The 57,671-nt window shown below is 47.2% G+C and carries 39 protein-coding genes (1 of these 39 running past the window's edge); 15 read left to right on the forward strand and 24 right to left on the reverse strand.

Annotated elements, in window-relative coordinates; genetic code table 11:
• Positions 1-949 precede the first annotated feature (949 nt).
• From JAO78_RS14470 to JAO78_RS14490, 5 genes are all read right to left on the reverse strand, one after another.
• Positions 950-1,639 carry an SIR2 family NAD-dependent protein deacylase gene (locus tag JAO78_RS14470; RefSeq protein ID WP_226752079.1) on the reverse strand — a complete coding sequence of 230 codons (690 nt, stop codon included), beginning with the start codon at positions 1,637-1,639 and terminating at the stop codon, positions 950-952.
• A gap of 148 nt (positions 1,640-1,787) precedes the next feature.
• On the reverse strand, positions 1,788-3,338 hold the full coding sequence (locus JAO78_RS14475; protein WP_226752080.1) for a leucyl aminopeptidase family protein: 1,551 nt from the start codon (positions 3,336-3,338) through the stop codon (positions 1,788-1,790).
• 307 nt (positions 3,339-3,645) lie between these two features.
• Positions 3,646-5,649: a S9 family peptidase gene (locus JAO78_RS14480; RefSeq protein WP_226752081.1), complete on the reverse strand. Its 2,004-nt coding sequence runs from the start codon at positions 5,647-5,649 to the stop codon at positions 3,646-3,648.
• Positions 5,650-5,880: 231 nt separating this feature from the next.
• On the reverse strand, positions 5,881-6,504 hold the full coding sequence (locus tag JAO78_RS14485) for a DUF2799 domain-containing protein (protein ID WP_226752082.1): 624 nt from the start codon (positions 6,502-6,504) through the stop codon (positions 5,881-5,883).
• A 266-nt stretch (positions 6,505-6,770) separates the two neighbouring features.
• The gene (locus JAO78_RS14490; protein WP_226752083.1) at positions 6,771-7,832 is read right to left on the reverse strand and encodes a hypothetical protein; all 1,062 of its coding nucleotides are present in this window, start codon (positions 7,830-7,832) and stop codon (positions 6,771-6,773) included.
• A gap of 572 nt (positions 7,833-8,404) precedes the next feature.
• On the opposite strand from JAO78_RS14490, the gene JAO78_RS14495 reads away from it, so the two are divergent.
• Positions 8,405-9,295: a WYL domain-containing protein gene (locus JAO78_RS14495; protein ID WP_226752084.1), complete on the forward strand. Its 891-nt coding sequence runs from the start codon at positions 8,405-8,407 to the stop codon at positions 9,293-9,295.
• Between the two features lie 7 nt (positions 9,296-9,302).
• On the opposite strand, the gene JAO78_RS14500 is transcribed toward JAO78_RS14495, so the two are convergent.
• The 3 genes from JAO78_RS14500 to JAO78_RS14510 form a co-directional block, all read right to left on the reverse strand.
• Positions 9,303-10,952 carry a phosphoethanolamine transferase gene (locus JAO78_RS14500; RefSeq protein ID WP_226752085.1) on the reverse strand — a complete coding sequence of 550 codons (1,650 nt, stop codon included), beginning with the start codon at positions 10,950-10,952 and terminating at the stop codon, positions 9,303-9,305.
• 327 nt (positions 10,953-11,279) lie between these two features.
• Complete coding sequence (locus JAO78_RS14505) at positions 11,280-12,209, reverse strand: chemotaxis protein (protein WP_226752086.1); 930 nt, start codon at positions 12,207-12,209, stop codon at positions 11,280-11,282.
• 123 nt (positions 12,210-12,332) lie between these two features.
• Entirely contained in the window at positions 12,333-13,064 is a 732-nt protein-coding gene (locus tag JAO78_RS14510; protein ID WP_226752087.1) for a DUF429 domain-containing protein, read from the reverse strand.
• A 150-nt stretch (positions 13,065-13,214) separates the two neighbouring features.
• Between JAO78_RS14510 and JAO78_RS14515 the strand changes: the two genes are divergently transcribed.
• Entirely contained in the window at positions 13,215-14,600 is a 1,386-nt protein-coding gene (locus JAO78_RS14515) for a M24 family metallopeptidase (RefSeq protein WP_226752088.1), read from the forward strand.
• 11 nt (positions 14,601-14,611) lie between these two features.
• Here the strand turns inward: JAO78_RS14515 and JAO78_RS14520 are convergent, their stop codons facing one another.
• A complete protein-coding gene (locus JAO78_RS14520) occupies positions 14,612-15,931 on the reverse strand; it encodes an ABC1 kinase family protein (RefSeq protein WP_226752089.1) in 1,320 nt (439 codons plus the stop codon).
• A 146-nt stretch (positions 15,932-16,077) separates the two neighbouring features.
• Here JAO78_RS14520 and umuD point away from each other — a divergent pair, with 146 nt between their 5' ends.
• Both umuD and umuC read left to right on the forward strand, forming a co-directional pair.
• Positions 16,078-16,509 carry a translesion error-prone DNA polymerase V autoproteolytic subunit gene (gene umuD, locus JAO78_RS14525; protein ID WP_226752090.1) on the forward strand — a complete coding sequence of 144 codons (432 nt, stop codon included), beginning with the start codon at positions 16,078-16,080 and terminating at the stop codon, positions 16,507-16,509.
• Positions 16,506-17,780 carry a translesion error-prone DNA polymerase V subunit UmuC gene (gene umuC, locus JAO78_RS14530; protein WP_226752091.1) on the forward strand — a complete coding sequence of 425 codons (1,275 nt, stop codon included), beginning with the start codon at positions 16,506-16,508 and terminating at the stop codon, positions 17,778-17,780. Before umuD ends, umuC begins: the two co-directional genes overlap by 4 nt.
• An 8-nt stretch (positions 17,781-17,788) precedes the next feature.
• On the opposite strand, the gene JAO78_RS14535 is transcribed toward umuC, so the two are convergent.
• The 4 genes from JAO78_RS14535 to recC all read right to left on the reverse strand — a co-directional run bounded on the left by JAO78_RS14535 (position 17,789) and on the right by recC (position 28,074).
• Positions 17,789-18,469 (reverse strand): HEPN domain-containing protein, encoded by a 681-nt coding sequence (locus JAO78_RS14535; protein ID WP_226752092.1) that lies wholly within the window; start codon positions 18,467-18,469, stop codon positions 17,789-17,791.
• A gap of 134 nt (positions 18,470-18,603) precedes the next feature.
• A complete protein-coding gene (recD, locus tag JAO78_RS14540) occupies positions 18,604-20,796 on the reverse strand; it encodes an exodeoxyribonuclease V subunit alpha (protein ID WP_226752093.1) in 2,193 nt (730 codons plus the stop codon).
• On the reverse strand, positions 20,786-24,610 hold the full coding sequence (gene recB, locus JAO78_RS14545; RefSeq protein WP_226752094.1) for an exodeoxyribonuclease V subunit beta: 3,825 nt from the start codon (positions 24,608-24,610) through the stop codon (positions 20,786-20,788). Before recB ends, recD begins: the two co-directional genes overlap by 11 nt.
• Positions 24,607-28,074 (reverse strand): exodeoxyribonuclease V subunit gamma, encoded by a 3,468-nt coding sequence (gene recC, locus JAO78_RS14550; RefSeq protein WP_226752095.1) that lies wholly within the window; start codon positions 28,072-28,074, stop codon positions 24,607-24,609. The genes recB and recC overlap by 4 nt, the downstream gene beginning before the upstream one ends.
• A 304-nt stretch (positions 28,075-28,378) precedes the next feature.
• Between recC and JAO78_RS14555 the strand changes: the two genes are divergently transcribed.
• The gene (locus tag JAO78_RS14555; protein WP_226752096.1) at positions 28,379-33,892 is read left to right on the forward strand and encodes an alpha-2-macroglobulin family protein; all 5,514 of its coding nucleotides are present in this window, start codon (positions 28,379-28,381) and stop codon (positions 33,890-33,892) included.
• Here the strand turns inward: JAO78_RS14555 and crcB are convergent.
• Together crcB and JAO78_RS14565 are read right to left on the reverse strand one after the other, a co-directional pair.
• The gene (crcB, locus tag JAO78_RS14560; RefSeq protein WP_226752097.1) at positions 33,873-34,271 is read right to left on the reverse strand and encodes a fluoride efflux transporter CrcB; all 399 of its coding nucleotides are present in this window, start codon (positions 34,269-34,271) and stop codon (positions 33,873-33,875) included. The genes JAO78_RS14555 and crcB overlap by 20 nt on opposite strands.
• 86 nt (positions 34,272-34,357) lie before the next feature.
• On the reverse strand, positions 34,358-36,121 hold the full coding sequence (locus JAO78_RS14565) for an ABC transporter transmembrane domain-containing protein (protein WP_226752098.1): 1,764 nt from the start codon (positions 36,119-36,121) through the stop codon (positions 34,358-34,360).
• Positions 36,122-36,364: 243 nt separating this feature from the next.
• Here JAO78_RS14565 and JAO78_RS14570 point away from each other — a divergent pair, with 243 nt between their 5' ends.
• Together JAO78_RS14570 and katG are read left to right on the forward strand one after the other, a co-directional pair.
• A complete protein-coding gene (locus tag JAO78_RS14570) occupies positions 36,365-36,646 on the forward strand; it encodes a hypothetical protein (protein WP_226752099.1) in 282 nt (93 codons plus the stop codon).
• Positions 36,647-36,820: 174 nt separating this feature from the next.
• A complete protein-coding gene (gene katG, locus JAO78_RS14575) occupies positions 36,821-39,004 on the forward strand; it encodes a catalase/peroxidase HPI (protein WP_226752100.1) in 2,184 nt (727 codons plus the stop codon).
• 90 nt (positions 39,005-39,094) lie between these two features.
• Here the strand turns inward: katG and JAO78_RS14580 are convergent, their stop codons facing one another.
• The 3 genes from JAO78_RS14580 to JAO78_RS14590 form a co-directional block, all read right to left on the reverse strand.
• Positions 39,095-39,484: a DUF1761 domain-containing protein gene (locus tag JAO78_RS14580; protein WP_226752101.1), complete on the reverse strand. Its 390-nt coding sequence runs from the start codon at positions 39,482-39,484 to the stop codon at positions 39,095-39,097.
• Position 39,485: 1 nt separating this feature from the next.
• On the reverse strand, positions 39,486-39,947 hold the full coding sequence (locus JAO78_RS14585; protein ID WP_226752102.1) for a hypothetical protein: 462 nt from the start codon (positions 39,945-39,947) through the stop codon (positions 39,486-39,488).
• 130 nt (positions 39,948-40,077) lie between these two features.
• Positions 40,078-40,353, reverse strand: coding sequence for a hypothetical protein (locus JAO78_RS14590; protein ID WP_226752103.1), 276 nt, complete (start codon positions 40,351-40,353; stop codon positions 40,078-40,080).
• A 304-nt stretch (positions 40,354-40,657) separates the two neighbouring features.
• Here JAO78_RS14590 and JAO78_RS14595 point away from each other — a divergent pair, with 304 nt between their 5' ends.
• Genes JAO78_RS14595 through JAO78_RS14610 form a run of 4 tightly spaced genes read left to right on the forward strand, consistent with a single transcriptional unit; the run spans position 40,658 to position 46,203 of the window.
• Positions 40,658-41,947: a putative porin gene (locus JAO78_RS14595; protein WP_226752104.1), complete on the forward strand. Its 1,290-nt coding sequence runs from the start codon at positions 40,658-40,660 to the stop codon at positions 41,945-41,947.
• A gap of 16 nt (positions 41,948-41,963) precedes the next feature.
• The gene (locus JAO78_RS14600; protein ID WP_226752105.1) at positions 41,964-43,595 is read left to right on the forward strand and encodes a BCCT family transporter; all 1,632 of its coding nucleotides are present in this window, start codon (positions 41,964-41,966) and stop codon (positions 43,593-43,595) included.
• Positions 43,596-43,603: 8 nt separating this feature from the next.
• Positions 43,604-45,472, forward strand: a complete 1,869-nt coding sequence (locus tag JAO78_RS14605) for a DUF294 nucleotidyltransferase-like domain-containing protein (protein ID WP_226752106.1) — start codon at positions 43,604-43,606, stop codon at positions 45,470-45,472.
• A 2-nt stretch (positions 45,473-45,474) separates the two neighbouring features.
• Entirely contained in the window at positions 45,475-46,203 is a 729-nt protein-coding gene (locus tag JAO78_RS14610) for a 3'-5' exonuclease (RefSeq protein ID WP_226752107.1), read from the forward strand.
• A 21-nt stretch (positions 46,204-46,224) separates the two neighbouring features.
• Here JAO78_RS14610 and JAO78_RS14615 read toward each other — a convergent pair whose 3' ends face one another.
• The 3 genes from JAO78_RS14615 to JAO78_RS14625 form a co-directional block, all read right to left on the reverse strand.
• Positions 46,225-46,734: a methylamine utilization protein gene (locus JAO78_RS14615; RefSeq protein ID WP_226752108.1), complete on the reverse strand. Its 510-nt coding sequence runs from the start codon at positions 46,732-46,734 to the stop codon at positions 46,225-46,227.
• Positions 46,735-46,831: 97 nt separating this feature from the next.
• On the reverse strand, positions 46,832-47,701 hold the full coding sequence (locus JAO78_RS14620) for a DUF4394 domain-containing protein (RefSeq protein WP_226752109.1): 870 nt from the start codon (positions 47,699-47,701) through the stop codon (positions 46,832-46,834).
• Positions 47,702-47,813: 112 nt separating this feature from the next.
• A complete protein-coding gene (locus JAO78_RS14625) occupies positions 47,814-48,518 on the reverse strand; it encodes a DUF445 domain-containing protein (protein WP_226752110.1) in 705 nt (234 codons plus the stop codon).
• A 159-nt stretch (positions 48,519-48,677) separates the two neighbouring features.
• On the opposite strand from JAO78_RS14625, the gene JAO78_RS14630 reads away from it, so the two are divergent.
• Together JAO78_RS14630 and JAO78_RS14635 are read left to right on the forward strand one after the other, a co-directional pair.
• On the forward strand, positions 48,678-49,547 hold the full coding sequence (locus JAO78_RS14630; RefSeq protein WP_226752111.1) for a MurR/RpiR family transcriptional regulator: 870 nt from the start codon (positions 48,678-48,680) through the stop codon (positions 49,545-49,547).
• A 131-nt stretch (positions 49,548-49,678) separates the two neighbouring features.
• A complete protein-coding gene (locus JAO78_RS14635) occupies positions 49,679-51,127 on the forward strand; it encodes a protein adenylyltransferase SelO (protein WP_226752112.1) in 1,449 nt (482 codons plus the stop codon).
• A 51-nt stretch (positions 51,128-51,178) separates the two neighbouring features.
• Here the strand turns inward: JAO78_RS14635 and JAO78_RS14640 are convergent, their stop codons facing one another.
• Positions 51,179-52,102, reverse strand: a complete 924-nt coding sequence (locus JAO78_RS14640; RefSeq protein WP_226752113.1) for a sodium-dependent bicarbonate transport family permease — start codon at positions 52,100-52,102, stop codon at positions 51,179-51,181.
• Between the two features lie 91 nt (positions 52,103-52,193).
• Here JAO78_RS14640 and JAO78_RS14645 point away from each other — a divergent pair, with 91 nt between their 5' ends.
• Positions 52,194-53,108 (forward strand): LysR family transcriptional regulator, encoded by a 915-nt coding sequence (locus JAO78_RS14645; RefSeq protein WP_226752114.1) that lies wholly within the window; start codon positions 52,194-52,196, stop codon positions 53,106-53,108.
• A gap of 27 nt (positions 53,109-53,135) precedes the next feature.
• Here the strand turns inward: JAO78_RS14645 and JAO78_RS14650 are convergent, their stop codons facing one another.
• Positions 53,136-55,451, reverse strand: coding sequence for a putative bifunctional diguanylate cyclase/phosphodiesterase (locus JAO78_RS14650; RefSeq protein WP_226752115.1), 2,316 nt, complete (start codon positions 55,449-55,451; stop codon positions 53,136-53,138).
• 188 nt (positions 55,452-55,639) lie between these two features.
• Positions 55,640-57,187, reverse strand: a complete 1,548-nt coding sequence (locus tag JAO78_RS14655; protein ID WP_226752116.1) for a methyl-accepting chemotaxis protein — start codon at positions 57,185-57,187, stop codon at positions 55,640-55,642.
• Between the two features lie 279 nt (positions 57,188-57,466).
• Here JAO78_RS14655 and sbcB point away from each other — a divergent pair, with 279 nt between their 5' ends.
• Positions 57,467-57,671 carry the 5' portion of an exodeoxyribonuclease I gene (gene sbcB, locus JAO78_RS14660; RefSeq protein ID WP_226752117.1) on the forward strand. It continues 1,229 nt past the right edge of the window, so 205 of the gene's 1,434 nt are visible here — the first part of the coding sequence; it begins with the start codon at positions 57,467-57,469; the stop codon falls past the right edge of the window.

Consider the following 57,671-nt stretch of genomic DNA (forward strand, 5'->3'; position numbering starts at 1 on the left):
ATCAATACTGGCAATATACACTGAGGACACAGCAATAAGCTCGAGGACGAGAGCACGCAGTCTATCATTAAGTAGACTAATGGTCAGTTTGGTCTGATAACGATAGAGTGGCTGTGGCAACTGTCGTGACAAGTAATTTTTCAATGAGACAAGAAATCGCAGTGCTGATATTTCACTAGCGAATAACAATGTCTCATTAATTAAATTTTATAGCATTGATTAATAACCGATTTTAATTAAACCTAGAACAGATAGCCCATCTAAATATAAAGAAATAATCAAGAAAAATTATACTCATAACCCGAAGCCCGCAACCACTTTACACTTCTTAATAACTCACTGATAAATATAAATTTCCCTTAAATGGGGTTTCTAGCATTTAACTTTCGCACACTGTTGTGACGGATCTGTGACAAAATTTTCATTAAGCTCAAAATCAAATACCCTGCCTGTACCTAAAATCACTTATTTTTGACCTTTGCGTTAAAATCCTTAGTCAAAAAAGCCATGCACCGTTTTCTGTGACAAAAAATAATCTTAATGCAAAATGCCTTCTTGATGTAAACGAAAGGCTAGATAGTTAAAGGCTCGATTTTCCTGTAACGGCTCGCAAACAAATTGCGTCAGTCTTAACACGGGCTGTTGTTGCTTTGGCAAAATGGCTTACTAAAAAAACAAATAGTATCAGTGCCTTAATCATCGGATTTTCGTCTGGTAAAAGCATTGAAAATTAAAAGATAGCATTTTGATACGGCGCAAAAACTCGCCGATTGAAGAAAATTATTCTCATAACACAAGATAGAGAGCTTTGCCTTTGTGCAAATGCAGTCTTGCTGGTGTTCAAAAGAAAAACATAGTCAGAGCTAGCACGACTTTTATAAGCCGGCTGCTTATCACTAAACCGCTGGCTGAAATGAACCGACACTGCCACAATTTATGATTAACTGTGTCAACAGCCCCATGCCGCCACTAACGCGGGCACCTGAGTTGCTGCCTTACCTTGAATAAATTGATAGCCCGTTTCAATATCAGCAATATCCAGGTTAATCAGCACTTTTTCAGCATCCTCTCTGGCATAAAACAACAATGAGGCTGCCGGGTACACTTGCAATGAGGTACCTACCACCAAAATTTTATCGGCACTGGCCACTTCTGACATAGCCGCTGCCATAGCGGTAACTTCTTCACCAAACCAAACAATGTTAGGTCTAAGCGGTGAGCCATCAGCGGCGAGATCACCTAGGTTAAGCGCCTGGCTGCCAATCTCTTGTATTAGTTGTGGATCGCGGCTACTGCGGGCTTCTGATAATTTGCCATGTAAGTGAAGTACCTGGCTTGAACCAGCCCGCTCGTGCAAATCATCCACATTTTGTGTGATCACCACCACTTGATAAGCCTGTTCCAATTTAGCAATAGCCAAATGCGCGGCATTTGGCTCTGCCTGCGCCGCTTGCCTGCGCCTGGCATTGTAAAAGTGGTGTACCAATTCAGGGTTGCGTGCAAAGGCTTGCGGCGTTGCCAGATCTTCCAGCGAGTATTGCTGCCACAACCCTTCGGGATCACGAAAGGTTGCCAGGCCACTTTCGGCGCTGATGCCCGCGCCGCTGATCACCACAATTTTTTGTTGATTGTTTTGCACTTGTCCTTTACCCCTAGCCAGTCATAGTTTAAACACAATGTAAAGTATCACCTCGACAAGATAAGTCGCGCCGCTATTTAAAAATTAAAAAAGGCCAGAGTTTTCCCTAGCCCTTGCAATACTTCACACTGTGCTATTGGCAAGCATGTTAGTTGCTCTGTTGCTGATACAACTTAACCCACTCTGTTAATAAACGAACACCATAGCCATTACTGCCTTCTGGATGAATGCCTTTCGCGCTGCTATTAAAGGCATCACCAGCCATATCCACGTGTGCCCATGGCGTATCAGCGGCAAAGTGTTGTAGGAAGATGGCACCCGCTTGCGCACCGGGTGAGCCGGTATTGATCCTATCGGCAATACGGCTTTTAATAATGCCGTCATAACCGTCAAGAGGTAATGGCCATACACGCTCTTGCACTTTTTCGCCTGCCTCGCGTAGCGTTTGTTCAAGGGTCGCGTTTTCGGTAAACACGGCCGAATAAACCGTGCCTAAAGCGCCCACTTTGGCCCCGGTTAAGGTAGCCACATCAACAATTGCCCGCGCCTTTAAATGCTCACGCGCATACCAGATGCCATCGGCTAAAATTAAACGGCCCTCAGCATCGGTGCTACCAATCTCAATGGTACTGCCATCACCGGCGGTAACCACATCACCCGGCAGCTGCGCATCACGCGAAATAATGTTAGTAGACAGTGGTGCTACCGCAACCACATTCACCGCCGCTTTTTGCCCTGCTAACGCTTGTACTGCGCCAACAACAGCGGCCGCACCGGCTTTATCGGTATGCATACGAATAATAGAAGAGGATGAGGTTTTTAAGTTATAACCGCCAGAGTCGAAGGTATTGCCTTTACCCACTAAGGCAACGGGTTGCCCGTCGGCGCCTTGCCAATGCGCAATTAATAAATGTGATTTTTTATCGCTACCTTGGCTGACACCATACAGCGAACCCATGCCTAACGCCTTGATTTGCTCTGGCCCTAAGATAGTCACCTTAACACCCAGTGGCTCTAATACCTGTTTGGCATAATTAGCAAAGGCTTCAGGATAACCGCTACTACCCGGTAAATTGGTCAGTTCCCGCGCGGTAAATACGCCTTGTGCTAGCGCATGCAGTTGCTGGTATTGTGCTTGGCTGGCTTTAACATCAGTGACTTGCAAAGTATATTGTTGCACAGGCCGTGCATCCGGTTTCGATTTGAAGCGATCAAAGCGGTAATTACGCAGCTCCATACCATGGGCTAAAGCAGTACTGATGTGGGTATTCAGGGCGGTATCGCTGATCAACTGGCTATTGACTTGCACCCGTTTAGCCGAGGTGCTGTTAACATGTACGCCTAGCGTCGCGCCCAACTCTTCGGCTTTTGCCCGACTTAACTCTGCGGGGTTACCCACACCGAGTAACACTACTCGGCCAACATCTAACCCAACGGGTGCAACGACTTCCAGTTTGCTGCCACTTTTACCGGTAAACTCGGCCACTTGCATGGCGCGGTTGATGTGCGCGCGGCTGGCACTGCTCCACTTAGTTATCGCCAGATCAGTGGTATTTTCAGGCACCAAAAGCACTAAGATGTCAGCCTGCTGCTGGCTTTGATTGAATTGCACCTGCGTATTTAAAAAGGGCTGTGGTGTGACTGCCGCGGCACTAAAACTAAAGAGCGCGACTGCGCAGTAAAGTAGAGACTTTTTCATATGGCTCCTCAAATTTTCATTAAACATTGTTACCAACGTCAGTACTGGCTTAACGGGGTTATGAATATTTAATTATCATCCCCGTCATGGCTTGCGTACTTTTTAGCGATAAAACTGAGTATTTAACCGATAGTTAACGGTGAAATTGCTTTTGTAGCACCTGGCTATTTCGATGAATTAGCTCATGAAAACCACTGTTTGCTGTCATGCTTAATAACAATGAGCTTTTCAGTGATTATGCCTTGAGCAATAACGGCAGGTTACGGTGTTTAGAACAGCGCAACCTGCATCAGATCATCGCTTTGTTTTAGGCTTTGGTTGGCTGATGATAACGCTCAAACCAGTCTAAAATGCGCTTTAAGCGCTCAACCAAATTTACCGGTGTCCCGCTTCGAGACAAACTGTGGTTCTCATCTTTAAACACCACCATTTCAACCGGAACCTGGTTGGCTTTTAACGCATAAAACCACTCTTCGCCTTGACCAATTGGCGTTATGTGATCGGCGGTGCTGTGAATAATCAAGGTGGGTGTCGTGACTTTATCGGCATGCTTTAACGGCGAGCGATCCCAATACAAATCATAGCTTTCCCAAATGCTACCCGCAAATTCACGACGCATTGCATTGGGTGGAAATTGCTGAGTACCCGCTTCAGAGATCCAGTTACTGACACTACGCTGGGTGACCGCCGCTTTAAAACGGCTGGTTTGCGTAGTGATCCAGTTGGTTAAAAAACCGCCATGGCTGCCGCCAGTGATAAACAGGCGTGTTGCATCAAGCCAGTCATGTTGCTGTAATACCGTATCCAGCACCGCCATATTATCGCGATAATCTACACCGCCGTAATCGGCATGCACCGCATGTTGATGAGCAAAACCATAGCCGGTACTACCACGATAATTGGTAAAGACCACGGCGTACCCCCTGGCGGCCATCATCTGAAATTCATGAAACCATTCGTCACCCCACATGCCGCCGGGGCCACCTTTAATATTTAGCACCAGTGGATACGACTGCCCAGCTTGCCAACCAAGCGGTTTAATGAAAAAGCCCTGACTTTTGCCCTGCTCATGTTCAAACCAAAACGACTCTAATGGCTGTAGTGTTAACTCAGCCAATAACGCTTGATTAAACTGGGTTAATTGGCGCGGCGCATTGCTCTCTGTTTGAAACCAAATTTCTGGCAGGTTTAGCGCATCTTGCCACAGGTAGCTTAGCTGTTTGCCATTGGCGGAAAGGCTCACATTTGAAGCACTACCTTGTTCGCTTAAGCGAATTTGCGTTTTATCACGCCGTAAGTTGAGTTCAAAAAGAGGCCGAGCGCCTAAGTGATCCGCACTGAGTAAAATACGATCATTATTAAGCCACTGCATGCTATTAGCATTACGATCCCAATCAACTGCCACCTGCTTGTTAGTGCCATCGCGTAAAGTCAGCAACACTAACTGCTCTGGCGTAAAATAATCGGCTTGATATTGATAGAGCAGTCGACGGCCATCGGGTGACCACTGCGGCGCGCTGGCATTACCAGGCAATGTAGTCAGTTGCTTGGTAGAGCCATCGCTTAATTGATAAAGATATAACCCTTGCTGCATGCTGCCTTCCAGCGCATCAGCACTGCGATCTGAAGCAAATACAATCTGTTTGCCATCAGGAGAAAATGCCGCTGAATGATCATGCCAACGCGCATCACCGGTGAGTTTTGTCAGTTTTTCGCTGTTCAGATCCAATAACCATAAGCCAGAGCGGCGTTCATTTAAATAGCCACCGCCATTGCGTTTATACAGCGCATCCGTAATCACCACCACATCGGCTTGAGCTTGGTTACTTTTGCTTTTTTCTGTTCTGGGATCCGTAACAGTTGGATCCACAGATAATGTCAATAGCAGCTGTTGGCCATCAGGTGACCACTTAACATCCCGAATGCCAGCTTGTTTTAATGCGGTTATCGCTCGGGCTTCGCCGCCCTCCATGGGTAGGATATACAGCTGTTGCCCCACTTCACGACCAGAGATAAAGGCCAACATGCTGCCATCAGGAGACCACACTGGGCTGCTATCGGCGTTACTAAAACTCAGTTGCCGTGGCGGGCTTTTGCCATCGGTCGCCACTAACCACAGGTTACTTAACCGCTCACGTTTATCGGCTGCAATGGTGGTGTGTACAAAGGCTACCTGCTTGCCGTTAGGCGCTAATTGCGGCTCTGCCACAAACACAAAACGATAGTAGTCTTCTGGTTGCATGCCTCGGGTATCGGCAAAAGCGCTAAAACAACAGCACAAGATGAAGTAGAGAAAATAACGTAGCAACATAAGATGGACCTTTAGCTGATTCACGATACTCTCGATTGAAACGTAACGGCTAAATATCTACAAGTGAAAACCGTTCAACGTGCAAATAAATACGTTTTATGTTAATTAAATCAGCAGGCTTTAGTGAACAAAGCCAAACCGCTAACGCCAGTTGCCTGAGGCAATAGCGCTAAACGGTTTGTTTAGCAGAGAAGCATTGCGGGATAATGAAAAATCCAAGCTTTTGCTAGGCTATAAATAGTTTTTAAAACGCTGCTCAGCTTGGTTATAGGCTTGCTCTGCGCTATAGGCTTGTTCTTCTAACCCAGGCAACGCATTAAGCGCTTCATTAATATCATATTTATGCAGCTCAATTTCATTTAATAACTGTACTCGGTCATCGCGCGTTAAGCCATCGGCTACCAATAATTCGGTTTTATCGACGATTTCCTGCTCTAAATTCGCAATAACACGACGTTGCTTATCAAGGCTCGAACGCGCTGAATTTAACGCTCGCTGCAATTCAAACACGGTTTTACCATCGCGATAACCGAGCAAAAAGCCCTTTTCTAAGTCGGGCATACAGCTATTTTGATAACTACTTCCGCGCTTGCCTACAATAAAACCGTTACGCGTAGTGCAATAACGCTCTGAACCTTCACGATGACCCAGCCGATACGCTTCCAGTTGCGGTGTGACACCGTGCTCTGCACACTCTTGCCGGTAAGTGGCAATGGCGTTTTCTGCTTTACCATTAACGCCATCTTCAAAACCGATGGTGCGCCAATCTGCCGTAATACATTGCGATTTGTTCATGCCAGAACAGCCAGAAATGATAATGCTCAGCAGCAAAAGTGGCCATTTATTGTTATTCATTACCGTCTCGATATACTGATTACGCCTTGTAACTCATGCATTACAAAGCAATGATGCCGTATACGTTAACTGCTAACACGCTGTTTTGGCAAGCGAGGATCCTAAAGACCCGGTCTTATCGCCGTGCCGTGACGAAACGCACCGCTCTGCAGACAACATTTTTATCACCCGCCTGTTGCTGGCACATACCGTTTATTTAAAAAAAGATTGGCCATTTTGCGTTGCTAACAGGCTAAAGTCTTATTGGTGATGCTATCGCTCATGCTTTAGGCTGGATCTGCTATTTTGTTAGTTGGCACTGCGTGATAGTCGTTCAGCAGCGCTTGCACCTCAGGTTTACTCGCGCCATAACTGACAATATTAACGGTTAAACCACTGTGTTTATATTGCTCTAGTGCAGCGCTGATCGCCTGGATAATCCATTTTGTCGGGTTACCAAAAGCGCCACCACCGAGTAGCGTTAAATACAGCGTTTTATTACCCGTTGCTGCGGCGTTTACTACTGCTGCAGCCAGCGTTGCCTCGTATGCAGCTTGCAATACCAAGGTGGCTAACGGTTGCCATAACGCTTTACTGTGTTGGCTATATGCCACTGGCATGGCCGAGCAATATGCTTGCGACACGGCATGAAAACAGCCTTTGAGCGTAACTTGGGTATCAAGTTGCAAGCCGATTTTTATTCGGCCGCGTAACTGCGCCAATTCAGCGCTAGAGCAGGTAGTTAACACCTGATTAATCAATAATAGTTGTTGCTGATTTGGTAATGCGTAACCATTTTTCATCAACCAAAGTGGCTGATCATTGCGCCCCGTGCTTGTTTTAATATGGCTAAGTAAAGCGTCAGAAAAATCTTCCAACATATCTAACTGGCGCTCAGCCGTTTGGCCTAGTTCACCTTGCACCGGCACAAAGTAGTTGCGATAAATCAGCCCAGCACCACAGGCCATCGCGCAGGCTGGGCCCTGGGTTTTATCAAATTGATAATTAGTAATACCGCTATCTGGGGTAATGGTCGGTGACACCATTTCCAACAAGTTAAATTGTGATGCGACTTGAAATAGCGCCCCTGCATTTTTCGGTTCGGCATGTAAGGCTTGTGCATCTGCCACCACCTCGCGCAGTTGCAGATGTGATAACGGCTGCTGTGGCTGTTTTAACACAGCCGCTGCACGGGTATGTAGTTCCGCTAAACTTGGCGTGATTAACGAGCCCACTTTATAGCTTACACCATTCACCTTACTGCGAAGATAATCACCCTCTAGCTGCAGTAATTGTCTGATCTGGGCGGCGCCCTGCTCTTTAAAACCGGTTAACGCTGCAAACCACATACTTATCTCCCTAAAATGGCATCCCTGCCTCGTTATCCCTTGCTCATCATGACCTGCTTTTAGCAGTCGCGCCGCGTTAACTACTGAATCAACAGCGGCGTACATCCTTGCTGCAAACAGCATAACGCAACGTAAAAAAGCCACCATACTGTGTAAGTATGCAGTGTCGCTTTTTCAGGCAGATCTCGTTTACCTTGCAAAAAAAGTATTAGGCCTTAACCTCAGTATGTTCTACGGTTTGATGAGCCGGTAAACGGTTAAGTCAAGTACCCAGCCACGCTTAGCTTTTGTCGCTTTACGCTTATTCGTTTAGCCAACCTGCGTGAAACCAACACAAAAAGAAGGGCTTGTCAGGATAAAGCGATTTATGCAGGCAGCATAGGGTGTTTTGCTGATTTAGTGTATCTTGTTTACCAGTATTATTTTTTGTTAAAACACTTCGATTTAAATACCGACAGTGTTGTCACCGGGTTAGTGCAATAACATGCCATTTTAAACGAGCATCATTTAGCTTGGCCCATTTAGTGGTGTCTGTTTTGTAAACAGATCAGCTGCATTTGAAAAGGACTTTTATGCTATCTAACGCTATTGCTGTATCAGCGCCCACCGAAAATTGGCCGCTACGTTGGGAATTACTGATGCGTTATCGGCTGATTGAAATTGTGGCGCAATGGGAAGGTCGGCTCACGACTAATCATTTGTGTAACAGTTTTGGTATCGCTCGCCAACAAGCGTCAAAAGACATTAATACTTATTTACGTGAAATTGCGCCAAACAATCTAGTGTATGACAGTAAGTTAAAAGGCTATAAACCTACTGCCGAATTTAGCCCGAAAGTTACACGTGGCCTCGCCGACGAGTATTTACATGCACTGGCCAGCTCACAAGATTTTTCGCATACCTTTACCCAACTCGATCTAGGGTTTACGCATACCGAAATGCTCACGCCACCACTGCGTCAGGTGAAACCCGAGATCTTACGTACTTTGGTGCAAGCGGCACGCGAGAGTAAAAAAATTGATATGAGTTATGTGTCGCTATCATCACCCGATGAAGAAAGCCGCATTATTGCGCCGCACACCTTGGTATGCACACCACTGCGGTGGCATGTGCGTGCTTATTGTGAGAAAAACCGGGATTATCGTGACTTTGTACTCAGTCGCTTTCGAGGCATTAACGGTATAGAAGGTGATGCCAATATGAGCCGTGAGCAAGATCTGCGCTGGCAAAATACCGTTGATATCGTGCTGATTCCCGACTCACGCTTAAGCGCTTATCAGCAAAGTATCATCGCCGAAGATTATCATATGATCGCAGGTAAACGTATCATCACGGTTCGCTCAGCTTTAGTGCCTTATGTTGTGCAGGCCTTGAATCTGGATTTACATAAATTAGATGCCATGCCCGAAGCGCAACAAATTATGGTCGCTAACCTGGCAGAGGTGCGTTTACACGCCTTTTAGCGTTGATTTACACACAGCCTTGAAACATATCTTTATTGCGCTGATACACCGCAGTTTGCACATTAAACATACCCAGCAAGCTATGAAATACATTATCGTGACTGTAAGGCTCGGTTGCTTTCTCTCGCAAACAGGTTGTAGTTAATGTATTTGCACTTGCATAATCGGGCGACATCCACCAAATCAATGGCACATGCGTTTGTGCGTCGGGCGCCATAAAATAGGGTAAACCATGCAAATAGACACCGTTTTCACCTAAAGACTCCCCATGGTCTGAAACATAAAACAGCGCCGTCTGAAAATCCGTTTTTTGCTGCAAGCGGTTTATCAAATCGGCTAATAAACGGTCTGTGGCAACAATACTGTTATCGTAAGCATTGATTATGCTGCTAGGTTCGCACAATTGTAATTGCTTATCACCACACTCGGGTAAAAAATGCTTATCCTGCTCAGCACTTCGCTTAAAATACTCTGGGCCATGGCTTCCCAGTTGATGAACCACTATTAGTCGATCAGTGGTTAAATCTAGCGCGATTTGCTTATCTACTGCCGATAATATAATGCTATCTAAGCACTGCCCATTTTGACAATCTTCGGACTGTTGCTGTTGAAACAATAATTCGTTGGCAACACGATCACATACCCCTTTACAGCCTGAATTATTATCAAACCACGTTACCGCTACGCCACTGCGCTGCAAAATATCCAACACATTACTGCTGTTTTTAGCTATGCGTTCGTCATAGTGTTGTCTGCCCATATGCGAAAACATACAGGGTACCGAATGTGCCGTTGCTGTGCCGCAAGAGCTCACTTGTTGAAAACTAAATACCGGTAATTGGCTTAATTTAGGGTTAGTGGCACGCTGATAACCGTTTAATTGAAAATGATCAGCTCGGGCGGTTTCGCCTAACACCATAATAATTAACCGCGGTTTGCTTGGCCCAGCATAAGGCACGCGCACCGCATCTTGCCCAAGTAAAGTAAACTCTGTTGGAAATTGTTGTTGCAGCAAAGTATTACCCATGGATACCGCTGCAGACACCGTACTAAAGGGTAATGCCATATGTTTAACATCACGGTTATTACGAAAAAAAGGCGCGAGCTGTGCATATTCCACCACCACAATACTGCTTAAAGCCAACATAATTAACACTACACACAGCAGCCAATGCTTAAGCCATTGCATACGAGGCAATCGCCGTATTTTAATCAAGGTGCTGGCCAGAAACGGAAACAACATAATAGTGATCACCTGCCAGTACAGGTTTAATGACAAGATCCCTTGTGCTTCGGCTGCATCGGTTTCGATAGCATTTTGTAACATGGATTTATCGATAACGATGCCAAAATTGTCAATAAAGTACAGACTTATGGCTCCTACGGCAAACAGAGCGATTGAAATAGGCTTTTGTAACCGATTAACACTCAACAAAACGAGTAATAGCAAGTTAAGTAACAGCAACATACTGAGTAAAAATGCTTGTAACAGATATTGGCCTGGCACTTTAGCTTGTAACGCGGATAAAAAAGGCGCGTTTAACATTAAGGTCATTCCTATAGCCATCAATACGGCAAACCATAACGGATGCCAGGCATGTTGTAATGTCCGTAAACTAAAGGTTGTATGATTTACCGTTAATGCCGCTTCCGCCATATTGCCCCTCTTAAAACTCTGCCATGTTATTTCGGCGCTAAAACACCGAGCAAAACTGATGACTCAGCTAACCCTTGCCCGTTTTGGCAAAGCGCACCTTTTGAGGCAGGTGCTGAGCACCGAATACAGCAAAGTTTAAAGCAGCTTACTTAAGAAAGGCTGAAGTTGCGGGATTAAGCAAAGGCAGTTTGCGCGTTACATTTATAGAAAACGCCGCGCAATTTGAGCATGTTAAATGAGATAGCTCCTTTTCAGGCAAGCTTAGCATATCGATTTAAACTAATGCTAAGCCATACATCTGTGATGTTGCACTTTAAAAGTCTCGGTTTAAGATGATTGCTCTAACCAATAATTCACGGCAGAGAGCAATTCATCGGGATGGAATTTAGCAATAAACTGATCTGCCCCGACTTTTTTTACCATAGCTTCGTTGAATACACCGCTCAGTGACGAGTGAAGAATAATGTGAATATCTTTTAGCTTAGCATCGGCTTTAATTTCGGCGGCTAGGGTATAACCGTCCATCCGAGGCATTTCGATATCCGAAATTAATAACGGGACTTCATGAATCAAATTCGTCCCTGCACTCTCGGCTCGTTTATGTAACCAGTCGAGGGCTTCTTGACCATCTTTCACTAATTCCGCATGAATATTCACGCTATTTAAAGCCCGTTTTACTTGATTTCGCGCTACCGCAGAATCGTCGGCTACCAGTACCACGATTTTGCTCAGATCTAGTTTATGTGACTGCGCTTTAACTTGATCACTGACCTCTTCTTCCATCGGGATAATTTCAGAAAAGACTTTTTCAACATCAATAATTTGAATTAACTGCTTTTCTATTTCTGTTACTGCCGTCAGATAATGACCACGGCCTGCACCTTGTGGTGGTGGCTTAATTTGATCCCAATTTAAGTTCACGATCCGATCCACACCCGACACAAGAAACCCTTGTACATGACGGTTGTACTCAGTCACGATAACAAAAGCTTTCGACATATCTGCAATTGGTACACCGGTTGTTGCTTGGGATAAATCTACCACAATAACCGAATCACCCCGCAACTGCGCAATGCCCTTAACACAAGCATGTGAGCCAGGCATTTCTGATAATTCGGGAGCTTGAATCACTTCGCGCACTTTAAAAACGTTGATACCAAATAACTGATTACCATTTAACCGAAATAACAGTAACTCAAAGCGGTTTTGCCCAGCTAAGTTAGTACGCTGATTAACTGAATTTAAAACATTACTCATTACTGCAACCCCTGCTTGCACGCATTCTGCTCATTTGGCAAAGCGTTATTTATTGTCATATAACGATAGCATAGTTTTTCTGCTTTCTTTTTACCACATCGTTAAATCTATAAATTAATTTATTCAAGGTACATAAACAATTTGCCGATTCAGGCCTTCACTGTCTGGATCGGCCACTGACGGCAGATATTGCCAGTGTTTAGGCTGACTCGCCGCCAGTAATAAAACAAAAGCATCGATAATATCATCGGGTTTTGCGTGTTTTTTTAAGGTTTCGTTTAATGCCTGCTCAATAACGGGTAGCCAGTGAGGTACTTGTCTCGCGATCACCGCTAAGCGTGCTTGTTGCCCAGCAGCAGTACTTTTCAACTCCGCCATCGGAGCCTGTGCAAAACCGGCAAACACCAATTCCGGATGTGATTCGTAATAGTCGCCATTACAGCGTGGTTGTGTTTGCAATAATTGATGTACTTCACGTATTTTTGGCACAATGTGCCAGGTTTGAATGGGAAAACGTTTCCCGATCTCAGCCGCATTGATGTCACAGGCGGTAGGATAATCATCAGCATACACCGCCTTACGACATGGCACCGGAAAGACACTACCACGCCGTCCTGGCAAAGCCTGACGGGCTAAGCGATCGCATTGGCGCTGCGCTTCACCGGGTTCAATAAAGCCAATTGGCATATCAATAAACACAATACTGTGCCTGGGCAAACGGGCATCCACTTCAGCTAAGGTATGACACAGCTGAAAACGAAGCTGCTCGCCCTGCAAAATCGCCACAAACCAACCGCTTTTGCAGCCATCAATGCCCACATAGGTTGTGTTATGTTCTGTTGGCGTTGTTTGCATAAAAACTCCTTTTGTTTATTTCGCGATGAGCCCCGCCTTTTCTGAGATAACTCATTCTAGGGCTTGTTGACGTTTTCAGTTAGGATAAGTGCATACCTTACGTGCTTTAACTTGCTTTGTGCCAACACTCAGCTGAAAAAGGATCATCTTATGATATCTGTCTCTTCTTACTTGGTTCGTTCTGCGGTAGTCACTGCCTTGCTTGGCAGTGTTTTTTTCAGCGCTACGCTAACAGCCGCCACGCCGGCCAGCCAAGGCCGGGTACTGAATAGCGCTGCTGACTTTGCGGTACTAAGCCCACGCCAGCGTATTGCACCTGAAAATGCGTTACTCAGTGAGCGTATAGATAAGCTTTTACCCACCTTAATGGCCGAGCAAGATTTGGATATGTGGTTAGTGATTAACCGAGAAAACGCTGAAGATCCGGTGTATTTTACCTTAGTGCCACAACCCACTTTTGCTGCTCGACGCACCACTATGCTGGTGTTTCATCGTTTAGCCGACGGTACTATCGAAAAACTCACGGTGAATCGTTACCCGTTAGGTGCACCTTACAACTCAGCCTGGCAAGGCGGCAGTTTAGATGAACAATGGCAGGCCTTGGGAGAGTTAATTGTCAGTAAAAACCCGAAGCGTATCGGCATTAATGTGTCTAAAGATTGGCCGGTCGCCGATGGTTTATCGTCAGCTTTACATAGCCGTTTACAAGCTGTGCTGCCGCCAGAGTATCAATCGCGTTTAATCTCAGCAGAAAAGCTGGTAGTACGTTGGTTTGAACAGCGCACAGCAGCCGAGCTGAGCGTCTATCCACACAGTGTCAGCCTTGCTCGCAGTGTGATTGCCGAAGCCTTTAGCAGTAAAGTGATTACGCCAGGCGTAACCCATACCGATGATGTGGCCTGGTATATCCGTGAGCGTTTTGCTCAGTTGCAACTGCCGGTATGGTTTATGCCCTATGTCAGCTTACAACGTGCCGGCACTGCTTGTGCGGCTGATGCCGCCAATTGTGGTCAAAGCGGCGTGATCCAACGCGGTGATATTCTGCATACCGATGTTGGCATTTGTTATTTAACCCTGTGCACTGACACCCAAGAGATGGCTTATGTGCTCAAAGCCGATGAGGAGCAAGCGCCGGCCGGTATTCGTGCGGCTTTGGCCACCGGTAATCGTTGGCAAGATCTGTTAACTGAGCAGTTTGTGGTGGGTCGTACCGGTAATCAGGTGTTAGCGGGCGTTCAACAAAAAAGCCAAGCGGCAGGTATTATTAGCAGCACTTACACCCACCCAATTGGCTTTACCGGCCATGCCCCAGGCCCAACTATTGGCATGTGGGATAATCAGGGCCCTACTGAGATCCATGGCGATTGGCCGCTTTATAGTAATACCGCTTATGCCATTGAAGGCAATATTAAACAAGCGGTACCCGAGTGGCAAAACCAACTGCTGCAGGTCAAGCTAGAACAAAGCGCCTATTTCGATGGCCGGCGCGTGATCTATTTAGCCGGTCGGCAAACACAGTGGCATCTGGTGCGTTAACCCCGTTACTTTTACGTCTCGTTGCTTAAATACGGGGCTAACAAAGCGCGCACATTAACGCGCGCTTTTAACCGCGCCGCCAACAAATACAAACCACCTATTTTGCGATGTAAAAAAATCGCATCTGCCGGCGGTGTATGCCAGTAATCTTGCTGCATACTTAAGGCGGTGCCCGCTTCACGAATTCGCAATGCTAAATCCGTTTGCCCAAAATCAAAGGCGCTATCGTGCTTTAAAGGCTCGGCCGCTAAATTCACTAAAGAAAGTACGGCTTGTTTTTGTGCGGGTAAAATCTGTTGGCTGAAAAAACCAATCTGCGTTAACGCAGCGGCCATGGCCGCGTGATCTTCAGTTAAGGCTGCAGCAAATAATTGGCGATAACCATCACTAAAGCGGCTGCTGTAATGCCTACAAGCGCCAAAATCTAATAACACCAGTTGTTGGGTTTTCGTGTTGTATAAATAATTGGCAAAGTTCGGATCGGTTTGCACCAATTTAAATTCAAATAATTCACGAAACAGCAGTTCAAACAACAAGCCCATCACACGATCGCGCTCGGCTTGCTCATGACTGCTTAATGCCTCTAACGCACTGCCTTCCACAAAACTCATCACCAAAATGTTTTCGGTGGTTAATTCTGAGAACACTTCGGGAACCACAAAGTGTGGGCTTTGCCCCAAGGCTTGGCGATACTGCCGCAAGTAGGTGGCTTCTTGCAAATAATCGGCTTCGCTGTGTAATTGTGCTTTTGCTTCGGTTAAGAGCCCACGATAATCGACACTTTTAGGCACCAGCCCGCTAATACGTAATAAGGTTGCCACGTTATCAACATCGCTGTCGATACTGGCTTTAATCCCCGGATATTGAATTTTTACCGCAAGGCGCTGGCCATTATCATGATAAGCCTGATGCACCTGACCTATCGAGGCGGCGGCTAAAGGCGTAAAGGTAAAATCACTGAAATGACGCTGCCATTGCTCACCCCATTCGTTGCGTAACACCTGTGCTAACTGCTTAACGGGCATGGGGTTACCGCTGGCACGCAAGCGCGCTAAAATCTCAGCTAAAGCTGGTGGCAGCATATCACCGCTGTCCATGGACAATAACTGACCGACTTTCATCGCCGCACCGCGCAAATGCGCCAATTGATCGGCAACGCGTTTGGCATTGCCTGGGGTAAGTAGCAAGTCTTTTTTAGACGGCACTTGGCCTTTGGCTAATTGTCGTGCCCCTTCAGCCAGCATGCCACCGGCGACTCGCCCTGCTAATGAGGCTAAACTACCAAAACGGGATATCCGGTGCGCGGGCACCTTTGAACTACCTGCCGACATAACTACCTTACTCTTGCAATCTGTATAGTAGGCTATACGCAGCTAACCGCTTTTTGGTTGCTTCTCGGGCATAAGTTAGCTCTTGTTGTGCAACTTGAAGCAAGGCATACTATACTGTATGGATAAACAGTATTTGAGGTAATGCCATGTCTGTTCAGTTTCTCGGTCAGGCGCAAGCCGGCGCACCTATTCGGTTGCCTTTTTTTAGCAGTAAGGTGCCTGCGGGCTTCCCTTCACCCGCGCAAGATTATATCGAGCAAAGTATCGATTTAAACCAGTTGTGTATTCATCACCCCACCGCCACATTTTTTGTGCGCGTATCGGGTGATTCGATGATTGAAGCCGGTATTTTTGAAGATGATGTTTTGGTGGTTGATCGCGCGATCACTGCCGAACATGGAGACATTGTGGTGGCTTCAATCAACGGCGAATTTACCGTGAAGCGTTTAAGCTGCAAAATGAATCTGATGCTGCTGCCAGAGAATCCGCGCTATCAGCCAGTGCACATTAAAAACGCCGATGAGTTACAGATCTTTGGCGTGGTAACCAATGCTATTCGTCGGTTTAATCGTAAATGAAAGCAACGTGTTTTGCGCTGGTCGATTGCAATAACTTTTATGCCAGTTGTGAAAAACTGTTTCGGCCTGACTTAGCGCACCGCCCGGTGGTGGTGTTATCGAATAACGACGGCTGTGTCGTGGCGCGCTCTAAAGAAGCGAAAGCGCTTGGCATAAAAATGGGCGTGCCGTTGTTTCAAATTAACGAGTTAATTAAACAGCACCGTATTGTCACCTTTTCATCGAATTATGCCCTGTATGCCGATATGTCTGCTCGGGTGATGACCACCTTAGAATTAATGGCTCCCGCCGTTGAGGTTTACAGTATTGATGAAGCCTTTTTAGATTTGAGCCTCTTACCGCATACCGAGTTAACGCAGTATGGCCAATTTATCCGGCAGCGCATTGCCCAGTGGCAAGGCATTTCCGTGTGTGTGGGTATTGCGCCGAGTAAAACGTTAGCCAAATTAGCCAATCATGCCGCAAAAACTTGGCCAAAAACCCAGGGCGTGGTCGACCTTACGGCGGTCACACGCCAACGTAAGCTGCTGGCTTTATTACCTGTTGGTGAAGTCTGGGGCATTGGTCGTAAGTTATCGATCCGTTTACAAGCACTGGGGATCCACACCGCTTTACAGTTAGCTGATGCCAATCCCAGTTTTATTCGCCAGCAATTTTCGGTGGTGGTCGAACGTACCGTGCGCGAGCTGAATGGTGAGTCGTGTATCCCATTAGAAGAACAGCCCCCCACTAAAAAAGAGATTGTTAGTTCGCGCTCTTTTGGTGAGCGCATTACCGCGCAGCCATTATTGCAAGAAGCCATTGCCGAATATGTGGCAAGGGCCTGTCAAAAACTGCGCAAAGAGCGGCAACATGCTCGACAACTGACGGTATTTTTACGCACCAGCCCATTTAGCAAATCACAAGAGCCGTATTATGCCAACAGCGCCAATGCCACGTTGGGCGCGCCTAGTGCTGATACCCGTGATTTTCTGCCCTTAGCTAACCGCTTATTACAGCAGATCTGGCGCGATGGCTATCGCTATGCCAAAGCCGGCGTAATGTTAAGTGACTTTTATGATGAGGGCGTATATCAACCCAGCTTATTTGAACCCACCGCCAGTTATCATGCTGATCCCAGCTTAATGCAAACACTCGATCGCTATAATCAGTCGGGTAAAGGTAAGATCTGGTTTGCCAGCCAAGGCGTGAAGCAAAGCTGGGCGATGAAACGACAACATTTGTCACCAGCGTACACCACCAACTGGTTACAGTTGCCGGTGGTAAGCTAAGTGTTAAGCTAAGACGGGTTAATCACCGGGTAAATCGCCTCACCCCATAATTGATCGGGCGCATTCATCATCAAACCAATAATCAGCGGTACCAGTTTACTCAGTAAATTACTGGCATCGTTTACTTGTTGACGATTTATCTGGCTATTCCACGTCGAGCCGCCATGCATAAGTTGATTACGTAAGGTGTATAAACGATTAAAAATATGCGATAGCGCCAGCGGCACATTCTTGTTGGCTAAGGCGTTGTGGGTTTGCTCTTTAGACTGCGCAAAACGTTTTAACCACTCCACCTCACTGATACGACCGCGTTGGAACTCCCAATACGGCGCATAAACAAAATGATTACTCATTAACAGCCGAATACTAGATGAAAATTGCTGCCAAATCAGTTCATAAAGATGCTCATCGGTATCATAAGCGCAGATCTTAGCTAAAAACTGCTGAAAGTGTTCTTGCTCCGGTAACCGGTCGGCTTGACCAAAATCATTGGCATAGGCGGCATTAAAGCTGATCCAATAAAAGATAAAGGCACTGTCGCTATCTTGCGCCGCTCTGGCGGCTTCGGCGCGGGCTAGCCAACTCAGCGCCCGATGTACCCGCAACGCTAAATTTTCAGGGAAATGATCACGATATAATCGCTGATAGGTTTTGAGTTTAGCGTAGGATAAATCAGTTAAAGTCAACATAAGAGCCAATCCATAGCATTCAATAACTTATGATGCATAAATATCGCGAGGATGGCAAGTACCATTCCCCCCTGAATAGCGCAGCTTATGCCGCGTTATCAGGGGGAGATTGACCGTAATATTAACGGCATGGGCTATGGGCTAAAAGATAAATGCAATTGCCCTGCCCGGATCGTTGGCCGATCCACCGCTTGTGTTAGCACGGGCCATGACGGCACCACTATGGTCAGTTGCTGAGCAGCGCGGGTTAAGCCGGTATATAATAGTTCACGGCTTAACACCGGGTTATCACGATCCGGCAGTACTAACACCGTATGCGTAAACTCTGAGCCTTGTGACTTATGCACCGTCATGGCAAAAACAGTCGTCACCTCGGCTAAACGGCTGGGTAAGATCCAACGAAGCTGATTATCACTGTCCACAAACACCACCCGTTTCTGCTCTGTATCGGCGGAACGCAGCACGATACCAATATCGCCATTACGCAAATTCAAGTTGTAGTCATTCGCCGTGATCATCACCGGCCGCCCTTCATACCAACTATCTTGGCGCCCTTGTGCCGAGGCGCTACGTGATACAAAGCTAAGGCTTTGCTGCACTAACGCATTTAAACCGCTGACACCAAAAGGGCCATCGCGTACGGGCGTTAACAGTTGAAAGCCTTGATAAGCCTTAAGCACCGAGCGTGCCCACCGCTCAAACTGCTCAGCACTCGCGCCAGGCGCAGGCCGAGCTGAAATTTGCTGCAAATAACCGGCAAAACCTTGCTGACAAAGTTGCTGCAAAGACGCTAACAGCGCTTGCTGACCTTCTGGATCTGGCTGTGTTGGCTGTAATAAATGCAGATCGGTAAAACCACTGTCCGGTTTAAATAATGCCGCCACCTCGTTACTGCGACCGTCATTAACAACACGAGCCAGTGCGCCAATACCACTGCTATCATCAAAACGTCGACTAACGCGCAACATGATCACATGCTGAAGGTGCCGTGGTGCTTCAGCAACATGCATAAACTCCGGTAAATGACTTTGAGTAAAACCTTGCAAGAAGGCTAAGGTCTCACGGCTATAACCGCCCTGCTCAGCGCCAGCACATAACTGCCCTAAAATAGCGCCCGCTTCCACCGAGGCCAGCTGATCCTTATCGCCTAGCAATACTAATTTCGCACCGGGCAGTAAAGCCGCTAAGGTGGCATGCATCAACTCAATATCCACCATAGAGGCTTCATCAATAATCAATACATCTAAGGCTAAAGGTTTGGCGCGATGATGACGAAATTGCCGTGTACCGGCTTGCACCCCAAGTAATTTATGTAAGGTTGAACTGTCGGCGCTAATCTGCTGAAGCGCACTGTGCCAACTGGCGGGCAACTGCCGTAATTGCTCGGTGGCCGCTTGGATCGACTCTTTTAAACGTGCCGCCGCTTTACCGGTAGGCGCTGCCAATTTAATCACCAACGGCCGAACCTGAGCATCGGCTGAGTCTGCCAAATGCAGCCGTTGCAATAAAGCTAATAAGCGCACCACCGTATAGGTTTTTCCGGTACCAGGCCCGCCCGTGATCACACTAAAATGGCTGCGCAGTGTATTCACACAGGCCAGTTTCTGCCAGTTAATGGCAGCGGTGGTTTGTGGTGTATCAAATAATTCACTTAACCAGCTATTAAGCTGCGCCACCGGCGGTAATGCTTTGGCAACCGGCTGCATTAAACGCTGTAAATCAGCTGCTAACTGCCGCTCATATTGCCAATAACGGTAAAGATAGAGTGTCTCACCCACCAGCACTAAAGGATGTGCTTCCTGCTGTTCACTCGAAACTTGCACCGCGGCACTGTGCGCTAAGGCCTGCTGCAGATCGCTAAGCGTTAAGCCTGCTAATAACGCTGTAGGCGTGACTAATGAAGCTTCCTGCTCGTTGCCAAGGCTTGGCGCGAGTAATACAGAGGACACCGCTGAAAGCGGCGTAAACGAAGCGCTAGTTGGCGCGGATAAGGCACTCTCCACAGAGATATTCAACAACCGCTCTGGCTCGGCTAATAACGCCCTAAGCGATAAACAGACATGGCCACGCCCCACTTGATGCGAAAGTAAAGCGGCAAGTAGCATACTGATATTGTTAGACAGGTTAGTGACAGTGCGGTTAGCTGTGTCACACTCGGCTTGGCTTGCAACCGCCGTATGCTGCTGAATAAAACGAGCAAAGGCTAAATCGAGCGCAGTTAACCAACCCACTCGCTGCCAATCCACCAATAACTGCAATAACTGCGGGCTGTTGATCTGTTTAAGTAAGGCGCTCTCGGCGGCATTGCTCACCAGGTTATTCAACATCTTGGCTCTCCTTACTAACGGTTTTAGCCGAGTCACCCTGCGGTGAACCTTGCTGTAAATAGTGCTCCAGCGCCGTAATTAGCGAGGCCGGTGGCAGATCGGTAAAGGCGGCACAGCCGTTAGATGTTTGGCCGCGCAAAAATAAATAGGCCACGCCGCCCATATGCTGCTCATAACAATACTGCTCTTTTAACCGCACCTTTAGCAGCTTATGTAATGCCAGCGTGTACAACACATATTGTAAGTCGTAACGACTACTTAATATTTTATCGCGCATCGCACTTGGCGTGTAAGCACTGTTATCTGGCCCTAAATAATTCGACTTGTAATCTATAACGTAATAACGTCCATTATGCTCAAACACTAAATCGATGAAGCCTTTGAGCATGCCATTCAAATAATTCGCTTGTAAACCTGGCCGGGCATAACCTGGCAGCACATGCTGACAGACCAACTGATCAAGCTGCAGCGTACTGATACCATTAACCGCAAACCAGAACTCGGGTTCAGCCTTGTAGTGCTTAAGATCGGCTAAACACAGCTGAGTGCCATCGGCGAGCGTAAAACGAGATTGCAAATAGGCCATCAGCCAGCTATCAAGCTGCTCCCGCCGTGCCAGCCAACTGCCATGCCGACAGCGCCGAGCCAAAATAGCGGCGCGAACAGCAGCGTCATACGCTACATTAGCAAAACCTTCATCGGCGGCATCTTGCAATAGGTTATGTAAAAAGGTGCCAGGCCCCGCGCCGCGGGGTAAATCGTGTAGGCTCAGCGCCAAAGCTTGCTTACTTACGGCAGTATCATGGTTCGGTGCACGACTTGCCGTATCTTGCGCTAAGGCATAAGCCAATTCATCCCGTGCATCGTCTTGCTCATCCAACAGATTATGCTCACTCGGACTGTCCGGCTGGCGCAGTGCACCGTATTTTAACGCGGAATAACTGGCCACCCACCATAAATCAAACCGATGATCGGCTGGCATGTGCCGGGCTTGCGCAGCTGCGGCGGGCTCGGAGCTTGGCGCTACCTGATAGAACACGTTGCTGCTAGCTTGCGGCAAAGGCGTAATAGCAATCGCCGGGTGTTGCCACACCTGCTGTGCTTGCTTAAGCAACTCATCAGGTAAGGCGTTGTTAGCCAACCCGGCTAAATGTGCCCAGGCGGTTTTTTGCCAAACCCGATTGTTACTGCTTCCCACTGGCGCTAAACTCACCCAGCAGGCATGCTTGGCGCGGGTCAGTGCCACATAAAGCTTACGGATATCTTCACCTAAACGCTCTTTATCAGCGCGAGCCAGCATCAACTCGTCTGCTTGCAATACTTGCTGTAACTGACCGTGCTCATCATGAAAATTAAACACCTTGTCATCGGCTTTAATGGGTCTACAACTGCTAATAAAAGGTAAAAACACCAGCGGATATTCTAAGCCTTTTGATTTATGAATCGTGACAATTTGAATCAGCTCAGCATCGCTCTCTAGCCTAACAATTTGCTCATCAGCCGCTTGCTGCAAACTGTCACGTTGATAAATGTGCTCGTGTAAAAAGCGGATCAATGCCAAGGGCCCATCCAATTTCGCCGCAGCTTGTTGTAACACTTCAGCCAAGTGCAGCAGATCGGTTAGATAGCGCTCGCCAGCAATACCGCTGTTGCGGGCACTGTCGGCTAATAAACGCTCGGCAATAGCAAATTGCTGCAATAACTGACGGATCATCGCCAGCACACCTTGCTGCTGCCAGGTGGCGGCAAATTGATAGAATTGCCCGACCCGCTGATCCCAATATTGGTCATCATGCTGTAAGCGGTCGAGTTCAGTTAACGGCAATTGCAACAACGCGGTATAAAGTGCCGCTAACAGCGCACGGCGATCGCCAGGCTCAGCACAGGCGTGCAGTACCGTTAGCAGATCGCGCGCCACTTCGGTATCAAACACCGATTGCCGATCAGACAAATAGACACTGGCCAGCCCACGTTGGCGCAGTGCTTGTTGCATTAAATGCCCTTCTTTGTGGGTACTAACTAAAATGGCAATATCATTACTTTGCAAGGGCACTAACGGCTCGTCGCCCAGCTGAAATCCGGTTTTGCTCACCGCCGCTTGCAATAACAGCTGCACGATATAATCACTAAAGTGCTCAGCCTGACTTTGCCGATAGCGTTCAATGCTCAGTGGCTTACTGTCATCCATACTGCTATCTAGCATCGAGGCACTGCACTGCCACAGCGTTAACGCCTGGCTTGGTACCTTACCATCAATCAGTAATTGCGCTTTAACGCCTTTGGCCGCAACCTCAACAAAGGGCACTTGATTACCTTGCTCGCTATTAAACAAAAAAGCTTTTTCGCCAGCGGCCTGCTCTGCTGGCATAAAGATAGCGTTGGTGGCACTGACTAAGGCTTGGCTAGAGCGGAAATTCGTTGCTAAGGTGTAATGACGCCCCGCCGTGTCGCGTCGAGCTTGCAGATAGGTAAAAATATCGGCGCCACGAAAGGCGTATATGGCTTGTTTTGGATCGCCGATTAAAAATACCGCAAGATCTTGCCGATCGTTGGCTAACTGATACACCGCATTAAAAATGCTGTACTGTGCCGGATCGGTATCTTGAAATTCATCTATCAGCGCAACCGGATATTGCTGTCGCAGTACCTCGGTTAATTGTGAACCGCTCGCCGACGTGACCGCGCGCGCCGTTTGTTCAATAATATCGTCAAAACCCATTAACGCATCTCGCGCTAGCTGCTGTTGAAACCGCGCTTTACACCAACTAACGGCATGGCTTAATAAGCTCAAGGTTAAATCCGGGCCTTGGTTAAACAAGCTATTCAGAGCCAATAACTGCGCCGGAAAATCTTCCTCTAAAGCTGGACCAGTGTAATTACTCTGAAAATCGCTACCGTAATTTTTTAGTAGCGCGTCTTTTAAATCAGGAAAATCTTGCAGTACCTGCTCATCGGCAGTGGCTAACCATTGATTTAATGCCGAAAAATCTTTGCGTACTTTATTACTGTTATAAGTGCGTGGTTTATCCAACCATTTGTTGTTGCAAGCCAAATCAACCCAATCGATATAACGTGGTAAGCGCGTTTGCCAATCTTGCTGCGCCGCTAAGATCTGTTGCTGATACTGCTGATGTTGCGCGTTGATCATCTCGGCCAGATCCCGCGGCGTCAGGCTTGGTTTGGCATGCTCCCATAAACCGTTGATGCGCTCTAACAAGTCTTCTGGGCTTTGACACACAGCATGTACCGCCTGCAATTGCTGTGCAGTTAACGGATAACAAAAGTTACGCCAGTAATCACGAACGGCTTCTAGCTTCAATTGACTAAGATCGGTGACTAATTGCTGGCTAAATAAACTGCCACTGCTAAAGGCATGCTCGCGCAGCACATTTTGACACCAGCTGTGGATCGTTTTAACACTGGCTTCATCCATCGCTTCGCTGGCCATTTGCAACGCATAAGCACATTGTGGCCAGTGCTCAACAGCAAACTCGGCTTTTAGCGCCGCCAAAAAAGGATCGGCGCCAGCCGGTGTTTCAGTGTCTCGAAACAACACAGCGGCTTCGACTAAACGCTGGCGAATACGATCTTTGAGCTCAGCTGTGGCCGCTTTAGTAAACGTCACCACCAAAATATCTGCGGGCAATAAAGGTAAAGCGCGACGAGCGGGTGCCAAAAGTGTGGGAATATGCGCCAAAATAAAGCGCACATACAAGGCCGCAATGGTAAAGGTTTTGCCCGTACCGGCACTGGCTTCAATTAAAGCACTGCCCGCTAAAGGCAATTGCAAAGGACTGCTTAACGTGACGCTCATGCCTCATCTCCTGCATCCTGAGCCGCATCCAGTTTCGTGGCAGTGCCTTGTTGTAATAAGGCAAACATCGGCTGGTAAAATTGCTGACAATAACTGACGAAGTTCGCGGCAAGCAGGCTCTGGGCATCGGTGTAAAAACGCGCTAAATACCCTAACTTGCTTTGTTCACCAGCAATAAAGTCATCACCTAGATATAATTTGCTTAAGTCTTGTTCAGTCAATTCTTGGTCTTTGTCTGATTTTTTCCACCAGGCTTCGGCCAAACTTAACGCAACCGGTAATGGCTGAGACAGCGCCTCGGTTAAGAGTTTAAATAAATTAGCCAGCTGACGTGTCGCCTCATCTGCTGCGATGGGTGACAGGGTTAACATGCTGCCTTCACCAATAATAACCGTACTGAGTAACTGATTAGGTAACGCGGCACTGGCAAAAAGATGCTTTAAATAAGCCACGATAACGTTACGCCAAACCAGTTCGTAACTGCGCGCTTTAAAATTAGCGACTTTACTCACGTTTAATTCGATTTGCAGCAGCTGCCCATCGGCAACGTGATACAGGCTGTTTAGCTCATCTTCTAACTGGTAACCCGCGAAAGATAAGCTAAATCGCTCAGCGCTAAGCGGCCTTTTGGTATCGCGTAACTTGCAAAAGTGTTCATATATCGTCAGTACTGCCGCCTCGCTGTCGGCTAAAACCGGATCAGCCGCATGGCCATAAGGCAAATGACCGCGCTGCCTAAGCCGAGTAATACTTTGTTGTAACAACAGTGTCGGCGCGATGCTCATGCTGTTGGTTTCGGCTTGCAATAGTTGCTGTAACAACAAATCGCGTTGTTGCCAAGCCACTAAATTATCGGCAGTGAATTGCTCAACATCAGTGGCGGCTTGCTCAACACGCTCAAGATAAACCCCAAGCCGTCTGCGGGCTAACATTTGTGCCGGTTCACGCAGTAAGGTGCGTAAGTCAGCTAAACTAAACGCCGCTTCAGCTTGATAAGCCGGTAAAGGTGTCAGCGTAGCTGCAGCCGCAGTTGTATTAGCCTGATGTAACGGCAACCACTCTTTGGCATAACTAAAATAGCGGGCATCCGCCTCAGCTTGAAAATAACTACTGGCAAAAGGTTGTAGGCGATGGTTAAGCGTTAAGGCCGCAGCGCAGTCTGCACCCCATACCGCGTTCAGGTGATCTTGTAATTGCCCCACTAATACCGAAGGCGGCAAATGGCTATTATCTTGCGCACTTTGCCCAACCCAGCTGATATAAAATTGCTCACGCGCCGAGAGCATGGCCTCTAAAAATAAATAGCGGTCATCTTCACGGCGCGAGCGATCACCGGGCCGCGTGTAGTAACTCATTAAATCAAAATCGGTTTTACTGCTGGTTCGTGGGTAATCTTGATCATTCATTCCCAGCAAACAAATACGTTTAAACGGAATAGCCCGCATCGGCATTAAGGTAGCAAAGTTGACACTGCCGGCCATAAAGCGCTGTTGTAAATTAGGCTCATCCACCGCACTTAACCAAACATCCAACACGATGTTATAACGCAGATCGCCGTGAAACTCGGCTTCATCGGTACTGCTTAACCACTCATCAAGAGTATCGCGTAACCGACCAAGCAGTAAATATTCCTCATCGGCCTTGGCTAAAAACAGTTCATCCAGCAAGTTTTGTAATAATTGATGCCACTGTGCCGGTGTTTGGCTTTGTGCCAAGGCTTGCCAATAATGCTGTAATAGCTGCAGTATATTGGCAAGTGCCCCCAACGCTTGCGCAGCAATACCAGCCACTTCAGCATAGGGTTCAATCTGCTGCCAAGGTTGCTCAACTTGGCTGCCAGCGGCATAGCCATACAACATACGATCTAACGCAAATTGCCAACTATTAGCATTAAAGGAATAGTCTAAACCCAAGGCTTGGCGCTGCTTCGCATCTAAGCCCCAGCGAGCACCGGCTGCTTGGCTCCATTGCTGCAGTTGCACTACCTGCGCTTGGTTGATCGCAAAACGCTGTTGAATTGCCGGCACATAAAGTAAGTCGAATACGTCGCTTTGGGTAAAACGCTGTTGTGGCGCACTGAGAACCAATTCAAGGGCTTGCAACATCGGATTACGCTGCCGTAACCCTTGATCGGCAATGGTATAAGGAATAAAGCGCTTATCCTCGCGCGCCAGTTGACCGAACACGGCATCAATATAGGGCGCATAATGGTTGATATCCGGTACCATCACCATAATATCGCGCGGTTGCAAGCTTGGGTCGGCGGCAAAGGCGGCAAGTAATTGATCATGCAGCACTTCCACTTCACGCTGAGGGCTATGACAAGATTGAAAAAGTATTGACTGATCCGTTGCTTGGCGCTGCCGCCCTTGCTGACTTTCTGCTAAAGGCCGTAAATTCAAAATATCACTTTGTAATTGTGTTAAAAGCGTGTCGTTTTCATCTTCATCAAATAAATCAAAATGCAGATCGGCAAAACGCTCAGCCTTAGCCCGCGTTTCATCAAACTCATCCAGTAAACGAATATAATCACGCCCCTGTTTGCCCCAAGACGCCAACAAGGGTTGAGCAAATTGATGTAACTCGGCTTGCGCCACAGCTGTTAAGGGCTGTTTTTCTTTAAAGCGAGGCTTCGCTGCCTGATTTAACAGCTCACGACCATCCACAATATCGGCCCAGTGGTATTTACACGGGTTATGAACGCATAGCACCACCTGACATAGCCCTTTAAGGGCGTGAAGCACTTCTAAGGTTTGCCGTGGTAAGGAAGAAATACCAAACACCACGATGCGCGGCGGTAAGGCGGCCGGTTTACGACCCGTGGCGGTGAGGTTGGCGGCTTCTGTCAAAAAGCGCTGATGCAAGGTGGCGCGGTTACTACAAATTTGCTCGGCACCGATATCTTGCACCAAGGCTTGCCACAACAGAGCTTGCCATTGCTGATCGGCGGCTAAAGGCTCGGCTTTACCACGATGCCAAATTGTTGCCTGACCGTTAGCCCAAGCGTCCAGCCAATCAGCTCGATACACTTGATACTGATCGAATAAATCAGCAAGCTTGTCACTTAACTGAAATAGCTTACGTTGATCGGCATCTTCTGCTACATAACTTTGCAGGGCTGCAAACTCGGTATGTTGCTGCATCAACGCAGGTAGTAAACGCAATAAGCGCCAGCGTAAACGGCTTTTATCAAACGGTGATTGCCTGGGGATCGCTTGGCCAAGCACGGCCCGATAAGCACGCCACACAAGACGCGCAGGCAAAGTCACCTCCAGCATAGTGGCAATACCGGTATGGCTGGCCAGCGCTTGTTTTAACCACTGGGCAATACCATTCGATTGCACCAATACCACTTCTTCTTCTAAAGGGGCAATCGGATATTGCGCCACTAACTGCACCACAAGATCAGTTAAGGCTTCTAAGCGATGGCTATGGGCAGCAATAAAGCCGGGGGTGAGGGTCATTGTTTCGTTCCTGAAAACTTGACTGCACTTGCTAAAACAGTCAGTTAACTGTTTGCAAAGGCAATAACGATGGATGCAATATCATAACGAGCAGGCAGTATAACGCCACACTGTAAATTTGCACAGTGTAGCGTAAAGCGACATAACGACAATTACCTGAAAATACACGGCTACTTATAATCACAGAGAAAGATAGAGGTACCCTGCAAAATGGTACCCTAGCACCGCTAAAAAGGTGATTTACAGCCCATTTGCACCATGCTTAAATGCCTCATAATGCACTTTGGCAAATCACGGAAGATGAATGACATCCACTGCCACCTATACAAAACGCGCCTTTAGCGCAATATTTATAACAGCTTGCTTAAGCGTAAGTTTATTGTCCTGCACTAAGTGGCCAAGCCACACTGCCAGCGTCATTGATAATACGCCATCGGTCGAACCGAGCTTAGCGCTTCTCGACTTTAAGACACTGTTGTTAAATGAAACCGGTTTAATGCAGGTGCAGTTCCGCTTTAACCAAGCGCTGCATACACCTGGGCAATTACCGCTCGCTAAGCTTACCGAGGCCATTGAATTTCAGCCTGAACTTAGCTGTCGCTGGCATTTCCCAGAGCCGAGCGTATTGGCCTGTGATAGCCAAGTGGCCACAGAGCAGCAAGTTACCGTGACGCTAACAGAGAGGTTAATGGCCTTAAATGCCCGTTTAGCCAGCCCAGTCACTCAACACTTTAGCGCGGGAGCGTTTTTATTAGAAGTGGAAGGGCTGAGCGCTTTTATCAGGCAAAGTAGTTTTAATCATGCGCACCTTTTAAAAGTAGATCCACGCTGGTCAGAAGCGCAATTAGCACAACTTCAATTACGTTTGCCCTCGGGTAAGGTAAGGCCAACAGCCTTAACTGGCGGGCACTACTACCCTGAAAATCAATATCGTTATCAAGAAATCAGCTTAGAAACCGATGAAACCGGCGAGCATCAGCTGTTTTTACCCGCTGGGGTGAGCCAGCCGAATGCGCCAGAGCGGATTATTTGGCAAGGCGAGGTGTTTACGCAAAATCGCTTTTTAGGCTGGTATTGCCTTGCTGAGCCTAGCCAAACTGCTATGACTTATACCGCAGATCAAAGCGAAGAGCGGCAGTATCGCGCCATTGATCCACGCCACACCGACTGTCCACCACAGCAACTGGCACTGCGCATGTTGCTAGCAGAGCCCGTTGCAAAAGACTTTTTTGCTGATCATAACGAGGGTATCGGGCCTTTAGCTGAACATTGGGTCACAGGGCCTTATGCCGAAGGCAACATCAGTCGCGAGGCTGATGGCGCAACGCTGCTGCACTTATACCTTAGTGCTTTGGCCAGCTATCAGTTTCAGCTCACGGCTATTTTTCCAGAAGCCACTAACCTGACGTTTAACACCAATGCCGCCACGCCTTTTTGGCAAATGAGTAAGCAAGACGCACAGAACGCACTCATGCTGCCTTGGCCAGAGCAGGCCTGGCAGCAGCACTATGCCAAAAAACGTACCGCCTTTATCACGCAAACCGACGAGGCATTAGCCAGCAGCATTGCCGAAAAGCCTAAAGCGGTGCCTGAAGTCCTCAGTCAGCAAAGCCAGAGCTTTGATCTTACGCTCTATTATCAACATTTTACCAGTGCAACGGCTTTTCAAACTTGGCTTAATAACCTATGGCAAGGCATACCACCACGTAAAGTTGAGCGCTATGGCAATGAGCATTCCTTATTTCCGGCTTTAACTGCCGCCGAGCTTGCCGCGCATTTTAACACGCAGCAGCCTTGGCAAAGTGCGGTAAACGATGAACACTTTGCCGCTCGTAGCCCGCTTTTTAGCGGCGAAACACTGGCCCAAAGCGGCGTGTATGTTTATCAACTGGCGGATAACACCGGCAAAGCGGTGCAAAACTGGCTGCAACGGGCGGCCTTTAATCTACAGATTTTTCAGGCCGGTGATCTCGTTGTACAAGTGACCAATTGGCAACAACAACCGCAGGCTGAAGTAGCGATATCACGGCTTTGTTTGGGCCAAGCCACACCGCTATTACTTGGACATACCGATCCAGCCGGGCGTTTAGCGCTGCCTAAACACCAATTAACGCAAGGGCTGGCGGCACCTGAGTATGCACATTGTTGGATCTGGAGCCAACAGCAAAACTTCATTGCCATTACCCCCTTGTATCTTGATGAAGAGGAAGCTGTCCCACAAGTCTGGCTAGCAAGTAGTCAGCCGGTGTATCAACCAGGCCAAAGTGCAGAGATCATGTTGCTGTTACGCCAGCAAAGTGCAGAGGGCTTGGCTGCGCCTGCATCGCTAAGCGATTATCAACTGACACTGAAACGCCATGGTCAGCAGCTCCTAAGTTGGCCTCTGACCAGTGCACTTAGCGAGAGCGCCACAACGCCTTTTGTTACGATTGCCAAGATAAACGCCAACCCTGAAGCCTTTTATCACTATCACTTACCGGCTGCGCTCATCAAACACGCGGGGAGCTACAACGTATCACTGCTTAAGCAAGATCGCGTGCTTAAAAGCCACTATTTTGAGGTGAAACCCTTGCGTTTACCGCTGTATCGGCTTGATACCGCCCACCCCGAGTACGTAACCCCGAAACAAAGCGCTGCGCTAACGCTTTCTGTAAGCTCAATGACAGGTGTACCAATACAAACCGAATTACAGCATGAGGCCAGTTGGCGACCGCTGCGCTACCACTATGAAAGTAGCTTTCCCAAAGAGTATCGATTTGATGATGAGGGTGATTACCCCACCCCTGCCAAGGTGATCTCGCCTTACACAACCAATGAAAACGGACAGCTGAGTATCCCATTACAGCTGCCAGCAGGCATAACAGTCAGTCATGGTGCCCCGGCCTATCAACAGCATCATATTTTCGATGTCACCGATAGCTTAGGTGAACGCCAACGCAGCGGTAGTAGCATGGTTATTTACAATCGTACCCATTTAATTGGCCATCAGCGCACGGCTAACCTGTTGAAGTTAGTGGCGCTTGAGCTGGGTACTTTACACAACACCTTGGATAATACCGTGCCGGTTACGCAAGCGCTCTGGCGTGAAAGTGCCGATCCGACCTCAGCGGTGCTCGCACGCTGTATTACAAAGCCTGCGCGCTTGCCACTTGATTGTGAAGTTCCTACACAGTTAAAAACAGACAAAAGGCAATGGCTGTACTTGCATTTACACTACGGCACACCCAGCCAATTAGCCATTAAACAGGTCAATTTAACGGAGCAAAAACCCAACACAAAAGCGCTGAGTAAACCCCTCATTATCGCGCCTGAAACCTTAAATAGCTGGCCAGCAACGCTGGATATCAGTATTCAAAGTGAGATAGCGCGTGAAGCGTTATTGTTTGTACTAAGCCAAGGTATTGAACAGGTTATGCCACTGCGACTTACGCCAGGGGATAACCCCGTACAGCTGGCGTTAACGCCAGCAATGCAGCCCGAACTGTCGTTAACACTGCAGTATGCCGATGAACAGCAACAGTTAACGCGCGTAACGCATGACATCCGTGCCGCTGGCAGTATCAGCGCCTTACCTTTTACGCTGTCACTGTTAACGCCGGCTACAGCGTTACAGGCAGATAACAGTGTCGATATTGAGATCACAAGCAAGAGCACCGCTTCGGTTATGCTGTTTTGGTTAGATGAGGCGCTGCTTTATCACACCCGCAGTGGCGCTCTGGGTAACCTAAATCCTAATGCTCTGGTTTCACGTTTTAAAGCGTCTTACTTGTATGCTACTGATTTAGCCAGCGTCTTTGAACCTGAGCTTATAACACCCTTCATTATGGCGCAGTGGCCATTATCGGCCCGTATGCTAAGCGCTGGCATGCAATTCGCTATGGCAGATAGCGCAGTGAGAAGTTCAGAACCCCCAGCATTACCTCAGGCCGAAATTCCCCTTTGGCTAGGACAACATAGGCTTATGGCAAACAAGCCACTTCGTTTAACCCTGAATACACCGAAAAAACCGGGCAACTGGCATTTGGTGGCCATTGCTGCTAGTACACAACAGCAGCACAGCCAGTCTATTTCGACCTTAGTAAAGGCTAATCTCGAAACCCGCTTACATGCCCCCGTTGAAGCGTTCGAAGGTGATGACAGCTATGCCAGCGTGATGCTCTTTAACCCAAACAAACAGGCTGAGCAGCAACAGCTAAGACTGCTACTAGATGATGTGTCTATCGCACAGTGGACAGTTACACTTGGCGCAGCAGAGCGGCAACAACATGCTATTGCGCTGCCAAAACGTCACGCCGGCCACTACACCTTGCGCCTGGAGCAGCTAAGCAACAGCTCAGATAACCCTGGCGTACCCAGGCTGCTACAACAGCATAAGCTGCAGGTTTTAGCCGCGAAAGCCCAGCAGCAACGGCGCTTACTAACCAGCAATATCTCAAGAGTAAGCCTGCCTGCAGGGGCAACAGTACAAAGCGCCCAAGCCTTTGGTGCCGCTACCCAGCAAGCTGATTGGGCCGCCTTGATGCCACAGCAAACCGAGGCGCCAACAGATTGGTTTGAGCAACTGAGTGATTGGTTAATCGCTTACACTCTGTCTAATAAAGCACCAACCTGGGCCGGGCAAGTGCCGCTGTCAAACTGGGCAATTGCCTATCGTGATGATAGTGGTTATCGTCGTTATCAAGCGCAGCAGGCCGATAATAGCAGTCAGCTTTATACGCTCTGGGCGCTACAGCACCTTGCCGCCTTGGGGGTAAACACCGGTGACTTGCTCTCTGCCAGTAATATCGCCGAGGCAGAAAAACAATTAGCTTCGCGCTATCGGCCGTTATCTTTGGACGAGCAGGTGTTATTGGCACTGTGGCAAAGTATGCGTCAACATGTACCGCTTGAAACCTTGCAAGGTTTACGCAGCCAAGTGGGGCAAGCAAGCGATGCGGCCAGTTTAAAATTGCAAGCCCAATTGGTTGTTGCTTTAGGCCATTTACTAAACGAGGATGCAGCCTTACTACCGCAATACCAGCAATGGCAAAAGGCCCTTATTCAAAGTGGCTACCAGGATCAGTCTTTTAGCCAGTTAGATACCGTCACCGCCTGCTGGGTGTTATACGCAAGCCCCGTTAACCTGCCACGCTTACAAGGCTTAAAAAGCAGAATTGTCGAAGCACAACACGCGGCTGGCCATTTTGGCTCTGCCCAAGCGAATTTTATTTGTACACTGGCACTTTATGATGCGAAGTCGCAAGCGGCCGCTGAGCCTGTTGCGGCTAAACTTCGCGCTGTATCTAACAGTGACGATTGGCAGCATAGCCTACCGGCCAATTATTGGTTAAGCGTGCAATTTGAGCAGCCGCTTACCCACATCAAGGCGTTACATCAGGGACTTGGGCTTAAGCGGCAGTTATTAAAGTTGCAACAGGGACGATGGGTTACGGCAAATGAGGTGCTATCAGGCGATATTTTACGAGTACAACTTATCGTGCAAAGCCCTGTGTCACGGCGCGATCTCACAATTCATGAGCGCCTATTACCGGGGTTATTATTGTTACCGGCCCGTGATGTAGAAACCTTACCTGAAGAGCATGCCACTTACACGGATAGCCGCAGCCAAATCATCAATACGCTTTGGCAGCAAGAGCAGCAATTACAGCTACAGGTTAATGCTATCGAGCAAGGAGAAACCATTTTGGAGTATCGTGTACTGGCGACCTTGCCGGGGCGTTATCAATTTGGCAGTAGCACCATTGTGCTAAATAATGATTGGTTAGTGTATGGTCAGAGCGCGGGCAGCGATAGTTTAACTATCCTGCCCCAGCCGTAGGTGGCATAAAAAAACGCGCCAGCATAAAGCCCAGGCCAGTAAGCAGTAAAGCGCCAATTAAGTGCAGCGCCGCTGTTGCGGCGGCGTGGCTGTATTTTTGCTCTAGCAGCATTTCAATCACTTCAGCAGAAAAAGTGGAAAATGTCGTTAAGCCACCTAAAAAGCCGGTGATAATCAATAAGCGCCACTCTGGCGCTAAGTGAGAGTGTTGCGCCAACCATGGCACCGCCACTCCGACTAAAAATCCGCCCAGTAAATTGGCAGTCAAGGTACCCAGTGGTAACACATGCCAATGTTGATTCAGCGCTGAGCCAAGTAACCAGCGCAACACCGCGCCACAGGAAGCGCCAACACTGATGGCAAGAATAGGTAGTAACATTGCGCACTCTTTGCTTGTTATTGGGGTTTGTGAAGCTCACCGCACTCTGCCAGCGCTCTGGCAAACTTATCAGCTTTGGTGAAAACTTACTCCGTTAAAAATTGCAGTTGCGCCAATTCTTGATACAGCGCACAACTTTGTAAAAGCTCGTCATGCTTACCGCTGGCAATTACGCGACCTTGATCTAACACTAAAATGCGGTCGGCAGTCAGTACCGTGCTCAGTCGATGGGCAATGATCAAGGTGGTGCGGCCTTGCATCGCTTGCTCTAACGCTTGCTTAACAGCGTGTTCGCTGCTGGCATCTAAAGCGCTGGTGGCTTCGTCTAATAACAAAATCGGCCGATCCGCTAAAATGGCGCGGGCAATGGCAATACGTTGTTTTTGACCACCCGATAAGCGCACACCGCGCTCACCCAGTTGTGTTTCGTAACCGGCACTAAACTGCTGAATAAATTCGTCAGCACGCGCGGCTTGGCAGGCCGCTTTAACGTCAGCCAAGCTGGCCTCTGGCCGACCATAGCGCACGTTTTCGACAACAGAATCGGCAAATATTACGGCATCTTGCGGTACCAGTGCAAATTGTGCGCGCAACTGCTGAGGGTCAAGCTGTGTAATGGCTTGGCCATCTAACGCTATGCTGCCTGCGGTAACATCATAAAAGCGTTGTAACAATTGAAATATAGTACTTTTACCGGCGCCACTGGGGCCAACAAGGGCTAAACGCTCACCGGGTTGAATGTGCAGATCCAGTTGTGACAACACGGTTTGTTCAGGGACTTGCGGGTAAGCAAAAGCAACCTGCTTAAATTGCAGCTCACCGCGCACCGGAGCGGTAAGCGTTAGCGGTTGCACTGGCGCACTAATCGTCACTGGCATTTCCGCTAATTCAATTAAACGTTCAGCCGCACCTGCGGCGCGCTGTACCTCACCAATGACTTCGCTAATCGTCGCCATGCCGCCGGCTACCATTACAGCATAAAACAAGAAGGCAGTTAATTGCCCAGGGCTGACCTTCCCGCTCACCACATCTAAAGCGCCGACATAACCGACAATGGTGATAGCGCCAATACTCAGCAGCATCACCGTACCAATTAACAACGCGCGATAAAAAATACGGCCGCGCGCGGCAGCGAGCACCTGCTCGATTTTTGTTTTAAACACGGTTTCATCGCGCGTTTCGTGACCATAGGCTTGCACGGTATGAATTTCGTGCAGACTTTGATCCACATGAGCACCAATAACGGCTAATTTGTCTTGGCTGTCTCGCGCCAGTTGCCGTACCTTTTTGCCTAACACTAAAATAGGTAACAGCACTAACGGCACCGCGATAAATACCAAGGCAGTTAATTTAAAGCTGGTAAAGGCCATCATAATTAAACCGCCGATAGCCGTCACTGCAGAGCGCAGTGCCATCGAAAGGCTGGAACCGACCACGCTTTGTAACAAGGTGGTATCGGCGGTAAAACGGGAAATGACTTCGCCAGTGCGCGTTTCACTGTAAAACGCCGGTGAGAGCCTCAGCATATTGTGATACACCGCATTGCGAATATCGGCACTGACGCGCTCACCCAGCCAGCTCATAAAATAGAAACGTAAAAATACCGCAACCGAGGCAAGTAAAGTGATGCCAAGCACCAGGGCAGTCAGTTGATTTAAACGCGCTAAATTTCCGGTGACAAAACCTTCGTCGACCATCAGTCGCACGCCCTGCCCTAAACCGAGCCAGGCTAAAGAGCCAATCAACAGAAACACAATCGCTGCGACCACACGGCCGCGATAGGGTAATAAAAAGCGGCCGATCCACGGTAATACTGCACGTGTGGCAACGCCTTTGCTGGCAACAGTCATACATTCCTCGGGTAAGTCAGCAAGTAGGCTAGCTTGTTAATGGTGACAACAGACACTGAATACAAGCGCTGATTAAACTTTAACGCTGCTGACTGTGGTATGGCCTTGTACCCGCTTCAAAATAATAAATTTTAAGTAATTTATTCACTTAGCAAAAAAGTACTGCGCACGTAGCGGTTCGTGCTAAACCTTACCCCTGGTTGGCCGATATAGCTTTATTGAAGGAAAAAGGGATCTGGCATAATGAGCAGCAAACACGATAACAGCAGCATTACTCCCGAGTTTACCGAAGAATTGCGTTATTTACACAAAGTGATGCAAGCCATTGATATTTTGGGCGAGCAACCTGAGCTCGCTGTGGTTGCCTATGGCCGGATCTGGCAATACCCTGATTTATTAAAAACCGCTATACGTTATGCGTGGCTGGCGCAATTACACGGTTTTGATATTGAACCGTTTCGGCGCTGGTATAACCGCGATGCCGAGATTTTTACGCATTATGGTGTTGAGTGGCAACCACATTAAGCTGCCACTTTTAGCCATTTATTTTAACCATCAATTCATTTCCTAATTCAAAAAAGCTATTAGACTGTTCGGAATAAGTTACTTTAAAAAAATTTGTTAGAGGTCTATAGTCAATGCAGTTACAAACGGCTTAGCCGTAAACGTTTTTGCAACGACTTCTACAAGGAGTGATCAATGAGTACGAACAATTCTTCTGGCAAATGTCCTATCGCGCACGGCGCGAATACGGCCAATGCCAACAGCACCATGACCTGGTGGCCAAACTCTCTTAATTTAGACATTTTGCACCAGCATGATCAGAAAACCAATCCACTGGGTGCTGACTTTAATTACGCCGAAGCCTTTAAAAGCTTAGATTTAGACGCCGTTAAAACCGATCTGAAAGCCTTAATGACCGACAGCCAATCTTGGTGGCCGGCTGACTGGGGTCATTATGGTGGTTTATTTATCCGAATGGCTTGGCATAGTGCCGGTAGCTACCGTATTGCCGATGGTCGTGGCGGTGCCGGTACCGGTAACCAACGTTTTGCGCCACTAAACAGCTGGCCTGATAACGGTAACTTAGACAAAGCACGCCGCTTACTATGGCCCATTAAAAAGAAATACGGCAATAAACTCTCTTGGGCCGATTTAATGATCTTAGCCGGTAACATGGCTTATGAATCAATGGGTTTTAAAACATTTGGTTTTGCTGGTGGCCGCGAAGATATTTGGCATCCAGAAAAAGACACCTACTGGGGCTCAGAAAAACAATGGTTAGCCCCCTCTGGTAGCCCAGGTACTCGTTACTCTGGTGAGCGAGATTTAGAAAACCCACTCGCTGCAGTAATGATGGGTCTCATTTATGTCAATCCTGAAGGGGTTGATGGTAAATCCGATCCGCTTAAAACCGCACACGACATGCGCGTGACTTTTCAACGCATGGCCATGAATGATGAAGAAACCGTTGCTCTAACGGCAGGTGGCCACACCGTCGGTAAAGCGCACGGTAACAACAAAGAAAGTAATTTGGGCCCAGCACCAGAAGGCGCGCCGATTGAAGAGCAAGGCTTTGGCTGGGTTAACCACAAAACCCGTGGCATAGGTCGCGATACCATGACCAGTGGTATTGAAGGCGCGTGGACTACCAACCCTACCCAATGGGATAACGGTTACTTCTATTTACTGCTAGAGCATGATTGGCAACTGACCAAAAGCCCTGCTGGCGCCAGTCAATGGGAGCCGGTGAGCATTAAAGAAGAAGATAAGCCGGTTGATGTAGAAGATCCGTCAATTCGTTGTAATCCGATGATGACCGATGCCGATATGGCACTAAAAATGGATCCAGAATATCGCAAAATCTCTGAGCGTTTTTATAAAGATCCAGCTTATTTTGATGACGTATTCGCTCGGGCCTGGTTTAAATTAACGCACCGTGATTTAGGCCCTCGTAGCCGTTACCTTGGCCCAGATGTGCCAGCAGAAGAGTTAATCTGGCAAGATCCGATCCCCGCTGCCGATTATCAACTTACCGATGCTGATGTGACAGCATTAAAAGCAAAAATCTTAGCCAGTGGTTTAACTATTGGTGAGTTAGTAGCAACCGCTTGGGATAGCGCCCGTACATTCCGTGGCTCTGATTACCGTGGCGGTGCTAATGGCGCGCGTATTCGTCTGGCGCCTCAAAAAGATTGGGAAGGTAACGAGCCTGCTCGTTTACAAAAAGTTTTGGCGGTGTATGACAAGATTAAAGCGGATTTTGCTAAAAACGTCAGTATCGCTGATCTTGTTGTGTTAGGGGGTACCGCCGCTATTGAACAAGCCGCCAAAGCGGCAGGCGTGAATGTTAGCGTGCCCTTTGCTGGAGGTCGTGGCGATGCGACACAACAACAAACGGACATCGAAGCGTTTGAGGTGTTAGAACCCTTGCATGATGCTTATCGCAACTACCTGAAAAAAGATTATGCGGTACAGCCAGAAGAAATGATGTTGGATAAAACGCAGCTATTAGGCTTAACAGCACCAGAAATGACCGCGTTAATCGGTGGTATGCGGGTACTTGGCACCAACTATGCTGGCAGCAAACATGGTGTCTTTACTGACCGTGAGGGGGTGTTAAGTAATGATTTCTTTGTTAACTTAACCGACATGCAATACAGCTGGAAACCAACGGGCCGCAATAGTTACAACATTGTTGACCGTGACACCGGCACAGTAAAATGGACAGCGACACGAGTCGATTTAGTCTTCGGTTCAAACTCTATTTTACGTGCTTATGCCGAAGTGTATGCGCAAGACGATAACCAGGAAAAGTTTGTGAAAGACTTTATTAACGCCTGGGTAAAAGTGATGAATGCCGATCGCTTTGATCTGAAATAATTCGCTTTTAAAACAACTAAACAGGCACCCTCGCGGTGCCTGTTCTTTTTGGGTATGTCTTAGGTCAGTAAGTCGCTCTATCGATACCGCTTATGGCCACAAGCCAAACACTAAACCGTACAATAGAAACTGACAGATATGATAGCCACCATCAATTAACCACAAGCGACCACTGCGCTGCACAAACTGATAATTAATACCAAAACTAGTGGCGACAAAACACACCCCAACTAATAAACCCATATGCAAGGCTGTGGCCAGCTCTGCAGACGATCCCATTAACACTGCAAAGGCATAAGCTGCCAGCAAACTGCAGATAAAACTGATACCAAATACTTTAGCGGGGTGACCCGGTGTTGTCGGTGCGCCACTTTCTTTCAGCCAAGCCTTACCAAACAGTAAGGGTGAATACCACAAGCCACCGAGCACAAAACTACTGACTGCTGCTACCAATACGGCAAGTATACTTACTTCAACCATGTCAATTCTCCATCACCACGGCAACGACGCCGGGTATGCCATAATCATCAAACCGGTAGGAATAATGAATCGTGATCCCAGCGATACCACTAAAAGGTTGAAAATGCATTTTAGCGGCATCTTTAGCGAAGCCGTTAAACACCTCTTGAATAGATGCGATACCTTCATCCGATTTTAAAACGTCCACATTTTCTGCCAATGTCAGCTGATTTTCAGCCATCATTTCTTGTAAAAAGGTCTCAGCTTTAATCACATAGTTATAATTTAACAAACAACGATTATTGCTGCTGCTATACAAGGCAACGGCCCCAGTCAGCGTGGTCATATAATCAACGGCTATTGGCGCTTGTTGCTGAATATCAGCAACCGCACCTTGCAAACTTTTGCAAACTGCCTGTGGTGTTGCCGCTAAGCTTTGATAACACACTAGCCCTAATGCGAATAAAACAACCGTTTTCTTCATTCCTTTACCTTATTATTGTTGTTAATGGATCTCGTTCGCGCACCTGTCGGTTGTACATAACACTTTACCCCTTGCCAGGGTTTTCGTCATTTTAACGTATTAAAAAGCCCTATTATGGGTAATGCGTTTTTTAAAACAGCCCAACTGCCAGCTGTGCCCACACCAAACAGAATAACGCGACACAAAGTAGCAGTAAGCTAAGCCGCGTTATTCTGCCAGTTACTTTGCGCCTAATCATCAAAATAGTAAAACCGAACATAAACAATAACCCGGCTGCCACTATAAAGTCAGTGAAGCTCCAATAAACTTCTGCGGTAACTTGCATAGCTAAAAAAGGCAACATTAACAGCGCGAAGATGCCAAATAGCAATGTAAATAAACGGCGTTGGTCAATAAGGTTTTGCATAATCTAAACACCATGGTGAGGTAACAGCGCGCGCAACCTCTTCACCTAGTGATAAACGCCACCGCTGCCAAATAACAATCATCTGATTAAATATAGCTTAATATTGCTAAGGTGAAATAACGCTATTGTTTGGCAAGACCTTGCTGCAGCAAACTGCAGCGAAACCTCCGTATAGAGCTCTTGCATTCACTAAAAATAGTTATTTAAAATTAATAGCTTAAATTCAAGCCAGTTTGGGTGTGCCTTCAAATTGTGCTACACTGTATCGCTTGTTTAACAGACCCATCTAAAACAGGCACTTCTCATGATCAAAAAATCACTGTTGGCATTCTTTATTACTGCCGCCTTAACACCCGCTACCGTTGCAGCTGATGAGCAACAAGATGTCAAAGCCCAACTCGAATTATTAAAAGCACAAATCGCCCGTCTTGAAGCCCGTTTAGCGCAACAAGAAGCGGCAACAGCTGACGCTAAAACCGTCACCGTTGTTGAAGAAGTTGAAATAGCGGCCACTGAGCCGGCAGAAAAGAAAGCAGACGGTATTCGAGTGGGGGGTGCTATCCGTACCAACTTTAGTCATACCTCTTATAGCGATGGTAATAAGAACCGTGGCGGTGATTTTGATTTTGATATTTTTCGCTTAAACCTGCATGGCAGTGTGGGCGATGTCACGTTGGATGCCGAAATTCGTTTCTTTGATTATATGACGGCCATTAAATATGCCTATGTTGGCTATCAATTATCTGAAAATTGGCAAACGCAAGCCGGTATTATTCAAGTGCCGTTCGGCAACTGGCCTTATAACTCGCATAACTACTTCTTTAGCACCAATTACTACCTTGGTTTAGAAGATGATTTTGACTTAGGGATCCTGTTTAAGCGACAAATTGCCGATAACTGGCAGTTAGACGTGGGCTTTTTCAAAAATGATGAGCTCGGCGGCGTAGATGGCTATGTCGAAGACCGTGCAGATCGTTATTCTTATGACATCGTGGGCGGCCGTGTCGGCAACGAAGGGATTTATGCCGATCCCAGTTACGCAATTGGCGAATACAACACCTTAAGTGGTCGCTTTGCTTATCACACCGAATTTGCCGGGGTAAAAACCGAACTGGGGATCTCGGCTTTAGCTGGGGGCTTACATGACGGTCGGCAACGTGCGGGTGACTACAATGCCTTTGGTTTACACCTAAACAGCCACTACGGTCGCTGGAACTTACAGCTACAGCACACTGAGTACAACTACAACTTAGATGACACCACTCGCATCGCCGTTGGCGCTTATGCTTTTTACGACAGTATTGCCGCTGAAGCCAAATCAATAACAGCTAATATTGCTTACAGCCTGCCCGTGCAATGGGGCCCAGTAACGGGTCTGCAATTTTATAACAACTACGGCTTGGTATATGACAAATCAGACGGTACCGCCGATACCATGATGAATGTCGCCGGTTTCTCTGTTGCTGCAGGCGGTCTCTTCACTTATTTCGATTTAGTGCATGCCCGCAACCAACCCTTTGTTGGCGGCAGTGCTGCAGGTAACAGCGATGATACCGAGCGCCGTTTCAACATCAATATTGGTTATTATTTCTAAGCAAAGGATTTAATGTATGACACAACAAAAAGATCCGATGATCCCCGATGGGGCCGTCAATCCGATTGATACCGATTACCAAATTGGTCAAGACAATGTTGTCGTGAAAATTGGTCCCTTTGGTCTGGATATTCACAACCGCGTTTTTTTAATTTCCGCTTTGGCGATTATTGCTTTTGTCATTTTAACCCTAGTTTTTCGGGAAGAAGCTGGCCCAGCCTTTACCACTTTGCGTAATACCTTAACCTCAAACCTCGACTGGTTTTTCCTATCGGCAGCCAATATTTCTGTGCTGATTTGTTTGGCGCTTATTGTCAGCCCCTTGGGCAAAGTTCGTTTAGGCGGTACTGAAGCCACACCTGATTTTAGCTATATGGGTTGGTTTTCCATGCTGTTTGCCGCCGGTATGGGTATTGGCTTAATGTTTTATGGTGTTTCTGAGCCACTAACGCATTTTGGTACAGCAATGCAGGGCACACAATTTACCGACGGTGTACGCACCGACTGGGCGCCGTTAGGCGGTGCCGCGGGTGACAGCGCCGCTGCAGCAGAACTTGCGATGGCAGCAACGATTTTTCACTGGGCGCTGCATCCATGGGCGATTTATGCCATTTTAGCCTTAGGTTTAGCCTTATTTAGCTTTAATAAAGGCTTACCACTGACCATTCGCTCGGTGTTTTACCCTATCTTAGGTGAACGCGTTTGGGGCTGGCCTGGGCATATTATCGATATCCTCGCGGTGTTTGCTACCCTATTTGGTTTAGCCACCTCGTTGGGTTTTGGTGCATCACAAGCCAGTGCCGGTTTAACCTATTTATTTGATATTCCAGGTGGTACTACTACCCAAGTACTGTTGATTATTGGTATTACCGCAATCGCCCTATTCTCTGTGGTTGCTGGCTTAGAGGCCGGTGTTAAACGACTGTCGGAAATTAATATGGTATTAGCCGCGTTACTGCTGCTCTTCGTTATTATCGTTGGCCCGACGTTAGCGATCTTCTCCGGTTTCACCACCAACCTGATTAGCTACCTAGAACATTTACCCGCACTGTCTAATCCGATTGGTCGCGAAGATACCAATTATTCACAAGGCTGGACGACCTTTTACTGGGCATGGTGGATCAGCTGGTCACCGTTTGTTGGTATGTTTATCGCACGGGTTTCTCGTGGTCGTAGCGTACGCGAATTTTTAATTTCAGTACTGTTAATCCCGTCATTAGCCTGTGTATTCTGGATGACCGTATTTGGTAGTACCGCCATTAGCCAAGTGGTGCAAGACGGTTATCAGGCGGCGGTAGAAGCGGCTTTACCTCTGCAATTATTCGCCATGCTTGATGCGTTACCGCTAGCGCAAATCAGTTCGTTTATTGCGATTATTTTGGTTGTGGTGTTTTTTGTGACCTCTTCAGATTCAGGCTCACTGGTTATCGATACCATTGCCGCCGGCGGCAAAGTAAATGCGCCAACGGTACAACGTGTGTTCTGGTGTACTTTTGAAGGCTTAGTTGCGGTAGTGCTATTACTGGGTGGCGGCTTAACGGCCTTGCAGGCCATGGCGGTCTCAACCGGCTTGCCGTTTACCTTGGTGCTTTTGGCAGCGTCTATCGCTATTATCAAAGGTTTGATGTCTGAACCTAGACCGGATTAAACGACCCAATGAGCAGCGATCAATTAGAAATTGAACAACTCGAGGTATTAAGTTTCTTGCAACGACACTCGCCTTTTCAAGAACTGTCGTTGCCGGAGCAAACCACTTTGGCACAACAGATTGATGTGGCCTATTATCGCGCTGGTAGCGAGATCCTCACCTACAATGCTCCGTTAGATGCCTTGTATGTGATCCGCTCAGGTGTGGTTGAAACCTTTCGGCGTAATGGCGATTTATATAATCGCCTAGCTGAAGGCGGTTTGTTTGGTGAACAGGGTTTGTTGCGTGGTAAAAAAGTGCGCTTCCCTGCCCGTGCGCTGGAAGATACATTAATTTATTTAGTGCCTGCAGTAGCCTTTGAGCAATTGTTCGATAATAACGAATTTTTCGCTGATTATGTCGAAGTCGGTGATGCGATGCGTCGCGCAACACCTCGCTTGGCCAAAGCGGCGGATCATCAGCTAATGAGTGCCCAGGTCTGCGAGTTAATTAATCGTGAACCGGTCATGTTGTCAGCGGATGCCACAGTGTATGAAGCGGCGGCTTTAATGCGCGAAGCGAGCGTATCGTGTTTACTATTAACCGATCCTGCAAAGCCTGAACATATTTGCGGTTTAATTACCGATCGTGATATCCGTAATCGCTTAGTTGCCGCGGGTTTACAAAGTGATATTAACGTTCAGCAAATCATGACGCGAGAACTAGTCACTGTGCAAGCCGAGCAGTTTGTGTTTGAGGCGATGATGATTATGCTGCGGCATAATTTGCATCATTTACCGGTGTTGCAACAACATAAAGCGCTGGGTGTGATCGCCATTGCCGATATTATTCGACACGAATCAAACAACAGCTTGTATATCGTCAGCAGTATTTATCAGCAGCAAACGGTCGCAGAATTAGCGCAATTGCGCCCTGCGGTTCAAGCCTGCTTTGTACGAATGGTCAATGAAGATGCGAATTCGCAAATGATTGGCAGTGCCATGGCTACCATTGGCCGTAGCTTTAAACAGCGTTTGCTAGAATTAGCCGAACAACAACTTGGCCCACCACCTATACCCTATTGCTTTGTCGCTTTAGGCTCAATGGCACGGGATGAACAACTGATCGTCACCGATCAAGATAACGCACTAATCCTAGATGACCGCTATGTTGCCGAGCAACATGATGCTTATTTTGCCGCATTGGCCAACTTTGTTTGTCAGGGGTTGGATCAGTGTGGGTATCCGCTTTGCAGTGGCAATATTATGGCGACGAATCCACGTTGGCGGCAGCCTTTAAAGGTGTGGCAGCAATATTTTAGTGACTGGATCGTAACGCCAGCCCCCGAAAAACTGCTCCACAGTAACATCTTCTTTGATTTAGACGGCGTCTGGGGTGAAAACCAATGGGCCACGCAACTGAATCAACAAATTGCCAAACAAGCACCACTGCACAAAACCTTTTTAGCCTCTATGGCACGCAATGCGCTGCTGCGCACGCCACCGCTGGGCTTTTTTCAAGACTTTGTGATGGATGAAGATGGTAAGCATAACAAATCGTTAAATATTAAACGCCGCGGTACTGCACCGTTGGCTGACTTATTACGCGTGTATGCCTTATCGCTTGGCTTTGATAACCCCAGTAGTTATCAACGTTTAGCGCGGCTGGGTAAATTGAATATCTTGCCTAAAGGTCGGGCTGACGATTTACGGGATGCCTATGAAGTGATTGCGATGACGCGCATTCGGCATCAGGCGGCCATGTTACAACAGCAGCAAACACCCGATAATAATGTCCTGCCAGAAAAGCTGTCTGAATTTGAACGTAAGCATTTAAAAGCGGCGTTTCAAGTGCTGGCCAATGCCCAGAAATTTCTTAAATTTCATTTTCAGGCCTAACCATGTTCTATCTTGGATCAAACCAGCCCAACCCCACTCGTCTAAATTGGCAGCAACGTTTTAAAGAATTGGCCCATAGTAGCCGGCATTTATTGCTGCGCCAATATTATCAACAAGGTTTAGTTAACCCCGATACGCCAGTAAGTGAAACACCGATAATGGCCTTGGATCTGGAAACCACCGGCTTAGATCCCCGCCAGCATGGTATTGTGAGTATTGGTTTAGTGCCGGTACAGGGGCAGCGTATTTTAAATTCAGCGGCGCAGCAATGGCTGGTTAAACCGCGCTTTGAGTTAACCAACAGCTCGGTGCGCGTTCATCGCATCACCGACAGTGCGCTACAAACTGCGCCCGATCTGATTGAGATATTACCCGAGTTTTTAGCGGCCATTGCCGGTAAAACTTTATTAGTGCATTGTGCCGATATTGAGCGGCGCTTTTTAACCGCCGCTTTGCAGGTTCGCTTAGGTGAGCCATTGCAGTTTCCGGTGATTGATACGATGGCCTTAGAAGCCAAAGTGCATCGCGCTAAACCGTTGAGCTTATGGCAGCAATTTCGTAAAACGCCCCGCACTTCAATCCGCTTATCGGCCAGTCGGCAACGCTATGGCTTACCGCCCTATTTACCGCATCATGCGGTCACCGATGCTTTAGCCTGCGCAGAGCTATTTCAAGCACAGCTCGCCACCCGCTACCCCCCAAACACACCTATTGCCGACTTGTGGAGCTAACGCACCCTCTGGTTAAAATGGTTAAAACATCGGCGCTAATTGCATTAAGGTTATCTGCTGCTCCGCCATGTTCTCTGTCAGTGTCAAGGGTAGTTTTACAATATGCGTTTCATCTATAAGATCTTTATGCCAAATGCGCAATTGATACTCAGCTGTAGGAACATCCTTTAAGGTGGCCCGGCCATTCTCATCGGTGATAGCATAATAGGGCGTATCTAACGCCACGATCCACGCAATCATATGATCATGAATATTACATCCCAGCACAGCAACACCGCTCTGATCAAACACCACTGGCTCGGCTGGGGTGCCAACATAAAGTTTGATTTCAAATTGTTTTACTGGCGAAAATGAATAAACATGGTGACGCACAGTATCTTCATTCGGGAAACTCACCGCCGTACCTTTAGTAATCACCGTGAGCTCTGGCGTGAATATTTTATCGCGCTGTTTAATTTGCGCCAGCGGCCCAGGTTTAACCAACGCCGCCGCTGCTGTCGATTCTAGAAATACCACTGCATCGTTTACCACTCGCCCCTGAGCATCTTTTACAGTAACGTTTAAGCTCGCAGCCTGAGCGAACGCACTTTGTAAAAGAAGGAATGCAGTAACAAGATAGAGCTTCCTTTTAGGGTTCAATGGCCATTCCTAGAATGGCACTGCCATCAATGAGTTGCCCTATCAAGTGCGTTTGACCTGAAGCTAAATCAATTTGATAAAGCATGGTACTCGGTTGACTATCAGTAGTAAGCGCGACTAGGCCTATATTGTTGATATCAGAAATATCAAAAGAAACCTGTTGTAAGTCAGGAATACCTAATTGTCCAACGGTAAATAATTGGCCGGTATTAGGTGAAATGCTGGGCGTTACACCCGCTAAGGTACCCTGGGTAACCAAGTTACCGGCCCCAATATCAATGGCATAGTTGCTGGTAACTTTCGCATCCTGCTGATCGTAAGTATAAGCTGCAGCAACAATATTGGGTTCCTTCCCTGCGTGGCTATCCACTGCAGCGTAAGCAAGATCAGGATCTGTCGCGGCTAAAGCCCCCGTTTCAGGATGGAGTCGTAAATTTTGGCCTAACGCATTTACCACTCGGATCCGATCAGCTGCAGGGTTAAAATCAAAACCAAATTGTGCCGATTTTAACGTGCCTGCAGGCAACTTATTACCGACAGCTGTTGCCTGTCCCGATGTGGTATTAACGGTATAAAGTTGCCCTTGATCAGATAGCGCAAACAACACACCATAAGCGACACGATAATCAATACCGACGATCTGCTCACCAGTATTAATACCTTTAAGCGACTGTTGCTTTAATACCGTTTGCGGCGCTTGAGCATTGACCTGCACTAATTGTTGTTTTGCCGTGAGTAACCATACTGTTTCGTTGCCTTTTAACATGGGCATAGTATGTTGTTGGGCGCATAACGCAGCACTGAAGCTCAATGTTGCCAATGCTGTCGTATAAAATATTGTTGATAACGATAATTTCATAAACCAATCCTGTTATAGAAAATAAACTCTCTAATGGAAATTAGTGCGACCTAGCCGAGAACTTCAACCTTGGCTTCATTGATAACGCTTCTCGTAAATAAAAGCAAAATATTTACACTAAAATACTGGCCAATAAGCCTAATACGCCACCAAAAACACCACCCCATACTACTAACCAACCAAGATGCTCGCGGATCATTTGTTGGATAATGTCTTTTACTAATGCCGGGGTTAACTCATCTAAGCGCTGTTGTACGATGTGCTCAACTTGTTCGGCCAATTGATTCAATTGATCGGCCTGTAATAACTGGGCTTGCACTTGCTGATGAAATTCTGGCGTTTGCGTAATATCAATTAACGATTGCTTCAACTTCGTTAAAAATGGCTCTTGTAATGGTTGCAACACCGCACTGCCACCAAACATTGCCAACATGCCGCCTAATGAAGATTGCTCCACCACCTTTAACAAACCGGTAAAGGTGGCCGATAAATCAGTTTGCTCAATAATGGGGGCAAAATCAAAAGCCTGCTGTTGCTCTTTGGCCGATAAAAAACGCTGCATATGTTCACGGCTAAAAAACTGCGTCATGACTAACTGGCGAATACCCGTTTTAAACTCATTAAAACGCAGTGGGATCACGCCCGATCCATATAAAAACGGTACGCGCTCAAACAGCATATGAATGGCTAAGGTATTGGTAATGGCGCCAGCCAGCGCAAATAACCCCATATTGATTAACAAGGCATTGTCGAGCAACCAACCGATCAACACCAAGACACAGGCTAAAAAATTGGTTAAAAAGTTTTTGTTTAACACGGTGTAACGCTTCCTTTATTAGCAACTTACGCGATCGGCAATTGTAAGCGTAGCGTGGCAAATCAGCAATCCTTTAAATTATTCGCCGCTAAGCTAAGCTAGTTTTCAAGCAGCGAGTCAGCTTATACTGCACGCCATATTGATAAATACAGAGACGTTATGGCCGTATTACAACGTATTGCGCTAATACAAGCACGCTTACGCAAAACAGAACAAGCAATTGCCGATTTTGTGATGGCAAATCCGCAACTTATTCGTCAATTATCCTCGCAAGAATTAGCACAACAAGTGGGGGTCAGCCAGGCCACCGTAGTACGTTTTAGCCAAAAACTCGGTTATAAAGGCTATCCCGATTTTAAGTTTGCGGTTAATGATACCGTGCTTAACTTTCCTGAACCGAAAGATGATAAATTACACGGTGATATTGCTTTAGATGACTCCTATTCAGAGATTGCCCGCAAGTTATTAGCCGGTAAAATTGCGGTGTTAACTCACACACTCAGCGCAAATGATCAACCACTGATGGAACAGGTATGCCGTATCTTATTGCAAGCGCGGCGTATCATGCTGACCGGTAAAGGCGCATCCTTTTTAGTGGCACAAGACTTTTGTCTTAAGCTACGCAAATTAGGTATGAACGCGACGGCAGAGAGTGATAACCATATACAGTTAGCTGAGTTAGCCCATTTTGGCAGTAAGGATGTGCTGTTTATGCTCAGTGAATCAGGCGAAACACCAGAAATGGTGGCGATTGCCCACTATGCGCGCAGTCATAAATTAAAGCTCCTCAGCTTAACCGGCTTTGCGCCCAACACCATTGCCAAATTATCGGCCGTTAACCTGAAAACCATGGCCAACGAAAGCGCGGTGCGTCTGTCGTCAATCTTGTCACGTAACGCCCAAGAGTTAGTGATCGATTTGCTGTTTATTTTACTGACGCAATCTTCAGCGAAAGGCCGAAAAATGCTCGCAGCATCCAATGCAGCAGTCAGTCGCTATCGCGATCCCAATTCCAGTAATCGGGCCTAAGCGCCATCCTAGCCACCACTCGCGTTTGCGTCTGCTGCCGTCGAGCGTTGTGTCTAGCGTAATACCCGAGTAAACTACTCAACCATTAGTCGCACACGCTGCTTAGCGGCGTACTGAACAGTGAGTCGTTTATGTCGTCATTTCAGCCTGAACATAGTTATCGCCAGTTACCGCCTATCTGTTATGCAGATTGCCAGCCGACACCGGTTAAAGCGCCACAATTTATCGCCTTTAATCAGGCATTAGCAGCAGAGCTAGTCTTACCTGAAGCGTATTGGCACAGCTCTGCGGGCTTAGATTTGTTCAGTGGTAACCAACTGCCCACATGGACAGCGCCTTTAGCGCAAGCTTATGCTGGCCATCAATTTGCTCATTATGTGCCACGACTCGGTGATGGTCGTGCCATTTTATTGGCTGAAGTACGAGACAGCCAAGGCAAACGGCTTGATTTACAATTAAAAGGCGCAGGGCAAACCCCCTACTCGCGTCGTGGTGATGGTCGCTCGCCGATTGGCCCCGTGATCCGCGAATACCTGATCAGCGAAGCCATGCATGCCTTAGGGGTTCCGACTACACGCGCCCTTGCTGCGGTCAGTACCGGAGAAGTGGTTTTTAGAGATGAAGGTTTAGCGGGCGCTATTTTAACTCGAGTGGCCAGTAGCCATATTCGTATCGGTACCCTACAGTTTGCTGCAAGCCAAAGCGATAGCTCAGTGGTAAAAGCCTTGGCCGATTATGTGATTGAACGCCATTACCCAACATTAACTCACGCAGAAAACCCTTATCGTGGTTTGTTACACGCGGTAATTGCTGGCCAAGCCGCCTTGGTGGCGCAGTGGATGAGCTTAGGTTTTATTCATGGGGTGATGAATACTGACAATATGTTGTTGTCGGCGGAAACTATCGATTACGGCCCTTGTGCTTTTATGGAAGCCTACAATGCGCAGCAAGTGTTTAGTTATATTGACCAACAAGGTCGCTATGCTTACAAAAATCAGCCTGCAGTAGCGCAATGGAACCTTGCTCGTCTGGCCGAAGCACTGCTTGGCTTGCTGGCGCCGGATCAAGCCGCAGCCATTGAGTTAGCCATGGCCGAGTTAAATCAATTTCCAGATATTTACCAGCAACAATGGCTCAGTCGTTTTGCTGCCAAACTGGGTATTGCTAACCCGGTTGCGGAGGATCGTTCGTTAATTGAAGATTTTTTAAACTTATTACAAGATGCTGCGGCTGATTTTACCTTGTCATTTCGAGATTTATTAAACGCTGATACACCTTACTTACAGCAAAAGATCGCTGTAGCGCCATTACAACAATGGCTAGCTCGCTGGCAACAGCGTTTAGCAAGTCAGCAGGTTGCTGCTCACGCCATTATGGCCAAAGCAAACCCCGTACTGATCCCACGTAATCATCTTATTCAACAAGTGATTGATGAGACGAGTGATACCGGTGATTTAACCTTGTTTAATACCCTGCATAAGTTGTGGCAAGATCCCTTTAGCGCTACGCCAGAAAATGCACCATATCAACAACCGGCGAGCGCCGCGCAATGTGTTAAACAAACCTTTTGTGGCACCTAACGAGAATAATGCGGGTTGAGCTCAACACTTCGCCCGCACCACGTTAAAGTTTTAAGCTAACCAGCTTTGATAAAGCGGAATACCGACGAGGATATTAAACGGAAAGGTAATGCCCAACGAGGCAAGTAACGCAAGGCCTATATCGGCTTGCGGAATCGCCGCACGAATAGCCGCGGGTGCGGCAATGTAAGACGCACTGGCCATTAAGGTCGCTAACACTAACGCACTGCCTGCGGGTAAACTGAGCAAGGCCGCTAACAGTAAACCAAAGCTGGCTAACACCATGGGCGTCACGATTGCGAAGATCATTAAGCGCCATTGCCGCCATGGCAAAGGTTGAAATACTTTAGCGGTACATAAGCCCATTTCAAGTAAGAATAACGCAAGTAAGGTTTTAAAACCGCCCACCAAGACGACTGAAATATCTGCCAGACCTGACTGGCCATATAAGGCGCCAATCACCAAACCACCGGTGAGCAAGAGTACGCCACGGCTGGTTAACGCTTCATGTAAAATCGCTAAGCCGCTGGCTTTACTACCATTAAGATAACGGTACAACCAAAGCATCATCACAATGGCTGGCAACTCTAATAACACCAAATACAAGGTTGTTTGTGGAGACATCGCTAAACCACTGGCGCTGACCACCGCGAGCACCACCGCAAAAGTACCAGCACTGACTGAACCATAATGCGCCGCAATACTGGCTGCATCAGCGCTTTCTAATTTTACTAACTTACGTAACACCGGATAGAGCACCAAGGGCAACACGGCACCGGCTAAAATAATGCTACCTAACTCAGGCAGTAATGGCAGTAGCGGTACACCATGTAATGCCATCCCACCTTTTAAACCAATGGTCAGCATTAATAAAATCGATAAAGTTTCATAAATCGGCACGGGTACTTTTAAATCAGACTTAACCAAGCCTGCAATCAGACCCAACGCAAAAAACATGATGACGATATCTGGCATTTTTAGCTCCTTTCATTTTGGGCGCTATCTTGCCTAAGCCTAGCTTTTTATGCTAATTAATAATAAAGCAAATCAATATAGATAATTATCTATGGATCAGCGTTTACTCACCTTTCGTTTATTACAGGTTTTTCGCCAAGTGGTACAGCACGGCAGCATAACCGCAGCTTCACGAGCACTGCATCTGACACAGCCCACCGTATCGTTGCAACTTAAAAAACTCAGCGATGCGGTCGGTACGCCGCTGGTCGATTATCAACAACAAAAGTTACAGCTCACCGCCGCAGGAGAGTTACTGTACCAAGCGGCTCAAGATATTGATGACCGGCTATCAGAACTCCGTTTTCAATTAAGCCAACAACAAAGCGGTAGCATCGGTAGCATCTCACTGGCGGTAGTGAACACCGCTCAATATTTATTACCCGAGCTATTAGCGGCGTTTTATCAAGATTATCCGGCGGTACAAGTGACCTTGCATATTGGTAATCGTGCTCGCATCCTAGAGCGGTTTGAACAACAACAAGATCACCTCTATTTGTTTAGCCACCCACCCAGTGGCGACCATGTGCATGCTAAACCGGTTGTGCGAAACCCACTGTATTTAGTCGCGCCTTTAACACATTGGGCGGCTAAACAAAGCAAACTGAGTTTTCAACAATTAAAAACAGAACGCTTCTTGTTACGTGAGCCGGGCTCTGCCACACGGATGATTTTTGATACTTGGCTAAGTAGCCAAGCGATTGAATTAGCGCACAGTATGCAGATAGAAACCAACGAGGCGATCCGCTTAAGCGTCAGTGCCGGTTTAGGCTTAGCCGTGTTGTCAGCACATACATTGCAGCTGCCCCATGACCGGTTAGTTATTTTACCGGTACAAGGCTTTCCATTGAGTAGCCATTGGTATTTAGTGCGCCATGCCAACAAACGCTTACCGCCAGCCGCGATGCGTTTACAACAGTTTATAGAGCAAAGCCTGGCCAAATGGCACGATCCGCTTGGGGTTTAAACGAGACTAAACGACGGTACTAACCGCTTAAACTTCATTAAAAAACGTACCACCTTGACTTGAAAACAATGTTAACCAAAGACTGAAATCTTCAGCAGAAAGGGGTTTAGAAAAATAATAGCCCTGCACATTCTGACAACCCGCTTGCAGCACGCTGGCTAAACCACTGCGATTCTCTAGCCCCTCTGCTGTGACTTTCAAACCTAAGCCCATTGCCAGCTGAGTGGCGGCTTTGACAATCAACGCATCTTGAAAATTATTTTCAATGTCTTTAATAAAAGCACGATCTATTTTTAGCTCATGCACCGGTAAGGATTTTAAATAAGCTAATGAAGATTGACCTGTTCCAAAATCATCAATGGCTAACCGAATACCCGATGTTTTCAATTGATGTAAATTATTAATGACTTTTACCGTGTCTTGCATGACAGCGCTTTCGGTCATTTCTAAACTTAAGGCTGACACTGGCACTTGCCACTCTTCTAGCCACTCGACAATCGTCTGCGGTAAATGTTCATCTAATAAATCATGAGCCGACAAGTTAACCGAAACCGTCAGATCCGGATGGTCTTCTTGCCAGGCTGCCAACTGCTTGATCACCGATTGCAGCATCCAATTTGAAATTAAATTAATATTACCCGAGCGCTCAGCCAATAAAATAAACTCGACAGGTGAAATAAAACCCAATTGCGGATGTTGCCAGCGGATCAAGGCTTCAGCACTATTACAATATTTCGCTAAAATATCGACTTTCGGTTGATACACGATATACATCTGACCGCTGCTCAAGGCTATTGGTAAATCACGAATGATTGTCAGCTCTCGCTGATGACTTTCATCTTGGCCGCTTTGATAAAGCGCTAGCGCCAAACCTTTGTTTTTGGCAGAATTTAAGGCAATATCTAAGCGGCGCAGCACCTTATTCACATCATTCTCGCCTTGACGATACAAATAACTACCCGCTATCAATTGCAAAGAAATCGCCGAGCCAGCAATATCAAAAGGTTGGCTTAATTGTTTTAACAGTACATCACGCGCGATATCACTGATGCTCTCGGGTAAGACAATTAAAAACTCATCGGCGCCTAAGCGTGCGGAGAAGGTAATGTCATTAATTAAGACTAAACGAGAAGCTAATTGCTGTAACAACACATCGCCGTTGCTAAAACCAAAACTATCATTCACATGCTTAAATTTAGCGATATTAATTTGCAGTAACTGGCCATCACCCAACGCAAACAAGCGCGGCAAATGCTTCTCTACCGCCAAACGGTTACCTAACCCCGTCAAGCTATCTCGCTCTGCTTGTTCTTTTAATTGCGTTTCCCTTTGATAGATACCCGTACGCATTCTAGTTAATGTGTTGGCTAACATGCCAATTTCAGCGAGTTTTACTTCTGGCGCTGCAACTGTTGAGCCCTTGCCTATCGCAGTAGCAAACTGCACTAACTGTTCTAAAGGGCGTGTAACACTGCGGGTGTAAAAGAACGCCACGACTAAAGCTAAAGCCAACCCCAGACTAAAAATTTGCACTAATTGACTGCGTAATTGCTGATAATTGCTTAACCAACGTTCATTCGGTAAATGCAGCCAAGCCCATAACTGATTATCTTGATCTAAAGCAAAGGCTTGCGAAATGTAGTTTTCACTCTCATCTATTAAAACTTGCGACTCTCCCAGCAGCACAGTTTGCAGCATAGCTGAGAATTGTTGCTGTGCCCCCGGCACTAAGGTCGTTGTTAACATGTTACGGTTAGCGCCAGATAATTGAGAGAAACTGACATCCAAGCCGGTGATATTCTGAATTTGCAGAGCAAGCTGCTCATCGACAGTAAACCCCATGCCAACCCAAGCCACCACTTGCGGGGCTCGAACCGGCACTAATACAATTTGGTAGGCTTCGTTGTCCAAACTGATGATGTCGGCAAAGGCGCCCTGCTGTGAACGGGCGGCTTGAAAGCTTTTCTGTAAAGGATCAAGATTGGTTATAGGCAATGTTGACGCTAGCATGCGACCATCAAGCGCAAATAATACCGCTAAATTAGCATTAACTCTGCCGCCATGATTTTCTAAAACACTTTGAATGGTGCCTTGCTCAGCGGTAGCAACGGCTTGGCGAAAGCCAAAATCAGCCGCTAAAATGCGGACACTTTCCGTTAACTGATCGCTTCTAACCTGCAGTGTTTGCCGAAACACATTAGTAGAAACTTGGAGAATTTGACGGGCTTGCTCTTCGCTATCTTGGCGCATCGTGCTGAGGGTAGCGTAGCCGGTAACGACTGAAAGCAATACCAGTAAAGCAACCAGCAATAAGGTTAACTGACTACGTAAAGAATTAAACATCTCGAGCCTTCAGCCTAAATCAACACCTCTAATACCCAGAGGAAAAGTTAAAAACATGATATTTATTTTTAATAACAAGAAATAAGATGCACCGGAAAAGCAGTACCGTCAATCATTACGTTGTAAATAATTCAATACTTGTCAGGCTTTAACCTATCAAGGTGTTAAAGCCCTATGTGAATAAAATACTAGCGTTTAAAGCGATGCACCATTTCCGCTAAATCATCAGATACGGTGTTTAGTTGCTCTAACGTTACGGAGGCTTCAATGGCGGCTTTAGTACTTTGCTCTGCTAAAACCGAGATATTGACGATCTGACGATTAATATCGTCAGCGACATGCGCCTGCTCTTCCACCGCGGTAGCCATTTGAGTCGACATTTGAGCAATATCACTGACTGCAGCATTAATACCATTTAGCATATCGCTACTTTCTTGCACTTTATGTACACCGGCATCAGCGTCAATCGCGCCTTGTTTAGCCACTTGCACGGCATTCTCTGCACGCGCGGTCAACTCCGTAACAATGCCATAGATCTCTTGCGTAGACTGTTGCGTGCGCCGAGCTAAATTTCGTACTTCATCAGCTACCACTGCAAAACCACGCCCCTGCTCACCGGCTCTGGCCGCTTCAATGGCCGCATTTAAAGCCAATAAATTCGTTTGATCGGCAATTTGTTCAATCATTTGCGCCGCTTGCACAATCTTACCGGTTTGATCGGCCACTTCGGTAACTGAATGGCCAATAGTCGCGACGGTTTCCCGCAGTTTCTCTATCGATTGACGGGTGCGATCAGCAATTTCATTACCTTTGCTTGAGAGTTTATTCGCTTTGTCGGCCTGCAAAGCGGTATCCGTAACATGATGCGCCACTTCCGCTATCGTGGTGGTCATCTCATTCATCGCCGAAGCCACCTGCAGCGTTTCTGCTTGCTGACGATCAATTTCGACATTTGCTTCACGCGTGAGGACCAAACCACGGCTTGAATCACGTGATACATCTTTTGCCGCACTTTCTATACGGGTAATCATCGAGGCCAAATGCGCCCTATCGCTTAAAATACTGACTTTTAATAACCCTATTTCTGAGCGATCATCGGTATAACTTGACGCCGCTAAAGGATCGGTAAAACGCCCCGCTAATAAGGTTTTTAAATCACTTAATAACTTAGCGCGTCGTTGCTGATAAGTTGCAGCAAGAAACAGTAAGCCAGCTATCAACACCCATTGGGCAAGCGCTAAATCGGCTAACCAGAATGTAGCGGCACTGACGATCAACGTGGCGAGTGATACCATCAAAGGAATACTAGGTAAATTTAATGATTTTTTGCCTTGGCTGATCTGCTTGTAGAGTTTCTCGGCACGAACGACATCCTCTTCCCTTGGACAAGAGCGAACCGATTCATAGCCAATGACATTGCCCTTTTCAGTGATCGGCATGACATAAGCATCAACCCAATAATAATCACCGTTTTTACAACGGTTTTTAACCAGCCCCATCCAAGGTTGGCCTTTTTTTAAGTATGACCACATATTGGCATACGCTTCGGGAGGCATATCAGGATGGCGCACTAGATTGTGCGGTTGGCCAATCAACTCTTCACGAGAAAAACCACTGATCTTCATAAAAGCATCATTGCAGTCAACAATGACGCCACGGGTATCTGTTACTGAAATTAACCGCTGTTCAAGGGCAAAGCGTTGCCGTTGATTTGTTACTGGTAAATTTTTTCTCATAACGTATTGTTAGCCTTTGCAAAGGGTCAGATACCGTAAAAGATCATAACCAAGAGTTGAACTTACAGAACCGATCATCAATAACAAAATTTGTTAGTAAAACCGGAACCTACCAACATAAATCAAGCATTTACATAGTATAAGCATAACAGAGATTTCGACATTCAACCTGTTTGTAAAAAAATTAACTGCTGCAGCTTTTAGCGAAGCCAGCTAATTTACGGTATGATCACATCATCTTAAGTTGCAGCTTCGCTGCTCTGATAAAAAAGGTCTGGCATGACTGATTCGCCGAGTTTTTATTTTTATGATTACGAAACCTGGGGCGCCGATCCTAAGCGCGATCGCCCCTCGCAGTTTGCCGGTATTCGAACAGATTTAGCCTTAGATGAAATCGCTAAACCGGACATGTGGTATTGCCAATTGGCACCTGATTATTTACCGCACCCGGCTGCCGCGTTAATCACTGGCTTGACCCCACAGC

This window comes from Alishewanella maricola, from assembly GCF_016343785.1.
In the GTDB taxonomy this organism is placed as follows: Bacteria; Pseudomonadota; Gammaproteobacteria; order Enterobacterales; family Alteromonadaceae; genus Alishewanella; species Alishewanella maricola.

Bases quoted from the DNA above. Each gene is read 5' to 3' on its own strand.
- JAO78_RS14600 (WP_226752105.1), top strand. From the start codon at position 41,964: ATGACACAACAAAAAGATCCGATGATCCCCGATGGGGCCGTCAATCCG.
- JAO78_RS14495 (WP_226752084.1), top strand. From the start codon at position 8,405: ATGCTATCTAACGCTATTGCTGTATCAGCGCCCACCGAAAATTGGCCG.
- JAO78_RS14565 (WP_226752098.1), bottom strand. From the start codon at position 36,121: ATGACTGTTGCCAGCAAAGGCGTTGCCACACGTGCAGTATTACCGTGG.
- recC (WP_226752095.1), bottom strand. From the start codon at position 28,074: ATGACCCTCACCCCCGGCTTTATTGCTGCCCATAGCCATCGCTTAGAA.
- JAO78_RS14590 (WP_226752103.1), bottom strand. From the start codon at position 40,353: ATGCAAAACCTTATTGACCAACGCCGTTTATTTACATTGCTATTTGGC.
- JAO78_RS14555 (WP_226752096.1), top strand. From the start codon at position 28,379: ATGACATCCACTGCCACCTATACAAAACGCGCCTTTAGCGCAATATTT.
- umuD (WP_226752090.1), top strand. From the start codon at position 16,078: ATGTCTGTTCAGTTTCTCGGTCAGGCGCAAGCCGGCGCACCTATTCGG.
- JAO78_RS14570 (WP_226752099.1), top strand. From the start codon at position 36,365: ATGAGCAGCAAACACGATAACAGCAGCATTACTCCCGAGTTTACCGAA.
- JAO78_RS14510 (WP_226752087.1), bottom strand. From the start codon at position 13,064: ATGCAAACAACGCCAACAGAACATAACACAACCTATGTGGGCATTGAT.
- recB (WP_226752094.1), bottom strand. From the start codon at position 24,610: ATGAGCGTCACGTTAAGCAGTCCTTTGCAATTGCCTTTAGCGGGCAGT.
- JAO78_RS14655 (WP_226752116.1), bottom strand. From the start codon at position 57,187: ATGAGAAAAAATTTACCAGTAACAAATCAACGGCAACGCTTTGCCCTT.
- JAO78_RS14500 (WP_226752085.1), bottom strand. From the start codon at position 10,952: ATGGCGGAAGCGGCATTAACGGTAAATCATACAACCTTTAGTTTACGG.
- JAO78_RS14630 (WP_226752111.1), top strand. From the start codon at position 48,678: ATGGCCGTATTACAACGTATTGCGCTAATACAAGCACGCTTACGCAAA.
- JAO78_RS14650 (WP_226752115.1), bottom strand. From the start codon at position 55,451: ATGTTTAATTCTTTACGTAGTCAGTTAACCTTATTGCTGGTTGCTTTA.
- JAO78_RS14480 (WP_226752081.1), bottom strand. From the start codon at position 5,649: ATGTTGCTACGTTATTTTCTCTACTTCATCTTGTGCTGTTGTTTTAGC.
- JAO78_RS14645 (WP_226752114.1), top strand. From the start codon at position 52,194: ATGGATCAGCGTTTACTCACCTTTCGTTTATTACAGGTTTTTCGCCAA.
- JAO78_RS14535 (WP_226752092.1), bottom strand. From the start codon at position 18,469: ATGTTGACTTTAACTGATTTATCCTACGCTAAACTCAAAACCTATCAG.
- JAO78_RS14515 (WP_226752088.1), top strand. From the start codon at position 13,215: ATGATATCTGTCTCTTCTTACTTGGTTCGTTCTGCGGTAGTCACTGCC.
- JAO78_RS14485 (WP_226752082.1), bottom strand. From the start codon at position 6,504: ATGAATAACAATAAATGGCCACTTTTGCTGCTGAGCATTATCATTTCT.
- JAO78_RS14640 (WP_226752113.1), bottom strand. From the start codon at position 52,102: ATGCCAGATATCGTCATCATGTTTTTTGCGTTGGGTCTGATTGCAGGC.
- JAO78_RS14505 (WP_226752086.1), bottom strand. From the start codon at position 12,209: ATGAGTAATGTTTTAAATTCAGTTAATCAGCGTACTAACTTAGCTGGG.
- JAO78_RS14580 (WP_226752101.1), bottom strand. From the start codon at position 39,484: ATGGTTGAAGTAAGTATACTTGCCGTATTGGTAGCAGCAGTCAGTAGT.
- JAO78_RS14620 (WP_226752109.1), bottom strand. From the start codon at position 47,701: ATGAAATTATCGTTATCAACAATATTTTATACGACAGCATTGGCAACA.
- umuC (WP_226752091.1), top strand. From the start codon at position 16,506: ATGAAAGCAACGTGTTTTGCGCTGGTCGATTGCAATAACTTTTATGCC.
- JAO78_RS14475 (WP_226752080.1), bottom strand. From the start codon at position 3,338: ATGAAAAAGTCTCTACTTTACTGCGCAGTCGCGCTCTTTAGTTTTAGT.
- JAO78_RS14610 (WP_226752107.1), top strand. From the start codon at position 45,475: ATGTTCTATCTTGGATCAAACCAGCCCAACCCCACTCGTCTAAATTGG.
- katG (WP_226752100.1), top strand. From the start codon at position 36,821: ATGAGTACGAACAATTCTTCTGGCAAATGTCCTATCGCGCACGGCGCG.
- JAO78_RS14595 (WP_226752104.1), top strand. From the start codon at position 40,658: ATGATCAAAAAATCACTGTTGGCATTCTTTATTACTGCCGCCTTAACA.
- JAO78_RS14585 (WP_226752102.1), bottom strand. From the start codon at position 39,947: ATGAAGAAAACGGTTGTTTTATTCGCATTAGGGCTAGTGTGTTATCAA.
- JAO78_RS14605 (WP_226752106.1), top strand. From the start codon at position 43,604: ATGAGCAGCGATCAATTAGAAATTGAACAACTCGAGGTATTAAGTTTC.
- recD (WP_226752093.1), bottom strand. From the start codon at position 20,796: ATGTTGAATAACCTGGTGAGCAATGCCGCCGAGAGCGCCTTACTTAAA.
- crcB (WP_226752097.1), bottom strand. From the start codon at position 34,271: ATGTTACTACCTATTCTTGCCATCAGTGTTGGCGCTTCCTGTGGCGCG.
- JAO78_RS14635 (WP_226752112.1), top strand. From the start codon at position 49,679: ATGTCGTCATTTCAGCCTGAACATAGTTATCGCCAGTTACCGCCTATC.
- JAO78_RS14490 (WP_226752083.1), bottom strand. From the start codon at position 7,832: ATGTGGTTTGCAGCGTTAACCGGTTTTAAAGAGCAGGGCGCCGCCCAG.
- JAO78_RS14520 (WP_226752089.1), bottom strand. From the start codon at position 15,931: ATGTCGGCAGGTAGTTCAAAGGTGCCCGCGCACCGGATATCCCGTTTT.